This window comes from Sphingomonas sp. Sphisp66, from assembly GCF_047324325.1.
GTDB lineage: Bacteria > Pseudomonadota > Alphaproteobacteria > Sphingomonadales > Sphingomonadaceae > Sphingomonas.
The window spans coordinates 3193155-3250825 of sequence record NZ_CP168508.1 but is presented as its reverse complement, the minus strand read 5'-3'; the positions used below and the strand labels follow the sequence as shown (position 1 = coordinate 3250825).

32 protein-coding genes and 1 pseudogene (2 of these 33 cut by a window edge) are annotated in these 57671 nt (G+C 68.0%); 19 read left to right on the top strand and 14 right to left on the bottom strand.

Annotated elements, in window-relative coordinates:
- Together ACEN8G_RS14780 and ACEN8G_RS14775 are read right to left on the bottom strand one after the other, a co-directional pair.
- Positions 1-1730, bottom strand: partial view of an IlvD/Edd family dehydratase gene (locus ACEN8G_RS14780; RefSeq protein ID WP_413415818.1) — the 5' portion only. Its footprint begins 67 nt before the window's first position; 1730 of the gene's 1797 nt are visible here — the first part of the coding sequence; it begins with the start codon at positions 1728-1730; its stop codon lies off the left edge, out of view.
- A 10-nt stretch (positions 1731-1740) separates the two neighbouring features.
- Positions 1741-2886 carry an aldose epimerase family protein gene (locus tag ACEN8G_RS14775; protein ID WP_413415819.1) on the bottom strand — a complete coding sequence of 382 codons (1146 nt, stop codon included), beginning with the start codon at positions 2884-2886 and terminating at the stop codon, positions 1741-1743.
- Between the two features lie 145 nt (positions 2887-3031).
- Between ACEN8G_RS14775 and ACEN8G_RS14770 the strand changes: the two genes are divergently transcribed.
- Entirely contained in the window at positions 3032-4339 is a 1308-nt protein-coding gene (locus tag ACEN8G_RS14770) for a sugar MFS transporter (RefSeq protein WP_413415820.1), read from the top strand.
- A 73-nt stretch (positions 4340-4412) separates the two neighbouring features.
- Here ACEN8G_RS14770 and ACEN8G_RS14765 read toward each other — a convergent pair whose 3' ends face one another.
- Positions 4413-5153, bottom strand: a complete 741-nt coding sequence (locus tag ACEN8G_RS14765; protein WP_413415821.1) for a FadR/GntR family transcriptional regulator — start codon at positions 5151-5153, stop codon at positions 4413-4415.
- A gap of 156 nt (positions 5154-5309) precedes the next feature.
- Between ACEN8G_RS14765 and araD1 the strand changes: the two genes are divergently transcribed.
- The 8 genes and pseudogenes from araD1 (at position 5310) to ACEN8G_RS14725 (ending at position 17256) form a co-directional block, all read left to right on the top strand.
- Entirely contained in the window at positions 5310-6302 is a 993-nt protein-coding gene (gene araD1 / locus ACEN8G_RS14760; protein WP_413415822.1) for an AraD1 family protein, read from the top strand.
- Positions 6302-7231, top strand: coding sequence for a Gfo/Idh/MocA family protein (locus ACEN8G_RS14755; RefSeq protein WP_413415823.1), 930 nt, complete (start codon positions 6302-6304; stop codon positions 7229-7231). Before araD1 ends, ACEN8G_RS14755 begins: the two co-directional genes overlap by 1 nt.
- A gap of 56 nt (positions 7232-7287) precedes the next feature.
- Positions 7288-8844, top strand: coding sequence for an alpha-N-arabinofuranosidase (locus ACEN8G_RS14750; protein WP_413415824.1), 1557 nt, complete (start codon positions 7288-7290; stop codon positions 8842-8844).
- A complete protein-coding gene (locus ACEN8G_RS14745) occupies positions 8844-9842 on the top strand; it encodes an arabinan endo-1,5-alpha-L-arabinosidase (protein WP_413415825.1) in 999 nt (332 codons plus the stop codon). Before ACEN8G_RS14750 ends, ACEN8G_RS14745 begins: the two co-directional genes overlap by 1 nt.
- Positions 9843-9846: 4 nt before the next feature.
- Positions 9847-10866: pseudogene (locus ACEN8G_RS14740) on the top strand (family 43 glycosylhydrolase); the annotation flags it as partial.
- A 2-nt stretch (positions 10867-10868) separates the two neighbouring features.
- Positions 10869-12221 (top strand): glycoside hydrolase family 27 protein, encoded by a 1353-nt coding sequence (locus ACEN8G_RS14735; protein WP_413415826.1) that lies wholly within the window; start codon positions 10869-10871, stop codon positions 12219-12221.
- Positions 12222-12346: 125 nt separating this feature from the next.
- On the top strand, positions 12347-15175 hold the full coding sequence (locus ACEN8G_RS14730) for a TonB-dependent receptor (RefSeq protein ID WP_413415827.1): 2829 nt from the start codon (positions 12347-12349) through the stop codon (positions 15173-15175).
- Positions 15176-15213: 38 nt separating this feature from the next.
- A complete protein-coding gene (locus ACEN8G_RS14725) occupies positions 15214-17256 on the top strand; it encodes an MGH1-like glycoside hydrolase domain-containing protein (protein ID WP_413415828.1) in 2043 nt (680 codons plus the stop codon).
- A 2-nt stretch (positions 17257-17258) separates the two neighbouring features.
- On the opposite strand, the gene ACEN8G_RS14720 is transcribed toward ACEN8G_RS14725, so the two are convergent.
- The 6 genes from ACEN8G_RS14720 to ACEN8G_RS14695 form a co-directional block, all read right to left on the bottom strand.
- Positions 17259-18056 carry a MetQ/NlpA family ABC transporter substrate-binding protein gene (locus ACEN8G_RS14720; protein ID WP_413415829.1) on the bottom strand — a complete coding sequence of 266 codons (798 nt, stop codon included), beginning with the start codon at positions 18054-18056 and terminating at the stop codon, positions 17259-17261.
- An 8-nt stretch (positions 18057-18064) separates the two neighbouring features.
- Positions 18065-18730: a methionine ABC transporter permease gene (locus tag ACEN8G_RS14715; RefSeq protein ID WP_413415830.1), complete on the bottom strand. Its 666-nt coding sequence runs from the start codon at positions 18728-18730 to the stop codon at positions 18065-18067.
- Positions 18727-19692, bottom strand: a complete 966-nt coding sequence (locus ACEN8G_RS14710; protein ID WP_413415831.1) for a methionine ABC transporter ATP-binding protein — start codon at positions 19690-19692, stop codon at positions 18727-18729. Before ACEN8G_RS14710 ends, ACEN8G_RS14715 begins: the two co-directional genes overlap by 4 nt.
- Positions 19693-20049: 357 nt before the next feature.
- Complete coding sequence (locus tag ACEN8G_RS14705) at positions 20050-20979, bottom strand: alpha/beta hydrolase (RefSeq protein WP_413740605.1); 930 nt, start codon at positions 20977-20979, stop codon at positions 20050-20052.
- A 5-nt stretch (positions 20980-20984) separates the two neighbouring features.
- Complete coding sequence (locus ACEN8G_RS14700; RefSeq protein WP_413414597.1) at positions 20985-24068, bottom strand: TonB-dependent receptor domain-containing protein; 3084 nt, start codon at positions 24066-24068, stop codon at positions 20985-20987.
- Positions 24065-25408: a dicarboxylate/amino acid:cation symporter gene (locus tag ACEN8G_RS14695; RefSeq protein WP_413414598.1), complete on the bottom strand. Its 1344-nt coding sequence runs from the start codon at positions 25406-25408 to the stop codon at positions 24065-24067. Before ACEN8G_RS14695 ends, ACEN8G_RS14700 begins: the two co-directional genes overlap by 4 nt.
- Positions 25409-25675: 267 nt before the next feature.
- Here ACEN8G_RS14695 and ACEN8G_RS14690 point away from each other — a divergent pair, with 267 nt between their 5' ends.
- The 4 genes from ACEN8G_RS14690 to ACEN8G_RS14675 all read left to right on the top strand — a co-directional run bounded on the left by ACEN8G_RS14690 (position 25676) and on the right by ACEN8G_RS14675 (position 43089).
- Positions 25676-27370 carry a sensor histidine kinase gene (locus tag ACEN8G_RS14690; RefSeq protein ID WP_413740604.1) on the top strand — a complete coding sequence of 565 codons (1695 nt, stop codon included), beginning with the start codon at positions 25676-25678 and terminating at the stop codon, positions 27368-27370.
- Positions 27370-28710, top strand: a complete 1341-nt coding sequence (locus ACEN8G_RS14685; protein WP_413414600.1) for a sigma-54-dependent transcriptional regulator — start codon at positions 27370-27372, stop codon at positions 28708-28710. Before ACEN8G_RS14690 ends, ACEN8G_RS14685 begins: the two co-directional genes overlap by 1 nt.
- A 183-nt stretch (positions 28711-28893) precedes the next feature.
- Positions 28894-41868, top strand: coding sequence for an autotransporter-associated beta strand repeat-containing protein (locus tag ACEN8G_RS14680; RefSeq protein WP_413414601.1), 12975 nt, complete (start codon positions 28894-28896; stop codon positions 41866-41868).
- 192 nt (positions 41869-42060) lie between these two features.
- Positions 42061-43089: an alpha/beta hydrolase gene (locus ACEN8G_RS14675; protein ID WP_413414602.1), complete on the top strand. Its 1029-nt coding sequence runs from the start codon at positions 42061-42063 to the stop codon at positions 43087-43089.
- 234 nt (positions 43090-43323) lie between these two features.
- On the opposite strand, the gene ACEN8G_RS14670 is transcribed toward ACEN8G_RS14675, so the two are convergent.
- Genes ACEN8G_RS14670 through ACEN8G_RS14655 form a run of 4 tightly spaced genes read right to left on the bottom strand, consistent with a single transcriptional unit; the run spans position 43324 to position 47421 of the window.
- Positions 43324-44565 (bottom strand): MFS transporter, encoded by a 1242-nt coding sequence (locus tag ACEN8G_RS14670; RefSeq protein ID WP_413414603.1) that lies wholly within the window; start codon positions 44563-44565, stop codon positions 43324-43326.
- 1 nt (position 44566) lies between these two features.
- Positions 44567-45289: an IclR family transcriptional regulator gene (locus tag ACEN8G_RS14665; RefSeq protein ID WP_413414604.1), complete on the bottom strand. Its 723-nt coding sequence runs from the start codon at positions 45287-45289 to the stop codon at positions 44567-44569.
- A gap of 42 nt (positions 45290-45331) precedes the next feature.
- Entirely contained in the window at positions 45332-46498 is a 1167-nt protein-coding gene (locus ACEN8G_RS14660) for a mandelate racemase/muconate lactonizing enzyme family protein (protein ID WP_413414605.1), read from the bottom strand.
- 2 nt (positions 46499-46500) lie between these two features.
- Positions 46501-47421 carry a dihydrodipicolinate synthase family protein gene (locus tag ACEN8G_RS14655; protein WP_413414606.1) on the bottom strand — a complete coding sequence of 307 codons (921 nt, stop codon included), beginning with the start codon at positions 47419-47421 and terminating at the stop codon, positions 46501-46503.
- Between the two features lie 211 nt (positions 47422-47632).
- Between ACEN8G_RS14655 and ACEN8G_RS14650 the strand changes: the two genes are divergently transcribed.
- The 6 genes from ACEN8G_RS14650 (at position 47633) to ACEN8G_RS14625 (ending at position 55271) form a co-directional block, all read left to right on the top strand.
- Positions 47633-50308 carry a TonB-dependent receptor gene (locus tag ACEN8G_RS14650; RefSeq protein ID WP_413414607.1) on the top strand — a complete coding sequence of 892 codons (2676 nt, stop codon included), beginning with the start codon at positions 47633-47635 and terminating at the stop codon, positions 50306-50308.
- Positions 50309-50335: 27 nt separating this feature from the next.
- A complete protein-coding gene (locus tag ACEN8G_RS14645) occupies positions 50336-51064 on the top strand; it encodes an SDR family NAD(P)-dependent oxidoreductase (RefSeq protein ID WP_413414608.1) in 729 nt (242 codons plus the stop codon).
- The gene (locus ACEN8G_RS14640) at positions 51048-51965 is read left to right on the top strand and encodes a 2-dehydro-3-deoxygalactonokinase (protein WP_413414609.1); all 918 of its coding nucleotides are present in this window, start codon (positions 51048-51050) and stop codon (positions 51963-51965) included. The genes ACEN8G_RS14645 and ACEN8G_RS14640 overlap by 17 nt, the downstream gene beginning before the upstream one ends.
- Complete coding sequence (locus tag ACEN8G_RS14635; protein ID WP_413414610.1) at positions 51962-53401, top strand: 2-dehydro-3-deoxy-6-phosphogalactonate aldolase; 1440 nt, start codon at positions 51962-51964, stop codon at positions 53399-53401. The genes ACEN8G_RS14640 and ACEN8G_RS14635 overlap by 4 nt, the downstream gene beginning before the upstream one ends.
- 120 nt (positions 53402-53521) lie before the next feature.
- On the top strand, positions 53522-54754 hold the full coding sequence (locus tag ACEN8G_RS14630) for a BNR-4 repeat-containing protein (protein ID WP_413414611.1): 1233 nt from the start codon (positions 53522-53524) through the stop codon (positions 54752-54754).
- A gap of 166 nt (positions 54755-54920) precedes the next feature.
- The gene (locus tag ACEN8G_RS14625) at positions 54921-55271 is read left to right on the top strand and encodes a hypothetical protein (RefSeq protein WP_413414612.1); all 351 of its coding nucleotides are present in this window, start codon (positions 54921-54923) and stop codon (positions 55269-55271) included.
- 3 nt (positions 55272-55274) lie between these two features.
- Here ACEN8G_RS14625 and ACEN8G_RS14620 read toward each other — a convergent pair whose 3' ends face one another.
- Positions 55275-57671: the 3' portion of a M16 family metallopeptidase gene (locus tag ACEN8G_RS14620; RefSeq protein ID WP_413414613.1), read on the bottom strand. Its footprint extends 321 nt past the window's final position; 2397 of the gene's 2718 nt are visible here — the last part of the coding sequence; its start codon lies beyond the right edge, outside the window — the gene reads right to left on this strand; it ends in the stop codon at positions 55275-55277.

Below are 57671 nucleotides of genomic sequence, written 5' to 3'. Positions count from 1 at the left end.
ATCGCGCCCGTCTCCATCTGGCCGACGATGCCGCGCTGGATCTCCTGCCAGGGCGTCTGCGAGGCCGGGTAGGGGAAGCCCCCTGCCGCGGCGAGCGCGCTGCGGCGCTCGGCCAGTTCCTCGTCCGGGATCAGCACATCGGCGGTGCCCTTGCGCAGGTCGATCCGCACGCGGTCGCCGGTGCGAATCAGCGCGAGTCCGCCCATTGCCGCGGCCTCGGGGCTGGCATTGAGGATCGAGGGGCTGCCCGACGTGCCCGACTGGCGGCCGTCGCCGATGCAGGGCAGGGCGTGGACACCCTCGCGGATCAGATAGGCGGGCGGGCGCATATTCACCACTTCGGCCGCGCCCGGATAGCCGATCGGCCCGGCGCCGCGCATGAACAGCAATGTCTCCGGCGTGATGCCGAGCGCGGGATCGTCGATCCGGTGGTGATAGTCCTCCGGCCCGTCGAACACCACGGCGGGGCCTTCAAAGGCCTCCGGGTCCTCGGGATTGGAGAGGTAGCGCGCGCGGAACGCCGCATCGATCACGCTGGTCTTCATGATCGCCGAGTCGAACAGATTGCCGCGCAGCACGATGAAGCCGGCCTCTTCCTTGAGCGGTGCCTCGAACGGGCGGATCACCTTCTCGTCCTCGATCGTCGCATCGCGGCAATTGTCGCCGATCGACTTGCCGTTGGCGGTGACCGCGCCCTCGTGGATCAGCCCCTGGCGCATCAGCTGCGCGACCACCGCCGGCACGCCGCCGGCGCGGTAATAATCCTCGCCCAGATACTCGCCCGCCGGCTGGAGATTGACCAGCAGCGGTACGTGATGGCCCTTTTCCTGCCAGGTATCGAGCGGCAGCTCGACACCGATATGGCGGGCGATCGCGTTGATGTGGATCGGCGCGTTGGTCGAACCGCCGATCGCCGAATTGACCACGATCGCGTTCTCGAACGCCTCGCGCGTCAGGATGTCCGAGGGCTTGAGGTCCTCGGCGACCATCTCGACGATGCGCTTGCCGCTCTCGTACGCGACTTCCTGGCGGTCGCGGTAGGGCGCCGGGATCGCCGCCGAGCCGGGGAGCGACATGCCCAGCGCCTCGGTCAGCGAGTTCATCGTCGTCGCGGTGCCCATCGTGTTGCAATAGCCGGTCGAGGGCGCCGAGCTGGCGACGAGGCGGATGAACTCCTTCGCCTCGATCTCGCCCGCCGCGAGCATCTCGCGTGCCTTCCACACGATCGTGCCCGAGCCGGTCCGCTCGCCCTTGTGCCAGCCGTTGAGCATCGGGCCGACCGACAAGGCGATCGCCGGGATGTTCACCGTCGCCGCCGCCATCAGGCAGGCCGGGGTGGTCTTGTCGCAGCCCACGGTCAGCACCACGCCGTCCAGGGGGTAACCGTAGAGCAGCTCGACCAGCCCGAGATAGGCGAGGTTGCGGTCGAGTCCCGCGGTCGGCCGCTTGCCGGTCTCCTGGATCGGGTGGACCGGGAATTCGAGCGCGATGCCGCCCATCTCGCGAATGCCCTCGCGCACCCGCTCCGCCAGCACCAGGTGATGGCGGTTGCAGGGGCTCAGGTCGCTGCCGGTCTGGGCGATGCCGATGATCGGCTTGCCCGACTGGAGCTCCTCCAGGCTCAGCCCGAAGTTGAGGTAGCGCTCCAGATAGAGCGCGGTCATGTCGATATTGTCGGGATTGTCGAACCAGGCGCGCGAACGCAGCTTGGGCTGGGTGTCAGAGGTCATGCCAATTCCGTTACTGGGTTACCGAGAGGCGGTAGACCATGACGTGCCGATAGGGCTTGCCGGGGTCGACGCGCGCGGAGACGAAGCCCGGCTGGTTGGGGGCGTCGGGGAACTTCTGGGGCTCGAGCGCGATGCCGTCGCCCTGGCGATAGAGATGGCCCGACTTGCCGTAGAAGGTGCCGTCGAGGAAATTGCCGGTGTAGAACTGCACGCCCGGCTCGGTGCTGAGCACTTCGAGCACGCGGCCGGAGGCCGGATCCTCGAGCCGCGCGGCCAGTTCGGGCTTCGCCGTCACGCCCTTGTCGAGCGCGAAATTATGGTCGTAGCCCAGGCCGAAGCGGATCTGCTCGTCGCGGCCGTCGCGCAGGTCCTGGCCGATCAGCCGGGCCTTGCGGAAGTCGAACACCGTGCCCTCGACGGCACGCAGCTCGCCGGTGGGGATCAGCTTCGAGTCGACCGGGGTATAGGCCCTGGCCGGGATCGTCAGCAGGTGCCCCATCGCGCCGCTCGGCGAGCCTTCGCCGGCCAGGTCGAAGATCGCATGGTTGGTCATGTTGACCACCGTCGGCTTGTCGGTCGCCGCGTCATAGCTGATCGTCAGCGCGCCGCTCTCGTCGAGGGCATAGGTGACCTTCACCTCGAGCTTGCCCGGATAGCCCGAATCGCCGTCCGGGCTGGTCAGCGCGAACACCACGCTGGCGCTCGGTCCGCTGTTCACCGAGACGATCCGCCAGACCTGCTTGTCGAAGCCCTTGCCGCCGCCGTGCAGCGAGTTGGTCTTGTCGTTGAGCGGCAGCTGGTAGCTCTTGCCGTCGAGCGAGAACTTGCCGCCGGCGATGCGGTTGGCATAGCGGCCCACGGTCACGCCGAAATAGTTCGGGCGGCTCTCATAGGCTTCGGCATCGTCATAGCCGAGCACGACATCGGCGATCTTGCCCGCCTTGTCCGGTCCCTTGAACGACTGGAGCGTCGCGCCATAGCTGAGGATCCGCGCCGACACGCCGTGCGCGTTGGAGAGGGTCACCGCCTCCACCACCGTGCCGTCCTTGAGCTTGCCGGCATTCTCGCGCCTGGCGTCCGCCGCCTGCGCGGCCCCCGCCCATGCCAGCACCGCCAGGGCCGTCGTTGCCAGTGCTGCCTTGCCAAAGCGACGCATAGTCTCTCCTAATGGTCCGAATGCGCGCCCGTTGACGCGCGCCACGGCTCTTTATAGTCTGACAAAAAATAGAAGCGCAAGCTGGCTCGAAGTCGCATATGCGAACGCTCGACCAGCCGGTCCCACACAGGAGAAGATCAGGAAAATGCCAGCGCCCATCAATGCAGCCCCGGCGGCGGGCACCCAGTCGGTGCCGCGGGCCGGCGGCTACGGCCCCGCGCTATCGCTGCTCGCCAGCCTCTTCTTCATGTGGGGCTTCATCACCGTCATCAACAACACGCTGCTGCCGCACCTGCGCAGCGTGTTCGAGCTGAGCTACACCCAGACCACGCTGATCGAGAGCGTCTGGTTCATCGCCTATTTCGTCGCCTCGATTCCCTCGGCCAAGCTGATCGAGCGCATCGGCTACCAGAAGTCGCTGGTGATCGGGCTGCTGATCATGGCGGCGGGATCGCTGGGCATGATGCTCGCCGCGAGCATCCCCTCCTATGGCGTCACCCTGGCGATGCTGTTCGTGATCGCCAGCGGCATCACGCTGCTCCAGGTCGCGGCCAATCCCTATGTCGCGGTGGTCGGCAAGCCCGAGACCGCGTCGTCGCGGCTCAACCTCGTCCAGGCGATGAACTCGGCAGGCACGATGCTCGCCCCGGCGTTCGGCGCCTATCTCATCCTCGGCCGCTCCAAGGGCGGCACCGCCGAATCCGGCACGGTGCTGACCCATGCCGAGCGGCTGGCCGACGCCCAGTCGGTGATCCTGCCCTATGGTCTGGTCGCCGTGGTGCTGATCATCCTCGCGGTCGTCATCGCGCGCTTCCCGCTGCCGGCGATCGGATCGGCGACCAGCCGCGTCTCGCGCGAGGAGCGCAAGAAGCATTCGCTGTGGAAGCACCGCAACCTGGTGTTCGGCGTGCCGGCGATCTTCATCTATCTGATCGCCGAGATCGGCGTCGCCAACCTGTTCGTGAACTTCGTCAGCCAGCCCGACATCGCCAACCTGACGCATGAGCAGGCGGGCAAGTATCTCACCTTCCTCTGGGGCGGGATGATGGTCGGCCGCTTCGTCGGGTCGGCGCTGATGCAGCGCATCCGGGCGGAGACGGTGCTGGCGGGCTGCTCGATCGGCGCCTTCGCGGTGATGCTCGTCACGGTCTTCGCACATGGCGAAGTCGCGATGTGGTCGCTGATCCTGGTGGGCCTGTTCCACTCGATCATGTTCCCCACCATCTTCACGCTCGGCATCCGCGGCCTCGGCCCGCTCACCGAGGAAGGCTCGGGCCTGCTGATCATGGCGATCGCCGGCGGCGCGCTGGTGGTGGTGCAGGGCTGGCTCGCCGACCAGTATGGCCTGCAGCTGTCCTTCCTGCTCACTGCGCTGTGCGAGGTCTATGTGCTGTTCTACGCCCTCTGGGGCGCCAAGCCGACCAACGCATTGCCCGATCAGCACGCCGCCTGATCCGGGTGTAGCCCGAAACAAGGACGCCCCGCCGGCAACGGCGGGGCGTTTTCGGTTCAGTCCTCGATAGGGTTCAGCCCATCGAGCTGCGGGTATCGTCCAGCGCCAGGTCGACGAGCAGGCGCATCGCATCGCTGGCCGCATCGCCGTCGCCCGCCACGATCGCATCATAAACGCGCACGTGATCGGGGATCGGGTTGCGCGGCAGGGTGCGCGAGCGCTGCTTGAACTGGGTGGTCCAGGCCACTGCCGCGCCGATGCTGGCGCTCAGCACGATCAGCGCGTCGTTGCCGGTCGCGTGCAGGATCGCATTGTGGAAGTCGCGGTCGGCGGAGCGTCCGGCATCGGTGGCCAGCGTCTTCTGGCGCATCTCGGTCAGCGCCGCCTTCATGATCTTCAAATCGTCCTTGGTCCGCCGCTCGGCCGCCAGGCGGGCGGCAGCGGGCTCGACGATCGCGCGCAGCTCGAACAGGTTGCGGATGAACTCGATATCCGGCTCGCCGGTGAACGCCCAGGCGAGCACGTCGGGATCGAGCAGGTTCCAGCGGCTGCGCGGCAGTACGCGGGTGCCGGCCTTGGTGCGGCTTTCCACCAGCCCCTTGGCGGCAAGCACCTGCACCGCCTCGCGATAGGCGCTGCGCGACACGTTCAGCGCCTCGGAAAAGGCGACTTCGGCCTCGAGCTTGTCGCCCGGCGCATATTCGCCCGAGACGATCGCCGATCCCAGCTTGTGCGCGATCGCGCCATGCAGGCGCCGTCCGGTGCCGCGCTTCGGCTTTTCGCCTTCGTTATCCTGGCCTTCGTCCTGCGTCATTTGTCGTTGTCTGCCCTCTCCCGGCACCCTTAACAGCCGCGACGAACAAGCGGAACGAAAGATTGCCTCTGGCGCTCGGCTTAAATATGTCGGACTAATAATCGAGTCAAAGCGACCGGGTAAAGCTGGCCGCGCAGGGTCCATCTAGGAGAGGTTATGCGTTTTCGCCTGTTGCAGCATCGTGATTCGGAAGGCGTGCGGTCGGTGATCGCGGCGCGGGATGCACGGGCGATTCGGGTTCCGGGCGTGACGAGTGTGCGCGAGCTGGCGCTCGACGCGATCGCAAAGGGCCGGACGCTGGCCCAGGCAGTGGCAGCGCGCGGCGAAGGCGCGGAGATCGACCTGGCCGCCGAGCTCGCTGCCGGCCGCCTGCTCGCGCCGATCGATCATGAGGATCCCGCGCATCTGGTGATGACCGGCACCGGCCTCACCCATCTCGGCTCGGCCGAGGGCCGCGACAAGATGCACCGCGAGGCGGCGTCCGCCGAGAAGCAGACCGATTCGATGCGGATGTTCCTGGAAGGGGTCGAGGGCGGCAAGCCTGCGCCCGGCCAGGTCGGCCAGCAGCCGGAATGGTTCTACAAGGGTGACGGCAGCCAGCTCGTCGGTCCCGGCGCGCCGCTGACCATGCCCGCCTTCGCCCAGGATGGCGGCGAGGAACCCGAGCTGGCCGGCATCTATCTGATCGGCCCGGACGGCACCCCGCATCGCCTCGGCCTGTGCCTTGCCAACGAGTTCAGCGACCATGTGACCGAGCGGCATAATTACCTGTGGCTCGCCCATTCGAAGCTGCGCCAGGCCGCGCTCGGCCCTGAGCTGCTGGTCGGCGAGGCGCCGAGCGACGTGCGCGGCGCCAGCCGCATCCTGCGCGACGGCGCGGTGTTGTGGGAGAAGCCGTTCCTGTCGGGCGAGGACAATATGTCGCACAGCCTCGCCAATCTCGAGCATCACCATTTCAAATATGCCAGCTTCCGCCGTCCGGGCGACGTGCACGTCCATTTCTTCGGCACCGCGACTCTGTCCTTCGCCGATGGCGTGCGCACCGAGCCGGGCGACGTGTTCGAGATCGACGCCGCGCCCTTCACGCTGCCGCTGCGCAATGCGCTCGCCCGCGGCGACGAAGCGCCGGTCGAAGTGAAGGCGCTCTGATGGCCGCGCCGATCCGCATCGCGATCGTCGGCATGGGCAAGATCGCCCATGACCAGCATCTTCCTTCGATCGCGGGCGATGCCCGCTTCGCGCTCGTCGCGACGGTCAGCTCGCGCGGGGAGGGGGTGGGCGATCTGCCGCACTACCGTACGCTCGACGAGCTGCTCGCCAGCGACACCGCGGTCGATGCCGTGTCGCTCTGCACCCCGCCGCAGGTCCGCTACGATCTCGCTTCGGCGGCGATCGCGGCCGGCAAGCATGTCTTCCTCGAAAAGCCGCCCGGCGCGACGCTCGCCGAAGTGGCGATGCTCGAGGCGCAGGCGGCCGAAGCCGGCGTCACGCTCTTCGCCAGCTGGCATTCGCGCTATGCCGCCGGCGTGGCCCCGGCCCGCGCCTGGCTCGCCGATCGCAGGATACTGAGCGCCGCGATCGTGTGGCGCGAGGATGTCCGCGTCTGGCATCCGGGGCAGGACTGGATCTGGGCGCCGGGCGGGCTCGGCGTGTTCGATCCCGGCATCAACGCGCTGTCGATCGCAACGGCGATCCTGCCGGCCTTCTTCCTGGTCGACGGCACGCTGTCGCTGCCCGCCAATCGCGAGGCGCCGATCGCCGCCGACCTGAAGTTCCGCGATGCTGCCGGCGCGCCGGTGACCATGGACCTCGACTGGCGCCAGACCGGCCCGCAGAGCTGGGACATCAGCGTCGAGACCGATGCCGGCACGCTCAGGCTGGAAAAGGGCGGGGCGGTGCTCACCCTGCCGGGCGGCGAACCGCAGGTGGCCGAGGATCGCGAATATCCGGGCCTCTACGCCCGCTTCGCCGATCTGGTCCATGCGGGTGCGCGCGATGTCGATACCGCGCCGCTGCGCCTGGTCGCCGACGCGTTCCTGCGTGCGCACCGCAAGTCGGTTGAGCCGTTCGTCGAATGAAGGCTGCCGCGGCCTGCCGCGGCTTTTTCCGAGAACAGAATGTTGGGAGAAGAGGGATGAAGAAGCTCTGGAGCGCGATCGCAGTCGCGCTGCTGTCGACGGCGACGCCGGTCCTTGCGCAGGATGCGCCCGCACCGGGCGAGGCGACTGCCACGCTGCACGCCGACACGCCGGGCCCGGTCTATGACCGTCGCATGTTCACCCAGTTCGCCGAGCATCTCGGCAACGGCATCTATGGCGGCCTGTGGGTGGGCCGCGACTCCAAGATCCCCAACACCCGCGGCTTTCGCAACGACGTGGTCGCGGCGCTCAAGCAGCTCGGCGTGCCCGTGGTGCGCTGGCCGGGCGGCTGCTTCGCCGACGAATATCACTGGCGCGAGGGCATCGGCCCGCAGGCCCAGCGCCCCGTGAAGATCAACACCCATTGGGGCGGCGTCACCGAACCCAACACCGTCGGCACCCATGAGTTCATGGACCTGATGGAGCAGATGGGCGCCGAGCCCTATATCGCCGGCAATGTCGGCAACGGCACCGCGCGCGAGATGGCGGAGTGGGTCGAGTACATGACCTCGCCCGCCGGCAGCCTCGCCGACGAGCGCGCGAAGAACGGCCGCAAGGCGCCCTGGGCGGTGCCCTATTTCGGCGTCGGCAACGAGCTGTGGGGCTGTGGCGGCAACATGCGCCCGGAGTTCGCTGCGGACGAGACGCGCCGCTACGTCACCTTCATCAAGGCGCCGGCCGGCACCAAGATCCTCAAGATCGCCTCGGGCGCCAATGTCGATGATTATCGCTGGACCGAGACGATGATCCGCGAGGCGGGCAATCTCGTCGACGGCCTGTCGCTCCATTACTACACCATTCCCGGCGGCTGGCCGCCCCGTGCCTCGGCCACCGATTTCGGCGAGGCCGGCTGGGCGGAGACGCTGTCCGAAGCCAATCGGATGGACGAGCTGATCACCAAGCATTCGGCGATCATGGACAAATATGATCCGCAGAAGCGCGTCTTCCTCGCGGTCGACGAATGGGGCACCTGGTACAAGGGCGATCCCGGCACCAATCCGGGCTTCCTGCGCCAGCAGAACACGCTGCGCGATGCGCTGGTCGCCGCGATCCATCTCAACATCTTCGCCAAGCATGCCGACCGCGTGAAGATGAGCGCGATCGCCCAGATGGTGAACGTGCTCCAGGCGATGATCCTCACCGACGGCGCGAAGATGGTGAAGACGCCGACCTATCATGTGTTCGAGCTCTACAAGCCGTACATGGACGCGACGGTGCTGCCGATCGAGGTCAAGTCCCCCTGGTATGCGAAGGATCGCTGGACGATGCCCTCGGTCTCGGCCTCGGCGGTGCGCGACAAGGCGGGGCAGGTCCATGTCGGTCTCGCCAATCTCGATCCGAACCGCGCCGTGCCGGTGCGCGTGTCGCTCGCCGGGGTGAGCGCGGGCACCGTGTCGGGCCGGATCATCACGGCGCCGGCGATGAACGCCTATAACGACTTCGGCGCGCCGGAGGCGGTCACCGCGGTGCCGTTCAGCGGCGCGCAGGTGAGCGGCGGCGTGCTGACGGTGACGCTGCCGGCCAAGTCCGTGGTCATGCTCGACCTCAAGTGATGCGCTTCGGGTCCGCTCTCGCTCTCGCGGGGCTGCTGCTCGCGGCGCCCGCCGCCGCGCAGGACGCGTCGCCGCTCAACGCCCGGTTGAGCGGCGACATCGCCCCCACCCACGATCCGGTGATCGCGCGCGAGGGCGACACCTATTACGTCTTCGGCACCGGCCTGAGCTCGAAGACCTCCAGGGACCTGGTCCACTGGACCGCCGGCAAGCGCCTGTTCGACGCGTTGCCCGAATGGGCAACCCAGGCGATCCCCGGCGCCAAGGACGCCTGGGCGCCCGACATTTCCTTCGTGAACGGCCGTTGGCGCCTCTATTACGCCGTCTCCACCTTCGGTTCGAATCGCTCCGCCATCGGCCTGGCCACCAGCCCGACGCTCGATCCCGCCGCGCTCGGTTATGGCTGGCGCGACGAGGGGCTGGTCCTCCAGTCGAAGCCCGGCGACGATTACAACGCGATCGATCCCAATTTCGTGGTCGATCGCGAGGGGCGGCACTGGCTGTCCTTCGGCAGCTTCTGGGGAGGGCTCAAGCTCGTCCGGCTCGATCCCAGGACCGGCAAGCCGCTCGACCCCAAGGCTGCGCCGCTGGCGATCGCGCGGCGGCTCGTGCCTGCGGGTGCGCCGGCGCCGGTCGAGGCGCCGTTCATCCTCGCGCATGGTGGCTGGTACTGGCTGTTCGCCTCCTATGACTATTGCTGCAAAGGCGCGAACAGCACCTATTATACCGTCGTTTCCCGCGCCAAGTCCCTCAAGGGACCGTATCGGGGTAAAGACGGCAGCCCCATGTTGCAGGGCGGCGGCACCGTGTTCCTGCGGGCCGACCTGCCCGAGAAGCAGCGCTTCCGGGGCCCCGGCCATCCCGGCTTCCTGCACGACAAGGACGGCACCGACTATGTCGTCTACCATGCCTATGACGTTGAAAACAAAGGGGCGCCGACCCTGCGGATCGCCCGGATCCGCTGGGGCAAGGACGGCTGGCCCATAGCGGAGGATTGACCCGATGACCCTGCTCACCCGCCGCGGCTTCGCCGGCAGCGCCGCGCTGCTCGCCGCCGCCCCCGCGCTCGCCAAGAAGCCCGGCATTATCAATCCCCTGGTCCGCCAGCGCGCCGACGCCCAGGTGTTCCGCCACACCGACGGCAGCTATTACCTCACCGGCTCCGTCCCCGAATATGACCGGCTGGTCCTCCGCCGCTCCAGGACGCTCGCCGGCCTCGCCACCGCGCCCGAGCGGGTACTCTGGCGCCACCTTCCAAGCGGGCCGCTGTCGGGCTTCATTTGGGCGCCCGAGATGCACCTGATCGACGGCCGCTGGATCATGTATTTCGCGGCGGGCCCGAGCGGTGGCGGCGAGGATGTGTTCCGCATCCGCACCTATGCGGTCGTCTGCGACGGCGCCGATCCGATGACCGGCAAGTGGAGCGTGCTCGGCCAGCTCGAGACGCCCTGGGACAGCTTCAACCTCGACTCGACCTCCTTCGTCCATCGCGGCACGCGCTATCTCGCCTGGGCGCAGCGCGAGCCGGGGATCGAGACCAACAGCAATCTCTATCTTGCCCCGCTCAAGACGCCGCTGACGCTGGCCGCAAAGCCTGCGCGCCTGTCGGTGCCGACGCTCGACTGGGAGATTCAGGGCTTCAAGGTGAACGAGGCGCCCGCGTTGCTCGCCCGCCACGGCAAGCTCTTCATGACCTATTCCGCCAGCGCGACCGATGCGCGCTACTGCATGGGCATGCTCACCTGTCGCGACGATGCGGACATCATGGACCCGGCCAACTGGTCCAAGTCGCAGGTGCCGGTGTTCAAGTCCTCGCCGAAGAACAAGGTCTGGGGCCCGGGCCACAACAGCTTCACCACCGACGAGCGCGGCCGCGACATGCTGGTCTTCCACGGCCGCGATTACGAGAAGATCGAGGGCGACCCGCTGTTCGATCCCAACCGCCACACCCGCGTCCAGCCGATCCACTACCGGCCCGACGGCACGCCCGATTTCGGCGAGCCGGTCGCCAACGGGCCGCTGCGGTGAGCGGGATCGCCCGCCGCGCGCTGCTCGCGGCGGGGCTGGCGCTGCCCGCCGGCGCACACGCCGCCACGCGGGCAGGGGAGGCGCCGCGCCTGCTCGCGCCGACCCCGCCGATGGGCTGGAACAGCTGGAACAGCTTCGCCACGACGATCACCGAGGCGCAGGCGCTCGAGACCGCCGGTATCATGGCCGAGAAGCTCCTGCCCTCGGGCTATGACGTCTTCACGGTCGATATCCAGTGGTACGAGCCCGGCGCGACGGGCTATGCCTATAGCGCCGCGCCGGTCCCCGCGATGGACGCATGGGGCCGGTTGCAGCCCGCCCCCAACCGCTTCCCCTCCAGCGCCGGCGGCAAGGGCTTCGCGCCGCTCGCCGCGCGCGTCCACAAGCTCGGGCTGCGCTTCGGCATCCATGTGATGCGCGGCATTCCGCGGCTGGCGGTGGAGCGCAACCTGCCGGTGCCCGGCACCCAGGTCCGTGCCAGCGACGTCGCCGACACCACGAGCATCTGCTCCTGGAACCCCGACATGTACGGCGTCGACATGCGCAAGCCCGGTGCCCAGGCCTGGTATGACGCGGTGTTCGCGCAATATGCCGCCTGGGGCGTCGACTTCGTCAAGGTCGACGACATGAGCCGGCCCTATGACGCGCATGCCGCTGAGATCGAGGGGATCGCGCTGGCGATCCGCCGCTCGGGCAGGCAGATGGTCCTGAGCCTCTCGCCCGGCGAGACGCCGCTGGTCCGTGCCGATCATGTCCGCCGCCATGCCGAGATGTGGCGTATCTCCGACGATTTCTGGGACGAGTGGCCGATGCTCGAGGCCCAGTTCACCCGGCTCGAGAACTGGAGCTCGCATATCGGCGGCGGGCGCTGGCCCGATGCCGATATGCTGCCTTTGGGCCGGCTGGCGCTGGGCGCGCGCGACACGCGCTTCACGCCGGACGAGCAGCGGACTTTGATGACGCTCTGGGCGATCGCCCGTTCTCCGCTGATCATGGGCGGGGACCTGCGTCATCTCGACGCGCCGACGCTCGCGCTGCTGACCAATCCCGAAGTGATCGCGGTAAACCAGGCGAGCAGCGGCAATCGCCCGCATTTCCTCACCGATCAGGCGCGCATCTGGTCGGCGAGTGCCGCGGACGGGCGCAGCCGCTATGTCGCGCTGTTCAACAGCTCCGGCCAGCCCAGGCAGGTCGGGCTGCCGCTGGCCCCGCTTGGGCTGCCGCGGGGGAGCGCCGTGCGCGATCTCTGGGCGCGAAAGCTGCTCCCCGACACCGCCGAGGCGGTGCGCCTGACGCTCCCGGCGCATGGCGCGGCGCTGCTGCAGGTGATGCAGCCTGGCCACAGTTAGTCTGACTATTTTACGCTCATGCTTCCTATATGCCTTGACGTCATCTCGGTGACACCGGTAAGTCACCTCAAAATATGTCAGACTAAATAGCCGCAAATGACGGCTAGGCTAGGGGAGGTGTGAATATGCGAAAGTCCATCGTGCTTTGCTCGGCTTCGGCGCTGAGCCTGTTGATCGCCAGCCCGGCGCTCGCCCAGACGGCGCCCGCCACCGCTGCGGACCCGCAGCAGGCGTCCAGCGACTCGGATGCGGCCGCGCAGGAAGGCGAGATCATCGTCACCGGCGTCCGTGCCAGCATCGTCGGCTCGCTCAACGTCCGCAAGAATTCCACCCAGATCGTCGATTCGATCGTCGCGGAGGATGTCGGCAAGCTGCCCGACAACAATGTGATCGAGGCGCTCCAGCGCGTCACCGGCATCCAGGTCACCAACCGCACCGGCGGCGAAGCGGCTGGCATCTCGATCCGCGGCCTTCCCGATGCGCTCACCACGCTCAACGGCCGCAACATCTTCACCGCGGCCGGCCAGGCCTTCTCGCTGCAGGACATCTCGGCGAACCTCGTCAAGCAGGTCGATGTCTACAAGACCCGCGCCGCCGACCAGATCGAGACCGGCCTTGCCGGCCAGGTCGATGTGAAGACCCGCCGCCCGTTCGACTTCGACGGCTTCGCGATCTCGGGCCTCGCTCGCGGCATCTACAACCAGCAGGCAGACAGCTATAATCCGAATGCCGCGCTGCTGGTCAGCAACCGCTGGCACACCGGCATCGGCGACATCGGCATCCTCGCCAATGTCAGCTACAGCCGCACCAAATATCGCGACATGACCACCACCGCCGGCGCGCTGGTCCCCTTCGCGACGATGACGCCTCCAGCTGGTTCGGGTCTTGCCCCGTTCGAGCGCATCTTCCCGATCACCTATGCCGACGGGACGATGAACTGGACGCCGGGACTCGATCGCGGCCTGTCGACGGCGGCGGGATCGACGTTGAACCAGAATGGCGTCGCGACACCTTACTATCTGTCGCGTGACGCGGTGTTCAGCTCCGATCTCTATGGCAAGCGCGAACGGCTCGGCGCCAATATCGCGCTGCAATGGGCGCCGAACGAGAGCTCGGTCTACACCGCCGAGGCCTTCTACACGGGCTTCCGCGGCGAGACGTTCAACAGCCTCCAGTTCAGCTTCGTCGATTTCTGGGCGAATGCGCAGGCGCCGACGCTCTATGACGGCACCAACATCGTGAAGTCACGCGTCGCCAATTCGGTCTATGGCTTCAACAGCGGCGATTTCACCAAGAACAAGACCGACAGCTATGTCTATGCGCTCAACGGCGCATGGGACGTGGCCGAGGGCCATGGCAAGATCGTCGCCGACATCGCCTATCAGACGAGCACCTACAACACCGCGTTCATCGCCATGCGTACCGATCGTGTCGCGGATTCGATCAATGTCGATTTCAACGCGGGTGGCGGCATCCCGTCCTTCCACTTCAACGACGATACCCAGCTGACCGATCCGAGCCGGTGGAACGTCGCCCAGCTCTACGACAATGGCGGCCGCGACAAGGGCAGTGCGCTCACCGGCACGCTCGACGGCGAGTACAAGTTTGACGAGGGCTTCCTCCGCCGGATCAAGGCGGGCCTGCGGGTCGATGACCGCAAGGCCTCGAGCTCGGTCCGCACCCAGGACGCCGGCAATCTCGGCGTGAGCCTGGCCACGCTCGGCACCGACGCGCAGTTCACCAATAGCGGCTTTTTCGATGGCCGCGCCGATGTGCCGACCACCTGGGTGCTCGCCAATGGCTATTGGCTGTACGACAATGCCGACAAGGTACGCGGGCTCTACGGCCTGAAGACGTCGGACCAGCTGGTGCTGCAGAAGACCTTCGACATCGACGAAATCACGATGTCGGCTTACCTCATGGCGAACGCGGAGGTTTCGATCTTCGGCCGGCCGCTGCAGCTCGAAGGCGGCGTGCGCTACGTCACCGTCGATACCGACTCGCGCTTCTACGATCGCTACAACAATGGCGCGCTCACCCGGGCGTCCAACCATGCCGAGCGCTTCCTGCCGAGCTTCACTGCCCGCTACGCGTTCACCAACAATCTGCGCCTGCGCTTCAACTATGGCGAGACGCTGCGTCGCCCGAACTTCAGCGACGTGAACCCGAACTACTCGCTGACCGGCGACCTCACCAATCTCGGCTATGGCAGCGGCACCGCCGGCACGGCAAACCTGAAGCCGACCCACTCGCGCAACTATGACGTCGCGCTCGAATGGTATTTCGACCGCGACAGCGCGATCACCGTCACCGGCTTCCGCCGCGAGATCGACGGGCTGGTGGTGCCGGCCACGGTCCGCGAATATATCCCGAACAACGGTATCGTCGCGGGCGCGACCGATTACTTCGCGATCACCCGTCCGCTCAACGCCTCAAACGGCGTGCTGAAGGGTGTCGAAGTCGGCGTCACCTATTTCCCGCACTATCTGCCGGGCATCCTGAAGGGCCTCGGCTTCGTCGGCAGCCTGACGGTGCTCGACTCGAAGCAGAACATCCCGCGCTTCGACAGCGCAGGCACGCTGGTCGGGCAGGACGAATCGTCCTTCTTCGGCGTGTCGGACCTGTCCTACAACGCGACGCTCGCCTATGAGCGTGGACCGGTGGGTGCCCGTGTCTCCTATGTGTGGCGCAAGGAGTTCCTCGCCAACAACGAGGCGCGGCTGTTCGCCAATCCGATCGGCGTGTGGCGCAATCCGGAGGAGAGCCTCGACGTGCAGCTCACCTACAATGTCACCAAGGACATCGGCATCACCTTCGACGCGGTGAACCTGACCAACTCGACGCAGCAGACCTATTACAAGTTCGCCGATGTTGGCGGTCCGAGCCAGTTCAACCTAGGGACGACCCTGCTCTCGCGTACCTTCGCGCTCGGCGCGCGCTTCACCTTCAAGTGAGGTCTCCAGAGCCGGTCCGGTCCCCATCTCCCTCTCCGATGGGGCGCCGGTTCCGGCTCGCCTCGCGGGCGCTGCTGCCATGGCTGTTGGCGGCGGCGCCTGCGCTCGCTTCGGCGGCAAGTGCCGCGCCCCGGCTCGATGCCCCGGCGATCCTGGCCAGCCATTACGGCAATGACGCGGCCTGGTATGCAGACCGCATCCCGCTGTTCGAGAGCTCGGACGCGAAGCTCGACGCGGTCTATTATTATCGTTGGGCGATATACCGCGCGCATCAGCGCGACCTTGGCGACAAGGGCTATATCACCACCGAATTCTTCGACGATGTCGGCTGGCAGCGCGAGCCCTATGCCAGCTTGAACGACGCGACCGGCTTCCACCTCTACGAGGGCCGCTGGCTGCGCGACCGCCGCTTCGCCGACGACTATATCCGCTTCCTATATGACGAGGGCGGCAACGACCGCCATTTCAGCGAGGCGATCGCCGATGCGGTCTGGGCGCGCTATCAGGTCGATGGCGACCGGGAAGGGGCCCTGCGTCACCTGCCGGCGATGCGCCACATCTACGGCCTGTGGGACGATCGCTTCGACTTCGCCAAGGGGCTCTACTGGATCGAGCCGCTGCTCGACGCGACCGAATATACCGTCTCCTCGATCGACGCCTCGGGCGGCAAGGACGGCTTCCGCGGTGGCGATGCCTTCCGCCCGTCGATCAACAGCTACATGTTCGCCAATGCCCGGGCGATCTCCCAGCTCTCGGCACTGGCTGGGGATGCGGCTACCGCACGCGATTATGCTGCCCGCGCCGAACGGCTGAAGCAGCGCGTGACCGAGGATCTGTGGAGCGCGCCGCTCGGCCATTTCATCGACCGCTACAAGGTCGACAACGAGTTCGTGAAATATTGGACGCCGATCCGCGCCCGCGAGCTGGTCGGCTATCTGCCCTGGGCGTTCGGCATGCTCGACGACCGGGCGGAGTTCACCAGCGCCTGGACGCATCTGATCTCGCCCCAGGGCTTTGCCGGCGCGGCGGGCATGCGCACCGTCGAGCCCAGCTACCAATATTATATGCGCCAGTATCGTTACGACACGCCGACCGGCGGGCGCGAATGCCAGTGGAACGGTCCCGCCTGGCCGTTCCAGACCACCCAGGCGCTGATGGGGCTGGCACGACTGCTCCAGCACGGCACCCCGCAATCGGTGATCGGGCGCGGCGATTACCTCCGCCTGCTGCGCCAATATGCCCAGCTCCACTATCAGGGCGACCGGCTCGATCTCGAGGAGGATTATGATCCCGAGAGCGGCAAGCCGATCGTCGGGCTCGCGCGCAGCCATCATTATTTCCACAGCGGGTTCGACGATCTCGTCATCACCGGGCTGGTCGGCATCGAGCCTTCGGCGGACGACATGCTCACTATCGACCCGCTGATCCCGGCCGGCGCGCGCGGACCGGACCGCATCCGCTATTTCGCACTGCAGGACCTGCCCTATCACGGGCACCTGGTCTCGGTCTTCTATGACGAGGACGGCACGCGCTACCGCGAGGGGCGGGGGCTGCGCCTCTATGTCGATGGGGTGCTTGCCGGCAGCCGCGGCACACTCGGCAAGCTGAGTGCCGCGATCGCGCCGCGCGCCAATGCCCCGATCGTGCGCCCGACAAACCGTGCGGCCAACCTCGTGCGCTCGGCCTATCCGCGTGCCGAGGCGTCCAGCGGCGCCGAACCCGAGCGGCTGCACGACGCGATCGACGGACGCGTCTCCTTCTTCCCGGAACTGCCCAATGGGTGGGACTCCGCGTCGGACGCGGCGGAGCAATGGTTTGCCGTGGATTTCGGCGCGCCGGTCCGGCTCACCGGTGCCGAGCTGTCCTTCTTCGCCGGCGGGGAGTTCGCCGCGCCGCGCGACTATCGGCTCGAATATCTGCGCGACGGCGAATGGCTTCCGGTCGCTGCCCGCTTCACGGGCAAGGGCGACAACGGCGTCGCCACCGCTTCCTTCGGGCCGATCAGCGCCGGGAAGCTTCGCGTGGTGATGCGGAAGCTTCCCGGCAAGCGGATCAGGCTGGTCGAGCTGAAGGCGTTCTGAGCTCAGAAGGCGGGCAGCACCGCCCCGTCATATTTGCGCGCGATGAACGCCTTCACCTCGGGGCTGCGCAGCGCCGCGACCAGCTTCTGCACGCGCGGATCGCTCTTCGCGCTCTCCAGGCCCACCACGAAGTTCACATAGGGGCTGTCCTTGTCCTCGATCGCCAGCGCGTCGCGGGTCGGGTTCAGCTTGGCGTCGAGCGCATAGTTGGTGTTGATCATCGCCAGGTCGACCTGGTCCAGCACGCGCGGCAGGGTCGCCGCCTCGATCTCGCGGAACTTCAGGTTCTTGCGGTTCTCGACGATGTCCTTGGGCGTGGCGATTGCGCTCTTGGGATCGAGCAGGGTGATCAGCCCGGCCTTGGCGAGCAGCTGCAGCGCCCGGCCGCCATTGCTCGGCTCGTTGGGGATGGCGACGGTCGCGCCCTCGGGCAGCTCGGCGAGCGACTTCCACTTGCGCGAATAGGCGCCGAACGGCTCGACATGGACGCCGGCGATCGTCACCAGATGGCTGCCCTTGGCCTTGTTGTACTCGTCCAGATAGGGCTTGGTCTCGAAATAGCTAACCGGGATCCGCCCTTCCTCGACCTGGACGTTGGGCTGGACATAGTCGTTGAACACCCGGACATCGAGCTTCAGGCCCTGCTTGGCCAGCGCCGGCTTCACGAACTCCAGGATCTCGGCATGCGGCACGGCGGTGGCCGCGACGACCAGCGTACCCGGATCGTCGGTCCTGGCCGTCTTGCCGCAGCCGGCGAGCGCGAAGGCGGCGAGGGCGGTGAGGAGGAGGCGGCGTTGCATGGTCATTCCTATCGGCGCGTGAAGTGGCGGACGAGGCGGTCTCCCGCCGTCTGGAGAAACTGGACGAGGACGAGCAGCAGCACGACGGTGACCAGCATCACGTCGGTCTGGAAGCGCTGATAGCCGAAGCGGATGGCCAGGTCGCCCAGGCCGCCGGCACCGACCGCGCCCGCCATCGCGGTGAACGAGACGAGCGCGATCGCGGTCACCGTCGCCGCCGCGATGATCCCGGGCAGCGCCTCGGGCAGCAGCGCGCGGAACACCAGGTCGCGCGTGGTCGCGCCCATCGCCTGCACCGCCTCGATCGTGTTGCGGTCGACTTCGCGCAGCGCGGTCTCGACCAGCCGGGCGAAGAAGGGCGCGGCGCCCACCACCAGCGGCGGGATCGCGCCCGCCACGCCGAGCGAGGTGCCGACCAGCAGCACGGTCAGCGGGATCATCACGATCAGCAGGATGATGAACGGCACCGAGCGCAGCAGATTGACCGCCAGCGCCAGCACCCCGCTCATCGCGCGGTTCTGCCACACCTGGCCCGGGCTGGTCAGGAACAGCAGCACGCCGAGCGGCAGGCCGAGCAGGATGGTCAGCAGCAGCGAGCCGCCGAGCATCGCCAGCGTGTCGAGACAGGCCTGGCCGATCTCGCTCCAGTCGACATTGGCGAACCAGCCGCTCATTCCGAAACCTCCCCATGCTGGCGGAGCGCGGCGAGCGCGGCCACGGCGTCGCCGCCGGCCAGGCCCAGGGTCAGCTGGCCGAAGCTCGCATCCTTGAACCGCCCGATCCGCCCGTCGAGGATCGCGAAGTCGGTGCCGGTCTCGCGCGCGATGCGGGTCAGCACGGGCTGCAGGATCGCATCGCCGCGCAGGGTGAGCCGGACGATCGGGCCGTCGAACGCGATCGGGCCTTGGTCGCCGCCCTCGTCGAGCATCGCGCGCGTCTCCGCGGCCCTAGGGTCGAGGAACACCTGGGCGACGCTGCCCGTCTCGACCACGCGCCCGGCGTGCAGCACCGCGACCCGGTCGCACACCTGGCGGACGACTTCCATCTCGTGGGTAATCAGCACGATGGTCAGGCCGAGCTCGCGGTTGAGGTCGGCGATCAGCGCCAGGATGCTGCGGGTCGTCTCCGGATCGAGCGCGCTGGTCGCCTCGTCGCACAGCAGGATGTCGGGTCCGGTGGCGAGCGCGCGGGCGATGCCGACGCGCTGCTTCTGCCCGCCGGAAAGCTGGGCGGGATATTTGGCGCCGTGATCGGCCAGCCCGACCCGGGCGAGCAGCTCGGGCACCCGCTCGGCGATCCGCGCCTTGTCGGCCCCGGCGATGCGCAGCGGCAGTGCGACATTGTCGAACACCGTCCGCGCGCTCAGCAGCCCAAAATTCTGGAAGATCATGCCCACCCGCCGGCGCAGCGTTCGCAGGCCCTCACCCGACAGGCTGGCGACGTCGGTGCCGTCGATCGCCACGCTGCCCGCGCTCGGCCGTTCGAGCCCGTTGAGCAGCCGCACCAGCGTCGACTTGCCGGCGCCCGAGCGGCCGATGATCCCGAATACCTCGCCGCGCGAGACTTCCAGGTCGACGCCTGCCAGCGCGGCATGGCCATTGGCAAAGGCCTTGTGGACGTTCTCGAGCCGGATCATGCGGCGATCTCCCGGGCTGCGTACAGCGGCAGGAAGCTGGCAGGATGCTCGGCGAGCGGGGCGGGACAGGTCATGGCATTCCGGTAGGGGAGTCGGGGCAGGAGGGCAAACCGCCGGGATAGCGGCCCTTCGCCCGAACGCGCCAGAGATGAGCTTTAGCGCCCCATAGCCGAAGTTGCTTTGTAAAGCATACTTATTTGATAGGAATTTTGCGTGTGCTGACGAAGCCGGTTGCCGCTCTCCCGGTTTCGTCGCGACCCGAGCAAGGAGTATCCCCTCCCCCCGGCTCAGGATCTTGGCCGCGCTCCTGTCCTGCGGAGCGCGGCCATTTTTTCATCCGTCGAGGATCAGACGCGCCTATTTCCCCGCGGGGATCAGCTGGTGCGCGCGCAGCCAGTTGAGGAACAGCTCCGGCCATTGCGACACCAGCGTGCCCGGCTTGCCCGCCCCCCAGCTATGCCCGCCCTTCTCGAAGACGTGCATCTCCACCGGCCGCCCGGCGGCGCGCATCGCGGCGAACATGCGCAATGTATGCTCGACATTGGCGATCGGATCGTCGGCGGCATGCGCCAGGAACACCGGCGGCGTCTCCGGCCCCACCTGCGCCTCGACCGAGTAGAAGTCGCGATAGTCGGGCAGGGTCGAGAGCTTCTTGCGCGTCTGGGTCGTGTCGATCGGCGGGCGCATCGAGACGACGGGATAGATCATCCCAGCAAAGGCGGGGGCGGCGCTCAGCTTGTCCGCCTCGTCGATCGCCGGATAGAAATCATGCCCGCCTTGCGTGGCCATCATCCCCGCAAGGTGGCCGCCGGCCGACATGCCGACCACGCCGATCCGCGCCGGATCGAGGCCCCAGCGCTTGGCGCCTGCCTTGAGCAGGCGAAGCGTGCGCTGGGCGTCCTGGAACGGCGCATCGGCATTCCAGCCGTCGCCGGGCAGGCGGTAATAGAGGATCACCGGGGTGATGCCGGCGGCGGCGAGCTTTTCCGCGACATCCCTGGCCGAGCCGATCTGGATGCGGAAATAGCCGCCGCCGCCGAGCAGCAGCGCCGCCGTGCCATTGGGATGCTTGGGGCGGTACACCTCGTAGCGCGGTTCGGAGATGTTCGAGTACGACCCCGTCTGCCCGCCCTCGTTGCCGACCTTCTCGGGCCCCGAGGGCTTGCCGAAGCCGGGCGCCTTGCCCGGCCATACGGCATAGGTTTCGGGCTTGCCCAGCTGGTCCTGGGCGAGGGCGGGTGTGGCCGCGACGAAGATCGCGGCCACGAGGGAGAGGAGCAGGCGCATCGGGATCAGAACCTCTTGCCGATCGTCATGTAGAGATAGCGGCCATAGGGGCTGTAGAGCGAGCCCAGATAGCCGTCCGCGGTGATCGGGGGCTGCTTGTCGAAGATGTTGCGCGCGCCGAGGCGGATGCGCGTGTCGTCGAGGATGCCGCCCTTGAACCGGTACTGGACGTAGAGATTGTAGGTGGTCTGCCCGTCGAGCTTGTACGGGTTGCCGTTCGCATCAAGGAAGTTCGTGTCGTAGACCGAGCTGATATAGTTGCTGAACGCGCCGACCTGCCAGCCGTCGAGCGACCAGGTGAGCGATCCGGTGACGCGCCACTTGGGCTTGCCGCGCTGCTGGATCAGGTTGCTCGCATCGGTGAGCGGGGTGGCGACGTCGATGTCGCCGGCCGAACGCGCGTCGAACAGCTCCTGCACCGCCGGCGGCGTATCGCGCGAGAACTTGGTCAGCCGCGCGCCGTTCAGGGCGAAGTCGAACTTACCGATGCCGGTGCGGACATTGTAGAGCAGCGCCAGGTCGATGCCCTGCACCGTCTGCGGCAGCAGGTTGACGAACTGGTCGTTGATCCGGGTCACCGCGCCGGCCGGGGCCAGGCCGCTGCCGTTGAAGAAGGTCACGTCGTCGGCATTGGCCGCGGCGCGCACCACGTTCGGATTGCTCGAGCCCTGCATGCGCAGGAGGTAATCGAGCACCAGCGCGTTCTGCGGCCCGAACTGGCCGACGATGCCGGTCTGCTGGATCGACCAGAAATCGGCGGTGAGGGTCAGCCGCCCGGCGCTTTCGGGGATGAACTTGGGCTGGATCACCGTGCCCACCGACCAGTTGGTGCTGGTCTCGGGCTTCAGGTCCGGATTGCCGCTGACGAAGATCGAATAGCTGCTGCTGCGGCCGCAATTGGCCATGCTGGCGATCGCGCCCTTCGCCAGGTCGACGGCGCAGCGATAATAGTCGTTGTTCGAGCCGAGGCGCGAATAGGCGACGGTGTTGGTCTGCTCGAGGTTCGGCGCGCGGAAGCCCTGGGACCAGGAGCCACGGATTCGAAATCCGTCTACCAGGTCCCAGGCTGCGGCGACCTTGGGCTTCGCTACCGAGCCGAAATCGCTGTAATGTTCGTAGCGGCCGGCCAGCTGGACATCGAGGCGATGGATCAGCGGCACGTGCATGTCGGGCGAGACCACCGGCACGGCGAGTTCGGCAAAGGCCGAGAAGACGGTGCGGGCGCCCTTGCTGCTCGGGGTCGGGCTGACCGCGGCGACGTTGGAGAGGTTGGTCTCGCCGGTCACCATGTCAACGAAGCCGATCGTGCCGTTGAGATTGGGATCGCGGTCGTCGCGCTGCGTCTCGCGGCGGCCCTCGATGCCGAAGGCGACGCCCAGGTTGCCACCCGGCAGGGCGAGCAGCCGGCTATTGGATACCTTGAAGTCGGCGAGAGCGAGGGTGGTCCTGGACCGGCGCTTCAGGTCGAACTGGAAGGAGTCGATCGTCGTGGCCGAGGCCGGCGAGCAGTCGCCCAGGCTCGGCGTCGCCGCGCAGCCGCCGCTGAACGGATTGTACGCGTCCGGGGTCGACAGCGCGAGGTTCTGCTGCAGCTTGGTCATGTTGATGGCGTTGGAGACGTCGGTCGCCTGCGCCGCCGAATAGAGGATCGCGCTGTCGAAATCGAAGCTGCCGATCTGGCCCTTGAGCCCGCCGAGGAAGCGCGACTGCCAGTTGGTGACGTTCACCGTCTGCATGCCGGCATCGACGAAGCGATAGGTCGACAGGCGCACGGCCAGGCCGGCGGCGGGCACGTTGGTCAGGCCCGCGATACGGTTCGGGTTGGCCTGGCCGTTGGCGAAGACCGCGCGGCCGAACGGGTTCCAATAGTTGGAAGCGGGGACGACGATCGCATTGAGGTTGATCGTCGGCGGCTGGATGCGGGTGGTCTCGGCATAATAGAAGCCCGCCTCGCCATAGACCGTCAGGCTGTCCGAGATGTCGTAATGCGCGCTGGCGAAGCTGTTGTAGCGGTCGATGCTCGGCGTCACCGTGGTGCCGGGGCGCGTGTCGAAGCGCTCGTTGCGCAGCGTCGATGCAGTCGCGCGGGTGCCGCTGCCCAGGCAGGTGTCGGCGTTGATCGCGACGAGGCAGCCCGGATTGGCGCTCGACTGGGTGTGGAAGGCACCGGCCGAGGAGGTCAGCGCCTGGTTGCCCGGGCTGCGGCGGATCGTGCCGGGACCATTGACCACGGCGAGATTGGCCCAGGGCGACTGGGTGGCGCGGCCGTCGGCGGTCAGGTTGCCGGCAAAGGCGGGATCGTCGGCGAAATAGGACATGAGGTTGTCCGTCGCCGTATAGGGCTGGTCCTCGGCCAGCTGCGCGGTGCGGTGGGTATAGTCCACATACAGCGAGATGTTGCCGCGACCATCGGCGAAGTTGTCGCCGACCGTGCCGGTCACCTGGAACTCGCGGCGATGCGTGCCCTCGGCGCCGCCATAGCGGAAGTCGAGCGAGCCGCCGTTGATATTGTCCTTGGTCACCGTGTTGACCACGCCGGCCACCGCGTCCGAGCCATAGATGGCGGCGGCGCCGTCGCGCAGGATCTCGAGCCGCTGGATGCCGGCCACAGGCAGCGAATTGGCGTTGTAGCCGAGCACCGGCACGTTGCCGTCGCCGGCCTGGCTGGTCGGGTGGTTGACCAGGCGGCGGCCGTTGAGCAGCACCAGCGTGTTGCCCACGCCCAGGTTGCGCAGGTTGATCGAGTTGACGTCGCCGCGCGCCGCGTTGCTGGTCTGCGGGTTGTTCGCCTCGTTGAAGGCCACGTCGCCGGCCTGCGGGATCGACCGGAACAGCTCGTCGCCCGAAAGCGCGCCGGTCGCGTCGATCTGGTTGGCGTCGATCACCGAGACGGGCAGGGCGGCGGTGGTGCTGGCGCCCTTGATCTGGGTGCCGACCACGACGATCTCGTCGGTCTTCTCGCTGCCTTCCTGCGCCGCCGGGGCGTCCTGCGGGGCGGCGGGAACCTCCTGCGCGTGCGCCTGTGCGATCATCAGCACGCTCAGCGCGCTGCCTGCGGCCAAGGCGATCTGCCTGTAGCTCTTGTTCATGCCCTCTCTCCCTGCTCCATTTGTTCTAGGTCTTCTGGTTTTGAAAAATTGCGACCCGAGAGCGCCGCATCGAGTGCTTCGCGATCGAGCTTGTTCTCCCAGCGTGCGACGACGATCGCCGCCACTGCGTTTCCGACGAAATTGGTGAGGCTGCGGCACTCGCTCATGAAGCGGTCGACGCCGAGGATCAGCGTCATGCCAGCCACCGGCACGCTCGGCACGATCGACAGCGTCGCCGCCAGCGTGATGAAGCCGGCGCCGGTGACGCCCGCCGCGCCCTTCGAGCTGAGCATCGAGACGAGGACGAGCAGGATCTGCTCCTCCCAGCTCAGGTGCACGCCGCATGCCTGGGCGATGAACAAGGCCGCCAGCGTCATGTAGATGTTGGTGCCGTCCAGGTTGAACGAATAGCCGGTGGGCACGACCAGCCCGACCACGCCCTTCTCGCAGCCGGCGCCTTCCAGCTTCGCCATCAGGCTGGGCAGGGCGGCTTCCGAGGAAGAGGTGCCGAGCACCAGCAGCAGCTCGGCCTTGAGATAGGCGATCAGCCGCAGGATCGAGAAGCCGTGCAGCCGGGCGACCACGCCCAGGATCACCAGCACGAAGAACAGCGAGGTCGCGTAGAAGGTGGCGACCAGCGTGCCGAGGTTGATCAGGCTGGAAGCGCCGTATTTGCCGATGGTGAAGGCCATTGCGCCGAACGCGCCGATCGGGGCCACGCGCATCAGGATGCCGACGATGCGGAACACCACCAGCGCGAGCCGCTCGACCAGGTCGAGCAGCGGCTCGGCGGGCTTGCCGACCAGCACCATGGCAATGCCGAACAGCACGGCGACGAACAGGGTCTGGAGGATCGATCCCTCGGTCAGTGCCGAAGCCAGGGTGGTGGGGATGATCCCCATCAGGAAGCCGGTGACCGTGGTCTCGTGCGCCTGGTGGGCATAGCCGGCGACCGCGCCGGCATCGAGCGTGCGCGGATCGATGTTCATCCCCGCGCCCGGCTGGACGACATTGGCGACGATCAGGCCGAGGATCAGCGCGAGGGTCGAGAAGAACAGGAAATAGCCGAATGCCTTGGCGGCGACGCGGCCGACCGAGCCGAGCTCGCGCATGCCGGCGATGCCGCTGACCACGGTGAGGAAGATCACCGGCGCGATCACCATCTTCACCAGCTTGATGAAGCCTTCGCCGAGCGGCTTGAACGCCTCGCCCGTCGCCGGCCAGAAATGGCCGATCGTCACGCCGAGCGCGATTGCCACCAGCACCTGGAAATAGAGGTGCCGGTAAAAGGGCTTGCGCGCAGCGATGGGCTGCCCGTCGGGAATCGACTGGATGATCATACTCTCCTCTGTCGCGCCAGGTTGGCGCGGCGGCCTCTTGTGCTGGGGCCTTGGTCGTGCACCATATCCCTCTCGCCGAAGCCCTCCAGTGCTTCGCTTGCTGTTGGATAAGTATTTGATATTCATGTATTCATTCGGAAATGGCGTCGGAGCGGCCGCGCAAAACCGTGTGAAATTCCGCGCGCTTTTTCCCAGAATGTGCGAAAAACCGCACAAATGAGGATTCGCGCCCTTCTCAGCCGCCGGCGCCTGTTGCTCGCGTGCACGATGATCGCCACGATTGCGCTGCTCGCCTGGGCCGACGCGGTGGCGCAGCAGACCGCCCGCGCCCATGTCGGCCTGCTCAACAGCGAGCTGCAGAAGTTCCGGCTGCTGCCGCTCGTGCTGAGCGAGAATCCCGAGATCGCGCCCGCGCTGCGCGGCGGCGATCCGGTCGCCGAGCGGCGCCTCAACGCCACGCTCGAACTGCTCGCCGCCCGCACCGACGCCGCCGCGATCTATGTCATCAATCGCAGCGGGCGAACCGTCGCCGCGAGCAACTGGCGTCAGCCGACCAGCTTTGTCGGCCAGCTCTACGGCTTCCGCCCCTATTTCCGCGACGCGATGGAGCGCGGCGGCTCGGAGCTGTTCGCGCTCGGCACGATCAGCGGCCGGCCGGGCCTTTATCTGGCGCGCCGCGTCGACCGTGACGGCCAGGCGCTCGGCGTCGTCGTGGTCAAGGTCGAGTTCGACGACGTCGAGGCCGCCTGGGCGCGTGCGCCGGGGATCACTGTGGTCACCGACGCCCACGGCGTGATCCTGGTGACGTCGGTGCCCGCCTGGCGCTTCCAGACGACCCGCGCGCTGGATGCGGCGACGCTGGCCGATGCCCGCCGCACGCTGCAGTTCGGCGCGCGGCCACCTCGGCGTGCGCCGGTCTCGGTCGATGGCACCGACGCGAAGGTCGAAGCCGGCGGCAAGGCGCAGCGCTATCGTGCGGTGTCGGAGCCGGCGCCGCTGTCCGGCGCGCATCTCGTCCATCTCGCACCGCTCGAACCGCCGCTCGCCGCCGCGCGTACCCAGGCGCTGCTGATCGCGATCGCCATCCTGCTCGCTGCCGGCATGCTGCTCGGCCTGGCGCTGCGTTCGGCCGAGAAGCGCCGCCTCCAGCGCCATCACCAGGCGCGGCTGGAAGCCGAGGTCGAGCGCCGCACCGCCGAGCTGCGCGACGCCAATGCCCGGCTGATCGTCGAGTCCGAGGAGCGGATCGAGGCCGATCGCCGCTATCGCGCCGCGCGCGAGGAGCTCGCCCAGGCCAGCCGGCTCGGCTCGCTCGGCCAGATCACCGCGGGCGTGGCGCACGAGATCAACCAGCCGGTCGCGGCGATCCGCACCTTTGCCGAGAATGCCGCGACCTTCCTCGACCGCGCCGCACCCGACAAGGCGGGCGCGAACCTGAAGCAGATCGTCTCGCTGACCGAGCGGATCGGGACGATCACCTCGGAACTGCGCGCCTTTGCGCGGCGCAAGACGCCAGGCGAGGGCAGCGCCGAGCTCGGCTCGGTACTCGACGGCGCGCTGCTGCTGCTCGGCGAGCGGGCGCGCGGCGTGGTGACGCTCAAGATGGCCAAGGCGCTGCGCCAGGTCGTCGTGCGCGGCGACCGGATTCGGCTCGAGCAGATCCTGATCAACCTGCTCCAGAACGCGCTCGACGCGGTGCAGGGGACGAAGGAGGGGCGGATCATCGTCGAGGGCGTGCGCCAGGGCGACACGGTGCGCCTCTCGGTGGTCGATAATGGTCCCGGCGTTCCGGTGGAGATCGCCGAAACGCTGTTCACGCCCTTCACTTCGGCGAAGGAAGGCGGGCTCGGGCTTGGCCTTGCCATCGCCCGCGACATTGCCCGAGAGTTCGGCGGCGACATCGCGCATGTGCCGGCACCGGGCGGTGGCGCGGCCTTCCACCTCTCGCTGAAGGCCGCATGATGCTCGCCCCCGATAACGCCAGCGTGATGTTCGTCGAGGATGACGAGCAGCTCCGCCTCGCCACCGTGCAGACGCTCGAGCTGGCCGGGCTGAACGTGCTGCCCTTCGACCGCGCCGCACCGGCGCTGGCGCGGCTGGCGCCGGACTTTCCCGGCGTGGTCGTATCCGACATCCGCATGCCGGGGATGGACGGGCTCGAGCTGCTCGGCCGGATCCGTGCGATCGACGCCGACATTCCCGTGCTGCTCGTCACCGGGCATGGCGACGTGCCGATGGCAGTCTCGGCGCTGCACGACGGGGCGTTCGACTTCATCCCCAAGCCCTTCGCGGCCGAGCGGCTGCTCATCGCGGTGCGGCGCGCGCTCGACCGGCGCGCGCTGGTCATGGAGAATCGCCGCCTGCGCGCGGCGGCGGCGGCAGTGGCGCAGGAGGAGAGTCCGCTGATCGGCGAGAGCCCGGCGATCGTCCGGCTGCGGGCGATGATCGGCCAGCTCGGCGAGACCGATGTCGACATCCTGCTCGAAGGCGAGACCGGCACGGGCAAGGAGCTGGTCGCGCGGATGCTGCACCGGAGCAGCCGGCGGCGCGGCAAGCCCTTCGTCGCGGTCAACTGCGCGGCGCTGCCCGAGGGGATCGCCGAGATCGAGCTGTTCGGCCACGCCGCGGACAGCGTGCCGCATACCCGACTTTCGCGCGTCGGGCGGATCGCCTCGTCGAGCGGGGGCACGCTGCTGCTCGACGAGATCGATTCGATGCCGCTGGCGATGCAGGCGCGGCTGCTCCGCGTGCTGGAGGAGCGCGAGGTTCAGCCGATCGGGGCGGAGCGTCCCGAGGCGGTCGATCTCAGGGTGATCGCCACCGCCAAGGAGGATGTCGGCAGGGCGGTCGCCGAGGGGCGGTTCCGCGCCGACCTCTATTACCGGCTGGCGACGATGCGGCTGCGCGTGCCGGCGCTGCGCGAATGCGGCGGCGACGTGTTCCTGCTGTTCGCCGCGTTCATCGAGGAGGCGAAGCAGCAGCTCGGCGTCGGCGAGGTCGCGCTCGACGCGGGAACGCACGCCCATCTCGCCGGCCATCCCTGGCCGGGCAATGCCCGCGAGCTGCGCAACTTCGCCTTCGAGGTCGCGTCCGGCCGCAGTGCCGAGGCCCAGGCCGGGGCAGGGCAGGACCTGCCGACGCGCCTTGCCAGGTTCGAGGAGAATCTGATCCGGGACGCGCTGCGGCGGCATGGCGGGCGTGTGGCGCGGGCGCTGGACGAACTCGGCGTGCCCCGCAAGACGCTGTACGACAAGATCGCCCGGCTGGGCATCGACCTGGCCGAGCTGCGGCGGACGGACTAACCTAGATTAAGATGTGCTGCTGTCCCGTAACGGGAGGGCGTCTTCCTTTGCGACATCCATCCAAATCGGTGGAACATCGGTTCAACGGCTATCCGGCGAACATGCTCTAAGGGATTTCCCCTATCGCCCACGGCGTTGCGTGTTCCTTGCACCTGGGCGCTTACATTCTTCGGGGGTTTCCAGATGGTTGGTCGTGGTAACGGCGTGGGTACGTCGCGTGGTTCGGTGCGCGTGGGTCGTGAGGCGCTGCTGCGCAAGGCACTGCTCGGCTCGACCGCGCTGATCGGAATCACGCTGGCGACGCCGGCGCTGGCCCAATCGACCAGCCCCGCCGGCGGCGGCACGATCTCGGGCTCGGGTACCTATACCGACGATACCGCGGCCAATGGCGGCGTGATGGTGGACAACACCCAGAGCTCCGGCGTCACCATGACCGGCGTCACGATCAACAACACCACCGGCAACCCCAATGGCAGTGCCTATAGGCAGAACGCCGCCGGCGGTCAGAGCGCGGTCCTCTACACCGCAGGCGCCAACTCGCTGCGCAGCGACCAGAACGGCGCGGCGCTGTTCATGCAGGCCGGCGGCGGCAACCTGACCTGGGCGATCGGCCAGACCGACACCAGCTCGACCACCGACCTGAACGCGACCTTCGGCGCCTATCTGGTCGCCACCGGCTTCATCAACGTCGTCGATTTCGGCACGGTCAGCAGCCTGCGCAACGTAACCGGCATCAGCGGCGACACCGGCATCTATGCGACCTCCACCACCGCGACGGTGGACCTATCGCTCAAGGCGCCGACGATCTCGGGCTTCGCCACCGGCATCAACGCCCTGTCCGCCACGGGCGCCAATGTCACCACCACGGGCGGCACGATCACCACGCTTGCCAACGGCACCGGCATCGCCGCTTCGGCCAGCAACGCCATCGCCGCCGTCAACGTCACCTCGGGCTCCGCGATCACCACCAGCGGCACCGGCATCGGCATCAACGTCACGTCGAGCAACACGACCAACAGCGTAACGACCACGGCTGGCGGCACGATCAACGGCGGCAGCGTCGGCATCCAGATGAAATCGGCGCAGTCCGGGCAAACGAACACGGTGACGGTCGGCGCCGCGATCGGCAATTCGACCCGCCCGAGCGCGGGCGTCCTGTTCAACACCGCCGGCGCGATCGGTGGGCTCAACACCGTCTACGCGAATGCGGACATCCTGGCGGGCAATGGCAGCTACGCGATCGGATCGGGCTGGACCAACACCGACCTGGTGGTGAACGTCGCATCCGGCGTCACGGTATCGAGCCAGGGCAGCAGCGCGATCGGCGCGGGCCACGACGTCACCATCGTCAACAACGGCACGATCAGCGCGACTGCCGCCGGCGGCACCGGCGTGCGCAATTCGCAGGGTCCCTCGACGGTCACCGTGACCAACAACGGCACGATGACCGCCGGCAGCGTCGTGGTCTGGGGCGCGGCGACGACCAACGTCACCAACTCGGGCATCATCACCGCGACGAACAATTCGGCGATCATCTCGGGCCGTGGCGGCACGATCACCAACAACGCCAGCGGCCACATCACCGGTGGCTCGGCCGCCAATGGCTGGGCGATCCGCTTCGACAGCAGCACCTTCTCGCCGGGCCAGACGGTCAACAGCGACGGCCAGATCACCGGCGGCGGCGCAGGCGCGATCCGGATCGACGCGACCACCGCCTCGACGCTCAACCTCAACGCCACCTCGCAGACGAGCGGCCTGATCAGCGTCCTCGGCAGCGGTGCGACCACCGTCAACCTCGCCGGCGCGCTTGTCGGCGACTATGACGGCAGCGGCTCCACCGGCGCCCAGAACTTCCGACTTGGCGCCAACGGATCGATGCAGAGCGCGGATTTCGGCTCGGGCAACGACACCTTCACTTGGGCCGGCGGCGCCTTCAGCGGCACGATCGACGGCGGCGCCGGCACCGACACCTTCGCGGTGGATGTCGGCTCGTCGACCAACAAGACGCTCGATCTCACCACCGACTTCGCCAACCTCACCAATTTCGACGCCTACAGCCTGGTCAGCGGCAACCTGACCCTGACCGGCAGCCGCAACGGCGGCGCGGGCTGGACCGTGGCGGGCGGCAACGCGACGACGTTCATCCTCAACGGCTCGCTGACCAACATCGCGGGCGTCGCGGTCACGCTGACCACCCCGGACCTGATGTTCGTCCAGTCGGGCGCGCAGCTGAGCGCGAGCGGCGATGTCATCTATTCGAGCGGCACCGGCAACAACATCCAGAACAGCGGCACGATCACCTCGGGCACCGGCGCGTCCTCGGCCATCGCGATCGGCAGCGGCACGGTCGATAACTATGGCACGATCACCTATGCCGCCGGCGGCTCGATCACGACGCAGGGCAACGGCGTCCTCGCCAGCACCAACCAGCTCAGCCTCGGCAACCACAGCGGCGCGACCCTGATCGGCCGCTGGGACGGCGCGCGCGCCAACAATGGCGCCTATATCGTCAATGACGGCCTGATCCAGGGCGACCGCTTCGCCGGCGTCGAGATCACCGGCATCAGCGTCGTGCAGAACAACGCCACCGGCCGCATCTATGGCGCGACCGGTGAAGGTTCGGGCCTGCTGATCAACAGCGGCGCGGTGCAGGTCACCAATGCCGGCCAGATCGTAGGCGCGGGCACCGCCGGCATATACAATGCCGGCAGCGGCCTGCTCAGCCTCAGCAATTCGGGCACGATCGGCACCGGCACGCTCGACGGCTCGAACAACTATGTCCAGGGCGGCACCACCACGGCGATCCGCACCGGCACCGCCAACATCACCAATACGGGCTCGATCCGGGGCGCATCGGGCGGCATCGCTGCCACCGGCGCGCTGACCCTCGTCAACATCGGCATGGTCAACGGCGTCGGCACCGGCACGCTGGCCCTCAATGCCGTCGATGTCGGCGGTGTCGCGAGCATCCTCAATGCCGGCACGATCAGCGAAGGGACGAACTTCGCGATCAGCGCCACCGGCGGCGGCACCGTCACCAATGCGGTGGGCGCCTCGCTCGGTGGCGGCAGCGATGCGACGAACGGCTATGCGGTGTTCCTGAACGGCGGCACCACCTTCAACAACTACGGCCAGGCGGGCAGCGGGACCGGCGGCACCGTGCTGACCGGCAGCACCGGCGGCACGATCAATCTGTTCGCCGGCTCGGCCAGCGGCCGGATCACCGGCGGTGCGGGCAACGACACGCTGGCGATCTACACCGGCCAGACCAACGCGAGCGCGGTGACGCAGGGCTATACAAACGCCGTGACCGGCTCGGCCGGCACCGTGACGCTGCAGAACAGCGGCGCGCTGGCGGCGGCGACCTTCGGCACGGTCGACCTGGGCGGCGGCAGCGATACGCTGCAGCTGCGCGGCACCGGCAACGGCGTGACGCAGGGCGAGTTCTCGCTCGCCACCGCGACCGGTGCCGAGACGATCACCAAGCTCGACAGCGGCACCTGGAGGCTCTCCGGCGCGGCAGTGGTGCCGGGGATCACCGTCAATTCCAATGGCGGCACCCTGCTGTTCCAGGGCACCAGCGGCATCGGCACGATCAACGCGAACGGCGGAATCGTGCGCGCCGACGGCTCCGGCGCGTTCGGCAGCGCGGTCGTCCACCTGCTCTCGTCGAACGTCCAGTTCGCCGCCTCGGGCGCCTATGCCAACAACTTCGTGCTCGACGTCCCGGCAGTGCTGAACGGCCAGCCGGCGGTGTTCGAGAACCTGTTCGGCGGCAACGCCATCCTGAGCGGCAGCATCACCTCGGGCAGCGGGACCAATGCGGCCGGCCAGGCGATCGGCGCTTCGCAGGCGGTGACCTTCGCCGGCGTCGGCGGCAGCCTGTTCAACCTCACCGGCACCGGCAACAGCTGGACCGGCATCACGACGATCAACTCGGGCGTGACCGTGCGCGGCTCGACCAGCGCGATCTCGGGCGGCAGCATCACCAACAACGGCACGCTCACCTATGTCCAGTCGGGCGCCAGCTCGATCGGCAAGGTGATCTCGGGCAGCGGCGCGCTGCGCGTGGAAGGTGGCCAGGTCACGTTGACCGGATTCAACACCTATACCGGGGGCACTACGGTTGCCGGCGGCAGCCTCCAGGTGGGCGATGGCGCCGCGAGCGGGCGCATCACCGGCGCGATCACGGTCGATTCAGGCGGTACGCTTATCTTCAACCGCACCGACAATTACGACTTCACCAGCGCGATCAGCGGCGCGGGCAATGTCCAGACGCTCGGCACCGTCTCGCTGAGCGGCGCGATCACCAATACCGGCAACCTCACCGTGGATTCGGCCACCGGCGGCCAGGTCACGCTGACCGGCAGCCGCAGCGGCGCGAACGCGAGCGGCGTCTACCTCGGCGGCTCGGGCAACATCCTGCGCGTCGGCCTGAGCGGCTCGGTCGCGGGCGGCCAGTATGTCGGCGTTCGGCTGGACGGCGTCAACGACGGCGTCGACAATTTCGGCGCGATCACCAACATCGGCACCGGCGGCGACAATGGCTATGGCGCCGCGATCGCCGTGGTCGCCACCACCGGCACCAGCACGATCAACAACGGCTCGGCGAGCAACTCGACCGCGTCGATCAGCGGCCAGAATGCCGGCATCAACCATGTCGCCTCGGGCGGCATCGTCGCCACCGGCGCGTTGAACGTGAACAATTACGGCCTGATCGCCGGCAATCTCTACAATGCGATCGAGAACCAGGGCGGCTCGGGCAACCTCTCGATCAACAACTATGCCACCGGCCGCATCGTCGGCCAGGGCAATGCCGGCGGCGGCAACGGCATCGGCATGGGCGGCGTGGGCACCCTCGGCCTGGACAATGCCGGCCTGATCGTCGGCCGCTCGAACGGCATCGCGACCGGCGGCTCGGTCGCGATCACCAACCGCGGTACGATCGCCACCGGCACGCTCTCGGGCGGCACCAGCGGCACGCTCACCGCCGGCGGCGGCACTGGCATCCAGGCCATGGGCGGCACGATCACCAACCAAGCCGGCGGCGTGATCCAAGGCTCGTTCCTGAACGGCAGCGGCACCGACACCAACGCGATCAGTTCGTTCGCGGCGACCACCGTCAACAATTCCGGCCAGATCCTCGGTGCGTCGCTCGGCTCGACCTCGACCGCACGCGCCAACGGCGTCTACATCGGTAGCGGCCTTGGCACGGTGACCAACTACGCGACCGGCCTGATCACCGGCAGCTGGGACGGCGTCTATCTCAGCAGCGGCGGCTCGGTGACCAACACGGGCACGATCTCCGGCTACAGCGTCAACGGCATCGAAGGCGCCGGCACCGTCACCAACAATGCCGGTGGTCGTATCTTCGGCGGCGGCGTGGGCGTGAAGCTGGCCGCAGGCGGCACGGTGAACAACAGCGGCCTGATCGCCGCCGCAACCTATGACTCCCTGGCCAACACCTATACCGCGAGCACCGGCATCGGCGTGACGCTCACCTCGGGCACGGTCATCAACCAGTACACCGGCACGATCACCGGCGCGACCGGCGTCAGCGCGACCGGCACGCTGAACTTCAACAACAGCGGCGGCACGATCATCGCGTCGACCAATGCCGGCGTGAACGTCGCGGGCACCAGCAACCAGCTCTACAACTCCGGCACGCTCACCGGCGGCAGCAACGCCACCCAGGGCTATGGCGTGCGCTTCACCAGCACCTCGACCGGCAGCCTGAACAACCAGACCAACGGCCTGATCAGCGGCGGCACTGGCGGTTTCCTGGCGGGCGCCGCTACCGGCGTGAGCATCGACAATGGCGGCGCCATCGTCGGCCTCGACAGTGGCAGCCGCGGCATCTACTTCTCGAGCGGCAGCGCCATCGTCACCAACCAGGCGGACGGCGTGATCGTCGGCCAGGGCTGGGGCATCCAGGTCGCCACCACCGCGAACATCAACAATAGCGGCTTCATCGGCTCGGGCACGCTTTCGGGCGGCGCCACCGGCACCTTCACGGTGAACGGCACCGGCAACGGCGTCGTGTTCAACGGCGGCTATTTCAGCAACAACGTCACCGGCACCGTCACCGGCGGCAATTACGGTGTCGCCTCGGGCGGCACCACCGCGGCGAACATCAGCAACGCCGGCACGATCACCGGCGGCACCTATGCGATCTACCTGACCGGCACCAACGCCGACACGGTCAGCCTCTTCGCCGGCTCGACCACCAACGGCGCGATCGCGCTCGGCAACGGCGACGACACGCTCAACTGGTATGGCGGCAGCTTCACCAGCATCAATGGCGAGGGCGGCAACGACCGCTTCGCCGCGACCGTCTCCGCCCCGGCGACGCTCGACCTCTCCACCCTCACCGGCTTCGAACAGCACAGCCTGAACGGCGGCGACACGCTCACGCTGACGGGCACGCAGCTGGCGAGCGACGGCGGCTGGCGCGTGACCGGCAGCAATCTCGTGCTCGGCGGCACCGCGAAGCTCGAGATGACCGGCACGGGGGTGACGCTCGTCGACGCCAACGCAAGCCTGACCGTTAGCGCCGGCGGCCAGTTGATCGCCCATGACGACTATGGCGTCGCCGCGTTCGCCGGCGGCAGCGTGACCAATGCCGGCCTGATCAAGTCGACCGGCGGCTTTGACGGCGTGATCACCAATGGCGGCACCGTCGACAACCAGGCCGGCGGCCGGATCATCGCGGCGGGCAACGGCGTCACGCTGCAGGCCGCGGGCGCCACGCTCACCAATGCCGGCGTCATCGCCGGCCAGGCCAATGGCGTGATGGGCAGCGACGACTATCAGACGCTGACCAACACGGGCGTCATCGTCGCGGGCACCGCCGGCGACAACGCCACCGCATATTGGCAGACCAATGCCAACCTCAGCACCGGCGACGGCGTCCGCTTCACCGCAGGCGGCTCGGTCACCAACGTCGGCGGCTATGTCAACGGCAACACCACCGGCATCATCGTCGGCGGCGCCAATGGCGTGACCATCTCGGGCGGCGCGGCCACGATCGAGAACTCGGGCACGCTCCAGGGCAATAGCGGCTACGGCATCTCGATCGACACCGCCGGCGGCGTGACCTCGACGATCACCAACCACAATGGCGGCGCGCTCGTCGGCGGCACGGGCGCGGCCCTGCTTTCGGGCGACGGCACGGTCAACATGACCAACGAAGCCGGCTCGTACATGTACGGCAGCATCGTCTCGACCGGCAACGGCACCCGCAATATCGACCTGTCGGGCGTGGTCTATGGCGACTATGACGCGACCTCGGGCGCGGGCGTCGACAATGTCACCCTCCGCTCGGGCACGATCGCCAACGTCAACCTGGGCGACGGCGACGACACGTTCGTCTATATCGGCGGCAACATCACCGGCATGGTCGATGGCGGCGCTGGCAGCGACATGCTGTTCGCCGATTTCGGCGCCGGCACGAGCTACGATGTCAGCCTCGCCAATTTCTCGAACTTCGAAGGCTTCGGCCTCACCTCGGGCGACGTCACCCTCACCGGCACGGGCACCAATACCGGTCAGGCGATCTATGCCGGCTATAACGGCAACCCGGCAGGCACCATCACCTTCCAGGACACGGGCGACCTGACCGGCGACATCTATGTCAATGGCGGCTCGATCCGCGCGAACACCGCGGGCGCCTTCGGCTCGGGCACGATCCACATGATCGACCCGACGGCGACCTTCGCCGCCACCGGCACCTATGCCAACAACATCTCGCTCGAAGTTGTCACCCCGTCCTCGGCGAACCCGTCGACGCTCAACACCACTGCCGGCGTGATCGCCACGCTCACCGGCGCGATCACCACCGGCACCGGCGCGGGCGTCGATCCCGACCAGCAGCTGGTGATCGGCGGGCAGGGGACGATCGTCCTCACCAATGCCGCGAACAGCTGGAGCGGCTCCACGATCATCAATGCCGGCGCGACGCTCCAGGGCACCAGCGCGACCATCTCGGGCAGCGGCATCGTCGCCAACGGCACGCTCGCCTATGTGCAGCCGCTCTCCGGCACCGTTGGGCAGAACATCACCGGCAACGGGACGGTCAGCGTCTCGGGCCTCGAGGCTGGCGAGGCGCTCAGCTTCAGCGGCAGCAACACGGTGGCCGGCGGCATCACCGTGCTCGACGGCTCGGCCATCATCAACAGCGGCACGCTTGCCGCGACGGGCGGCACCAGCGTCACCCTGGCCAATGGCGGCTCGTTCACCAATGACGGCACCGTCACCGGCCAGGTGCGCAGCACCGGCGCGGCGGCGACCGGCGTGACCAACACGAGCACGATCAACGGCACAGTCTACAATGCCGGCACCGGGGCGCTGACCGTCGACAACCAGGCCGGCGCGACGATCCAGGGCAGCAATGCGATCCTCTCAAACGCCGTCGCCAGCGTCACCAATGCCGGCACGCTCCGCAGCACGGGCACCGACTACGCGATCGGCCTGCTCTCGGGCGGCACGATCCTGAATTCGGGCAGCATCGAGGGCGGTTCCAGCACCAACGACGGCTGGGGCGTCAACTCGACCGGCACGCTGGTCTTCACCAACCAGGCTGGGGGCAGCATCGGCGGCGCGGGCGGCGCGATCCTCAGCTTCGGCGGCGCGACGATCGACCTGCAGGCGGGCTCGACCACCAACGGCGCGATCCAGGTGGTCGGCAGCGACGCCGCCAGCGTGACCGTGGCGGGCAACTATACCGGCATCATCGGCCTCGGCGCCGGCGACGACATGCTGACGCTGGACAGCGGCGCCACGATCGGTGCGGGCTCGATGTTCAACGGCAATGGCGGCAGCGACACGCTGGTGCTCGCCGGCACCGGCAATGCCAGCCTCGACATCGGCACGGCGCTCAATTTCGAGACCCGCGCGATGAACGGCACGGGCGTGTGGACGCTCACCGGCAGCGACGGTTCGAACGGCGCCTGGCAGGTCAATTCGGGCACGCTCGCAGCCTCGGGTGGCTCCGCGATCGGCAATGGCGCGCTGGTCACCATCGCGGCAGCGGGCACGCTCCAGCTGCTCGCCAGCGAGCAGGTCGGCAACATCGCCGGCAGCGGCGCCATCCAGCTCGGTGCGAACGCGCTGATGCTCGGCGGCGGCACCAGCAGCAGCTTCGGCGGCACGATCTCGGGCACCGGCAGCCTCGCCATCTTCGGCGGCACCAGCCTCACGCTCACCGGCGCCCAGGCTTACACCGGCGTAACCCAGGTCGGCGGCACGCTGACCCTGGCGGGGTCGAACCTGCTGGCCGACGCATCGTCGCTGTCGATCCAGGCCGGCGGCACCGTCGATCTCGGCGCGGGCAACGACACCGTTGCCGAGGCGACGATCGCCGGCACGCTGAACGGCACCGGCACGCTCACCACCACGGGCAATGCCTCCCTGACCGGCGGCATCGTCAACGCCAACCTGGCGGGCGACGCGCTGTTCCAGGATGCCGGCACCTCGACGCTGAACGGCACCGCGGCCTTCTCCTCGGTCTCGATCCGCGGCGGCACGCTCGCGCTCGGCGCCTCGAACCGGCTCGCCGACAACACCCAGCTCGGCATCCTTGCCGGCGCGGCACTCGATCTCGGCGCGTATAGCGACACGATCGGCACCGGCGTGGTCTTCGGCACGGTCAACGGCACGGGTACGCTCACCGCGAACCTGCTCCAGCTGAACGGTGCGACGATCAACGCGAACCTGGGCGGCACGGTGATGAACATCGGCGGCACTTCGGTGCTGAACGGCACCGCTTCGGGCAATGTCGAAGTGGGAGCCGGCACGCTGGTGCTCGGTGCGGCGAACCGCCTTGCCGACACCGCCACGGTGCTGATCGACAGTGGCGCGACCCTCGATATCGGTGCGTTCAACGACACCATCGGCATCGCGGCGATCGGCGGCACGCTGGCCGGCAGCGGCACGCTGACCGCCGGCGAGTATCAGCTCGGTGCCGCAACGGTGAACGCCAACCTGGGCGCGGGCACGGTGTACAACCTTGCCGGCACCTCGACCCTGAACGGCACCGCCGCCGGCAATGTCTCGGTCCAGGGCGGCACGCTGGTGCTCGGCGCGGCGAACCGTCTTGCCGACACCGCCACGGTGGCGGTTGCTTCGGGGGCGACGCTGGATATCGGTGCGTTCAGCGATACGGTGGGCGCGCTCGCGCTGCTCGGCACGCTGAACGGCTCGGGCACGCTGGCCGCGAGCCAGTACCAGCTCACCGGCGCGACGGTGAATGCGAACCTGGGTGCAGGCACCCTCTTCAATCTCGGCGGCGACTCCACGCTGAACGGCACCGTGGCGGGCAATGTCTTGGTCAACGGCGGCACGCTCAGGCTCGGTGCTGCCGAGCGTCTGGCCGATACCGCCACGCTGGTCGTCGCCTCGGGCGCGACCTTCGACCTGGGCGCCAACAGCGAGACGGTGGCGTTCGCCGGGCTGAGCGGTACGCTGGCCGGCACCGGCACGCTCATCGCCAGCGAGTATCAGCTGAACGGCGCGACGGTGAACGCCAATCTCGGCGCGGGCACGGTGTTCAACCTCGGCGGCACTTCGACGCTGAACGGCACCGCCGCCGGCAATGTCTCGGTCCAGGCCGGCACGCTGGCGCTCGGCGCTGCGAACCGCCTCGCCGACACCGCAGAGGTGGCGGTGGCTTCGGGGGCGACGCTGGATATCGGCGCCTTCAACGAGACGATCGGCGCGCTTGCGCTGCTCGGCACGCTGAACGGCACGGGCATGCTGACGGCGAGCCAGTACCAGCTCACCGGCGCAACGGTGAACGCGAACCTGGCTGCGGGCACCGTCTTCAACCTTGGCGGCACTTCCACCCTCAATGGCACCGCGGCGGGTGACGTCGTGGTCCAGGCCGGCACGCTGCGCCTCGGCGCGGCCAACCGTATCGCGGATGCCGCGGTGCTCGACATCGGCACCGGCGCTACCTTCGATCTCGGCGCGTTCAACGAGACCGTGGCACTGGCGGGCATCGGCGGCACGCTGGCCGGCACCGGCACGCTGACGGCTAGCCAGTATCAGCTGAGCGGCGCGACGGTGAATGCCAACCTGGCCGGGGGCACCGTCTTCAATGTCGGCGGCGTCTCGACGCTGAACGGCACCTCCGCCGCCGGCACCGCGATCCTCCAGGCGGGCACGCTGCGCCTGGGTGCCAGCGAGCGCCTCGCCAACAACGCGGCGGTGTCGGTCAACACCAACGCCGTCTTCGACCTGGCGGGCTATACCGAGACGATCGCCAGCCTGTCGAACGGCGCGGGCGGGGGCGGCACGTTGGCGCTCGGCGCCGGCAAGCTGGTCCTTTCGGGCAATGCGGACTCGGGCTTCTCGGGCAACATCACCGGCTCGGGCGTGTTCGAGAAGCAGGGCACGGGCCGCCTGACCCTGGCGGGCAACCTGGCGATGACCGGGCGGATCGACCTGACTGCCGGCACGCTCGTCTATGCCGGCACAAGCGCCGGCGGCATGCGGGTCCAGGGCGGCACGCTGATCGGCAGCGGCAGCTTTGCGGGCAACCTCACGGTCGCCTCGGGCACCTTCTCGCCGGGCGGTCTCGCCACCGGCCTGGTCGGCTCGACCATCCAGCCGATCGGCTCGTTCACTGCGGGCAGCCTCAACGTCACCGGCGGCACGCTGGCCTTCGACTTCGGCGGCGCGAGCCTGAACTTCGCATCGGACAGCATCCGCGTCACCGGTGCGGCGACACTGTCGGGCGGCACGGTCACGGTGAACTCGCTCAGCCAGGCGGCGAGCGACTATCGCTTCAACCAGCTCTACACGATCGTCCAGGCGGGCAGCCTCACCGGCACCTTCGGCAATGGCGCGACCTTCACCAATGTCGCGAACAACCCGAACCTGCGCTGGCGCCTGCGCTACGACCTGCTCGCCAATGCGGTCGTCCTGCAGGTGCAGAAGAATGTCGACTTCGCCACCGATGTGCCGGCGGGCTCGGGCAATCTCTCCGCGGTCGCGGGGGCGCTGACCAGTGCCACCACCGGCAATGCCACCGATGAGTTCTCGAACACGCTCAACACGCTGGCAGCGCTCAGCCAGGCCCAGCGGATCCAGGCGTACAAGAGCTTCAGCGGCGAGGCGCTGACCGACATCTCCACGGCGACGATGTCCGCGAACAACCTGTTCGCCGACCTGCTGCGCGACCGTGTCGGCAATGGCGGGGATTCTCTGGTCGGCGGCGGCTTCGGCGACACCAGCCTTTCCCAGGTCCGCTCGACCGCGACGGCGGGCGCCGGCTTCGCCAGCCGCCTCGCCAATGCCGATGCGCCGGGCGGCTCGGGCAATGGCGGCGGCATCTGGGGCCAGGCCTATGGCGGCTATCAGAAGCTGCTCGGCGGCGCTGGCCATGTCGGTGTCGAGAACACCACCGCCGGCGTCGCGATGGGCGCCGAGCTGCGGCTCGACGGCTTCACCGCCGGCGTGGCGGGCGGCGTCGCCGAGATCGACGGCGATGTGAATGCGCGCAACTCGACGGTGACCGGCAACCAGTATCAGCTGGGCGGCTATGCCAGCTACGATGCCGGCAGCCTCTTCGTCAGCGCCTCGGGGACCTGGTATTCGTCGGACTTCGACACGAAGCGGACGATCGCGCTGGGCGGCAGCACCAGCCTGGCGACCGGTGACGCGCATGCCGATGGCTATTCCTTCGGTGCCTCGGCGGGCTATCGCGCCGAGCTGGGCGGGGGGCTGCGTGCGGCGATCGTCGCCAGCGTCAGCCAGACGCATGACAGCCGCGACGGCTTCACCGAGCGCGCCTCGGGCGGGCTGGGGCTGAGCGTGGCCAAGGCGAGCCGCGACGTCTTCACTGCGACCGGCGAGCTGCGCCTCGCCGCCAAGGTGAAGACCGGCAGCGGTTATGCGATGCCCTGGGTCAGTGCCGGCGTGCGCTACAATTCGGGCGATCTCGACAGCCTGGGCAACATGCGCTTCGCGGGCGCACCGACCGGGACCGGCGCGTTCCTCGTCGAGGGCGCGCGCATGGCACCGGTGCTCGGCACGCTGGGTGTGGGCATCGATGCGCATGCCAGCGACAATGTCCGCCTCGGCATCGCGCTCGAAGCGGCGGCCGGTGACAAGACCCGCGAGGGCCGCGCTTCGGTGCGCGTGAAGATCGGCTTCTAGGAGCCGCGACGCGGCGCGGGGTTTGGGATCCCACTTCCCCCGCGCCGCGTTTATTCTTAAATTATAGCAACGCCTGATTGCTGGATTTGACGAAGTTCAGCCTATCTCTGTAGGAATTGGATAAATGACGTTGCTATGAATGCAACGTATCTGATTCAGGCCGCGCAAAGCGGCCATCTATGGAGGGAAGCCATGACGCGCGTCGGAGAAGGGGCGAGCCGCCGGACCGTCCTGAAGGCAGCGGCGCTCCTGCCTGGCGTGGCTGCGGCGACGCCAGTGGCGCATGCGCAGGCGGCGCAATCGGCCGACTTCCTGTCCTTCGCGCGGGATGCGCGCGAGCCGGATCTGGTCCTGCCGCTCTGGCCCGAGGGCAAGATGCCCGGCGGGCCGGTTCCGGGCATCACCGAACGGGTCGACGACCAGACCGACAATGCCGGCCTGCGCTACCGGGTCGCCGAGCATGTCACCCGGCCGACACTCTCCTATTTTGCGGCGGCCAGCCCGACGGGTGCCGCGGTCCTGATCCTGCCCGGCGGCGGCTATTCGCGCGTGGGCATCGACCGTGAAGGCTATGAGACGGCGCGCTGGTTCAATGCGCAAGGCGTGGCCGCCTTCGTGCTGCGCTACCGGCTGCCCGCGGATCGCTGGGGCGGCGGCGCGCTGGTCGCGTTGCAGGACGCGCAGCGGGCGATGCGGCTGATCCGGGCGGGCGGCAAGTGGAGCGTCGATCCGAAGCGCGTCACCGTGCTCGGCGGGTCGGCAGGCGGACACCTGGCGATCAGCCTGTGCGTGAAGGTCTATGACCGCACCTATCCCGTGATCGATGCGGCTGACCGGCTGCTGACCCGGCCCGACGGCGCGATCCTGCTCTATCCGGTGGTGTCGATGGGGGCGGGGGGCAGCGCTGCCGTCACCGGCTCGCGGTCGGCGTTGCTCGGCCCGGACGCCACCGCCGCCGATATCGCCGCCTGGTCGTTCGACCAGCGCGTGCCGGGGATCACCCCGCCGATCTTCCTCGCCCATGCGGTGCACGACCGGGTGGTGCCGGTCGACCACGCGCTCGCGCTGTTCGGCGCAGTGCGTGGATCAGGCGGTTCGATCGACATGCACCTGTTCGAGGACGGCGCCCACGGCCTGGGCCTGCGCGGCGACCCGGCCTGGCCGATGTCCGATTGGCCCAGCCTCGCCCGGCGCTGGCAGCAGCGGAACAGTCTCGCCTAGAGGGCCCCCTTGCAATGTAGGATTTCGCCTGCTTGGCTCCCGCAGCCGGGATCGCTCCCGGTCGCTCTTTGACTCTGCAGGAAAAATAGGATCACGCGCACGTAACAATGTTGCGGGATGCGCGCCCTTACCGGGAAAATAGGGAAAATAAGCGCGGCAAAAACGCGCTCTTGGCGTGAACTTAGTGAACTTTCGCGGGTCGCACCCGCAGCCGATGTTGGAAGAGCAGCACGGCTAGGCCGGCCGCAGTTCCGACCTTGGCTGGCTGCGCAGCGCCAGGAAAGCGACCAGCATCGCCAGCGGGTGGAGGCAGCCCATCAGCAGGAAGATCTGCCCGTAATTGCCCGACTGGGCGAGATGCCCGACGAGCTGGGTCGAGAAGATGCCGCCCAGCCCGCTGCCCGCCGCGACGATGCCGAACACCGTCGCGACGACCCGCGTGGGATAGAGGTCCACCACCAGGGTGCTGATGTTGATCTGGAATACCAGGTGGGCGAATGCCACCAGCGCCGCCAGCGCGAAGGTTACTTCGATCCCCGGATTGGTTGCGATCAGCATCCCCGCCGGCGCCAGCACCGCCGCCGCCGCCATCCCGGTCAGGCGGCTGTTGGGCGGCGTCATCCCGCGCTTGATCAATTGGCCGGAGAAGATGCCGCCGCCAATGCTGCCGATGTCCGCGGCAAGATAGACGATCCACGCGGTCGCCGCGATCGTCATCAAGCCCAGCTCGCGCTGGTCGGCGAGGTATTTGGGGAACCAGAACAGGTAGAAATACCAGACCGGGTCGGCGAGCATCCGCGAGAGCGCGAAGCCCCAGAGCGGCCGCTCGCGCAGGATCGCGTGCCACGGCGTCGGCTCGGCAGGGCCGGTCGCCTTTTCCTTGCTGCGCGGATAGATGGCGAGCCAGGCGATCAGCCAGACGAACCCCATCGCGCCGGTCGCGACAAACGCTTCGCGCCAGCCATAGCTCAGCGCCAGCCAGCCGATCAGCGGCGGCGCGATCGTCGCGCCCACCATCGCGCCGGCAGTATAGGTGCCGAAGGCGAAGCCGCGTTCGCGTGGCGGGAAATGCTCGGAGACTGCCTTGGGGCCGGCGGTGTAGTTGCCCGCCTCGCCGAGGCCCAGCATGGCGCGGGCGCCGCCCAGCGCCGCGGCGCTGCGCACGAAACCGGTCGCCATATTGGCCAGCGACCACCAGCCGACGAACAACGCCAGCGCGGTCCGCGTCCCCAGCTTGTCGGTCAGCCAGCCCGCGACGAGATAGGCGATCGTATAGGCGATCAGGAACAGCTGGACGACATGGGCATAGCCGATGTCGTCGATCTTGAGGTCGCGCTGCACCATCGGCGCGAGGATCGACAGCGTCTGCCGGTCGACATAGTTGAGCACGGTCGAGGCGAAGAGCAGCGCGAGGATCGCCCAGCGCAAAGGGTTCGGCGATCTGGTCTCGCCGACGGGCACGGCCTGCTCGGACAATCTAGCCTCCTATTTCGGGTGCTGCTTCGCGCAGTGCCGCGACGAGCGGCTCGGTTGCTGCTTCGGGAATCCAGCCGGAAAGCGCGATGCCGGCATGGGCGGGATCGCCGGTAGAGACGGCGACGACATGATGGTCGCGCTCGTCGGCGACATGGACGCGGGCATAGCCGAGCTGCCGGATCTCGCCGAGCTTGGCGAGCAGCTGCTCGATCCCTTCCGGGAACATCGGGATGTCCTTGTCGCGGTAGATGTCGCGGACTTCGTCATCGTCGAGCTCGGAGAGCAGCACCATGCCGATGCCGCTGGTAGTGGCCGGCAACAGGCCGATACGGCCGAGCCCGCGCGACGCCTCGATCCCCGGCGGGGCGTGGAACAGGTAGCTGACGCTGTCGCCCCACAGCACGCCGAGTGCCACCGTATGGCCGAAGCGGCGCAGTCCCTCGAGGATCGGCAGCGCGCGGTTGATCAGGCCCGATGCGAACAGGCTCTGCGCGGCGAGTACATGCATGCCGGCGCCGGCGGTGTACTTCCGGTTGGCGGTCTGCCGGGCGATGCCGAGATAGGCGAGCGTCTTGAGCAGCCGGTTGATCTTGGTCGGATCGGCATCGAGCCGCCGGGCAAGCTCGCGGCAGCCGACAGGCTCGGGCGAAGTGGCGAGCGCCTGGAGCGTGGCGATGCCGTCGATCAGGCTCTGGTTCGGCTGGGCATTGGGTTTAGCGCGCATGGTCGCATCCTATGCACCCGCGCGTGCAGGCCGCCAATCCGCTCACGCTACCAGCTCCGCGTGGTCCCAGAACCGCGCATTGGGCTCGGCGCCCAGCCCGGGGGCGGTGGGCAGGGCATAGCCGCCTGCGCCATGCCCCATGTCGGTATCGAGCAGCGCCAGGTTCCGCTCGAACACCGAGTGTTGCCACTCATGCTTCCACAGGCCCGGGATCGTCGCCGAAGCCTGGAGGCTGGCGGCGAGGAAGATGCCGGTGCCCACCGTCGCATGCGGCGCCACCGCGACCCGCTTCGCCGCCGCCAGCCGCGCGATACGGACGAACTGGGTGATGCCGGTATGCCCCATCTCGGGCTGGATATAGGCGAGCGGCCCGGCGGTGAGGCGATTGGTCGCCTCATATTCGGTGTACCATTCCTCGCCCGCCGCGACCGGCACCGGGCTCGTCGCGGCAAGCTCCGCGAGCCCGGCAATGTCCTCGGGCTTGACCGGCGCCTCAACGAAGCCGGGGCGATACGGCGCGAGCTTGTCGATCAGCGCGGCCGCCTCGACAGGCGAGAATTTCCAGTGCAGGTCGATCAATATCTCGGCGCGGTCGCCCAGCGCCTCGCGGAGCGCCGCCATCTCGGCGACGATGCCTTCATGGCTGACCACCGCGGCAAACTTGAACGCATCGATCCCGCGTGCCTGCCACTGCTTCGCCAGCGCCACGCGGCCCTCGAGCGTCGCGGCAGGAAGCCCGGAGAGATAGCTCGGGATCGTCGCATGTGCCGTCTCGCCGATCAGCTCGCGGACCGGCTTGCCCTCGGCCTTGCCCTTCAAATCCCACAAGGCGATGTCGATCGCCGCGATCGCATCGACATGGAAGCCACCCCAGGCACCGCGCACGCGCATCAGCCCGTAGAGCAGGTCCCAGGTCGCGCCGATATCGGTCACGTCCTCGCCGATCAGTACCGGCGCGAGCAGATCGTTGACGATCTCACAGGTCGCTCGCGGCGCGCAGATCCCATAGGTCTCGCCCCAGCCCACGCTGCCATCCTCGGCGGTGACGCGCACCACGATCGAACGATCCACCGTCGGGTAGATCGTGCCATTGCCCTTGCGCACGATATAGCCGCGCGCATTGACGCGCTCGCCCTCCGCGAGCGGTCCCAGATAGGGCGTGTCGCGGGGGACGGTGACGATGAACGTGTCGATCGCGGCGATGCGCATGGTCAGGCGAGTGCCCCCTGGGGTGCTTCCATCGGCAGCAAGTCTGCCAGCCGGGCGAGCAGCGCGTCCAGCTCCGCCTGGTCGTAGCGGTCGAGCTCCGGCCCCGGCGCACGGACATAGGTGCTCTCGATCAGCCCGCGGCGCTGGAGCACTGCCTTGGTCAGCCGCCAGCGGAAGATCGCCTGCATGTTGAGCAGCGGCAGCGTGCGCTCGAACAGGTCGCGCGCCTTGTCCTCTTCGCCCGCCGCATAATCGGCGAGCATGCGCACGTGCAGCTCGGTGATCTCGCAGGCCGGCATGGTGCCGCGCGCACCGCGCGCCAGCTCGTCGATCACGTAGCGCGCGCCGGCGCCGCCGAACACCGCCTCGAGCGAGTTGCCCGCCAGCTCGGTCAGTCGGGTGATCCGCTGCCCCGAGGGCGGCGCCTCTTCCTTGACGTACTGGATGCCCGGCACCTGGTGCGCCAGCTCGGCGACCTGATCGAGCGGCATGCCGATGCCCATCGGGGCAGGGGCGTTCTGCAGCATGATCGCGATGCCCGATCCCTGATGCGCCGCCTCGAAGAAGCGCGCCATCGCAGGCAGGTCGCCCGCAAAGGTCCTGGGCGTGAGGATCATCGCCGCCGAAGCCCCGGCCTTCGCACCGGCTTCGGCATAGGCGATCGCCTCATTGGTATCGCCGGTGCTGCCGCCGACGACGAAGGGCACGCGCCCGTCCAGCCATTCGCCGATCCGCGCGGTGAGGTGCAGCCGCTCCTCGACGCTCAGCATGTCATATTCGCTGGCGAGGCCGGGGAAGACCACGCCCTGCGCACCGGCCGCGACGATATAGTCGAGGACGCGGCGCATGCCCGCTTCGTCCACCGCGCCCGACTCGGTGAAGATCGTCGGCAGAATCGGCAGCACGCCTTGCAGCTGGGTCACATCCCCTCCGGAATATTTTGTTGCTATATTTGTCATATGCGCGCGGTTCTCACCCCTTGTCAATCACAGTGTTGCGCCATTGTCACGGCTATTCCCTCGCTGAACGAGGGTGTTGCGCGATCCATATTGTTGCTTTAGTAGATACGTCAAGCGGAGGCCAAGGGCATAAAGTCCGGGCCCGCCAACCGCCGGGTTGATAAGGGGAGAGGATATGAAGAATCGCATCGTCCAGCGCCTGCTGGTGACCACCGTTCTGGCATCGGCCGCCGCATGCGCGACGCCGGCCGCGGCGCAGACCGACTCGGCTGCGCCCGCCGCCCAGGCCGCTGATCCGGCGCAGGCGCAGCAGGACGACGGCGCCATCATCGTCACTGGCATCCGCCAGAGCCTCGGCGCCGCGCGCGACATCAAGCGCAAAGCCGTCCAGTTCGTCGACGCGATCGTCTCGGACGACATCGGCAAGCTGCCCGACCGCAACGTCGCCGAATCGCTGGCCCGCGTCTCGGGCATCCAGGTCGATCGCGGCATTGCCGAGGGCACCAATGTCTCGGTGCGCGGCCTTCGCCAGAACGTCTATCTGTTCAACGGCCGCGAGATCGTCGATGCGACGGGGCGCGGCGGTGTCGGTCTCGATCAGCTTGGCAGCTCGACCTATGGCATCCTCTCGCTGGTCCCCTCCGAGCTGATCTCGCGTCTCGAGGTGACCAAGCTCGCTGGCGCCGACGACATTGCCGGTGCGCTGGGCGGCATCGTCGACATCAACACGCGCAAGCCGCTCGACGGCCCGAACAGCATCGCCGCCCGCGCCGGCGCCAGCTATGACAGCCTGACCGAGAAGCCGAGCTACGAGCTGTTCGGCCTGGTCTCGCAGAAATTCGCCGGCGATACGCTGGGCGTGCTGGTCTCGGCCTCCTATGGCCGCCGCCGCCTGTCGCAGCAGGGCCTCGATACCTTTTCGGGCTACACCCAGTTCACTTCCGGCGGCGCCACCCATTTCGGCCATTCGGACGTGCGTCCCGAGGAAATCACCGAGAAGCGCACCAAGTTCGGCCTGGACGGCGTGATCCAGTGGAAGCCCGCGCCGGGTGTCGAGATCACCCTCGACAGCTTCTATTCCAAGCTGATCTCCGATCGCGAGCGCTACTGGATCTCGTTCAATCCGCAGACCGGGCTGACCAACGCCACCTATTCGCCGAACAATGTGCTGATCTCGGGCACCTCGACCGCACCGATCCTCACCAACAGCGAGTTCGCCTATACCAAGGCGGATACGTGGTCCTCGGCCCTCAACGGCAAGTTCGACATCTCGGACCGGATCCAGGCCAGCGCCGAGGTCTCCTACAACCGCTCCACCTCGAGCTACGACCAGAATTATCTCCGGCTCCAGCCGCTCACCACGATCACGCCCAGCACGACCTTCGATTTCTCCAAGGGCGAGCTTGGCGCCTATTCGATCAGCGGCATCAACCTGAGCGATCCGGCGCAGCTGCGCTTCACCATCCTGTTCGACAATCTCTACCGCGCGAAGACCGAGGCGACCGCCGCGCGTACCGACTGGAGCATGAAGCTGGGCGAGGGCTTCCTCGACAAGCTCAACATCGGCCTGCGCGCGCAGAAGCTCGACACGCGGGTCAACCCGTCGCTCGCCGATATCCGCCCGACCGGCGGCGTGGTCGCGACCTCGCTCGCGCAATATCTGACGCTGCACTCGAACCCCGATTTCGCCCAGGGCGATTTCGCCGGCCTGCCGCGCAGCTTCCTCGCGGCGAACGACAGCATCGCCGGGGGCTGTGGCGTCTGGACCACGGTCCCGGCGGTGTCGCAGTCCGCCGCCTGCCTCAATCCCACCGGCACCGCCACTGCGCTCGCCGGCACCTACCGGATCAAGGAGAATTTCACCGAGGGCTATGCCAAGCTCGACTTCAAGCTTGAGGGCGGCCTCGATCTCGCCGGCAATATCGGCGTGCGCTACCTCCACCGCGACATGACGTCGATCGGCAATCTGATCGGTGCCACCGGCGGAGTCACGCCGGCCACCTTCGATCGTACCGATGACGAGTGGCTGCCCTCGGCCACGGTGAAGCTGAACCTGGCCCAGGGCATGATCCTGCGGCTGGGCGCGGCCAAGGTCGTTGCCTTCCCGAACACCGCCGATCTCAACAACGGCGTGACGCTGAACAACACCGCGATCTTCGTCGGCGGCGTGCAGGTCTCGCCCGGCACCGGCAGCGGCGGCGCGCCGAATCTCAATCCGTTCAAGGCCAACCAGTTCGATGCCTCGCTCGAATATTATTTCGGCCGCCAGGCGCTGTTCTCGGTGGGGCTCTTCTACAAGGACGTCTCGACCTTCATCGTCGCCAAGCAGAGCGCGGAGACGTTCAACAACGTCAACTATCTGATCAACCGCAAGATCAATGGCGACGGCGCCAAGGTGAAGGGCGTCGAAGCGCTGCTCCAGCTGCCCTTCTACTTCCTGCCGGGGCCGTTCGACGGGCTCGGCATCGTCGCCACCTATTCCTACATCGACTCGACCACCCCGATCCGCGACGCGGTGGGCCGTGTGCTCGCCTTCCCGGGCCTGTCGAAGAACAACGCAAATTTGGTCGGCTATTACGAGAAGGGGCCGGTTTCGTTCCGCCTCGCGTACAACTGGCGCGACGATTATCTGGTCGGCCTGTCGGGTGCCAACACCGGCATCTACAACGATGCCTATACCGATCTGTCGGCCACCTTCCGCTACGACATCTCGAAGAACTTCTCGCTGAACCTCGAGGCGAACAACCTCCTCAACGAGCACCAGCGCACCTATGACGGCTCCTCGGAGGCGCTCCGGACGAACCTGTTCTTCGGGCGCATGTACAAGGCCAGCATCAGCGTGAAGTTCTGACGCTGGCCTGCCGGAGGGAGATCGACAGTGAGCGAGTTGGAGCTGGGCGGACGCGTGGCACTGGTGACCGGTGCCGCGAGCGGGATCGGTGCGGCGATTGCCGGGCGGTTCCGCGCCGCCGGGGCGCGGGTCGTCGGGCTCGACCTTCAGCCCGCCGCCGACGTGGACGAGGCGCTGGTTGCCGATCTCCGCTCGGATCCGGGCGGAGCCGCGGCAATGGCGGGGCTGGGCGAGATCGACATCCTCGTCCATGCCGCTGCCATCTCGGTCCATGGCGGGGCGATCGACACCGATCCCGCCGCCTGGGCCGACATCTATGACGTGAACGTGATCGGCGCGGTGCGGCTGATGCGCCATGTGGTGCCGGCAATGCAGGCGCGGGGCAGGGGCTCGATCCTGCTGCTCTCCTCGATCAACGCCGGTTTCGCCACGCCGACACTCGCCGCCTATGCGGCGTCCAAGGCGGCGATCGAGAGCCTGACGCGCACCGCCGCGCTTGAGTTCGCGGCCGACGGCATCCGGGTCAACGCGATCGCGCCGGCCTCGGTCGATACGCCGTTGCTGCGCGATTCCTTCGATCGCGCCGAAGACCCGGCGGTCGCACGTGCCGCCAACATCCTGCGCCATCCGCTTGGCCGCCTCGGCATGCCCGGGGACGTCGCCGAGCTGGCGCTTTTCCTCGCCTCGGACCGGTCAAGCTGGATCACCGGGGCCATTCATCCAATTGACGGGGGTGCACGTGTCACACGCCGCTGATGCCGAGATCGTCGGCATCAACTGGGGAAGCTCGAACTTCCGCGCCTGGCGCATCGCCGGCGACGGCAGCGTGCTCGACGAGATCGTTGCGGCCAAGGGCGTCGCGGGGCTGGGCCGCGAGGGCATGGCCGAGGCGATGGCTGCGCTCGCTGCGCGCTGGCCCGGTCATGGCCCGATCTACGCCGCGGGCATGATCGGCTCGAACATCGGCTGGGCCGAGGCGCCCTATGCCATCGCGCCGGCCGGCATGACCGGTCTCGCCTGCGCGGCGATCCCCGTCGAGATCGGCGGCAGCCCGATGCGGATCGTCCCCGGCATCGCCTGCCGCCGTGCCTTCGACGACGCGCCGGACATCCTGCGCGGCGAGGAGACCGAGCTGCTCGGGCTGATGGAGCTGGCGCCGGGGGACGGCGTCGCAGCGCTGCCCGGCACACATACCAAATGGGTCCGCCGTGAAGGCGGGCGTATCGGCGAGTTCCTCACCGCCATGTCGGGCGAGATCTTCGACCGGCTGACCGGCCAGGGCCTGCTCGCCTCGATCGTCGAGGGCGAGGCGGCTGATGGGCCGGCCTTCCGCGAGGGCGTGACGCGGGGCAGGGCCGGCGGGCTCGGCCTGTCGAGCGTGCTCTTCGGTGCCCGTGCCCGGGTGATCCGCGGCGAGCTCGCCCGCGCTGATTCTGCGTCCTACATCCGCGGGCTGCTGATCGGCTCGGAGATCGCCGATGCGCTCGCTGCTTTCCCGGAGATGGGCGAGGGCGTGGTGCCGCTGATCGGCAACGGCCCGCTCTCGCGCCTCTACGCCGCTGCGCTCGGCTCGATCGGGATCGGGACCGAGCTGGTCGAATCCCGCCGGGCCTGCCTGCTCGGTTTCCGCGCGATCCACCGGGCCACGGTCGGATGAGCGACGGCGCGGCCGCCCGGCTCGACGCGGCGCTGGCCGAATTGCCGGTCGTCGCGATCCTGCGCGGACTGCGCACCGAGGAAGCGGTGGCGGTGGTCGGCGCGCTCTACGATGCCGGCATCCGCGTGGCGGAAGTGCCGCTCAACTCGCCCGATCCGTTCGAGACGATTGCCCTGCTCTGCCGCGCATTCGGCGACAGGATGGCGATTGGGGCGGGAACGGTCACCGAAGTCGACCAGGTCCGCCGGCTCAAGGCGTGCGAAGCGTCGCTTTGCGTGTCGCCGAACGCCGATTCCGCAATAATCGCGGAGGCAATCCGTATCGGGGTGGTTCCCGTCCCAGGCTGTGCGACCCCGACCGAGGCCTTTTCCGCGCTGGCCGCCGGCGCGCGCCACCTCAAATTCTTCCCCGCTGCCGGCCATGAATCCGACATCGCCGCGCTGCGCACCGTGCTACCTAACTATCTGAAGATACTGGCAGTTGGCGGCGTGGGTCCCGCCAATATCCCGGCACTGCGCGAGGCGGGCTGCGCCGGCTTCGGCATCGGCTCGGACCTCTACAGGCCCGGCCGCTCCGCCGAGGAAGTCGGCACCCGCGCGAAGGTGCTCGTCCACGCAATCCGCCACGCCCCACGCCCCCGGCTTCTCGCCAATCCGGGCGCGATCATCGGAGAATCGCCGGTAATACAAAGGGATACGGTCAGCTGGACTGATCCCGTCCGCCGCCGAGTCTATCGCTTCGCCGAGGGTCAGGTGGCTGAACGGGAGACCGAGCAGCCCGTCTTCGGTCTCGTCCCGCTGCCCGACGGCCGCATCGCCGGCACCCTCGAAAGCGCCTTCTGCACCCTCGACGGGATCACCGGCCCCACCGCAGAGATCGGCCCCGGCTGCCGCTTCAGCGACCTGACCGTCGATCCCAGGGGCGGCCTGTGGGGAGGGGTGATGCACAAGGCGATCCTCGCCGGCCGCGGCGCGATCTTCCACGCCGCCAGCTCCGAAGCCGAGCCCCGCCGCGTGGCCGAGGGGCTCGGCGTGCCCAACGGCATGGCCTTCTCGGACGACGGCCGCACGCTGTTCGTCATCGACACGCTCTCGCGCACCCTGATCGCCTATCCGGCCGATATCGAAGCGGGCACGCTCGGCGAGCCGGTGATCGTCAGCGACTTCATGAACGTCCCCGGCAAGCCCGACGGCATGGCCCGCGCGCCCGATGGCCGCTTCTTCGTCGCAATGTGGGGCGGCGGCTGTATCGCCGAACTCGCTCCCGACGGCGCCTTGCTGCGCAGCATCCCGGTGCCCGCGCCGCATCTCAGCAGCGCCGCGCTGGCCGGCGACACGCTCTACGTCACGAGCTCGCGCATGCGGCTTTCGCCTGCCCAGCTCGAGGCTTTCCCCGCCAGTGGCGGGCTGTTCGCGATTGACCTGACGGGCGGCTGATCCGCCCGACGCACCCGGTTCAAGGAGACGCGTACCGAGTAACCAAAACAAAGATCAGGAGAGAATGCCATGCGCTTGCGCTTGATTGCCCGCACAGCGTTGCTGTGCCCGCTTGCCCTTTTGACTCCCGTCCTCTCGCACGCCCAGGTGGCCGTGGAGATGGTCCCGGCCGAGACCGATTCCTCCAACGCCGCGGCCTGGTGGCGGCCGATGGTGGTTAAGGGCAACACCACCTATGTCGCGTTCAACGCGCCCGGCGATGCCGCCGGCACCCACAAGATCAAGATCGGCGTCAAAGTGGGGAGCGGCGCCTGGACGATCGACTATCTCAAGGACGAGAACGGCAATGTCTGGAGCCATGCCGACGATGTCGGGCACGACCAGCCGACGATCGCGGTCGACGGCGACGGCTATATCCATGTCTGGACCGACCATCATGTCGACGACTGGCGCTATTTCCGCTCGAGCGCGCCGAATGATCCGACGGGCATGCTGCGCCGTATCGGCGACATGCCGGGCACCGTCGGCGCGACTTATCCGATCGCCGAGGACGCGCCCAATGGCGACATCTACCTGATCATCCGCAACCACTACAGCAACGCCGGGCAGGGCGAGCTCTATCGCTGGGACAATGCCGCCAACAGCTGGTCGAAGATCGGCATCTTCGCGCGCGAGAACACCAACTATGTCTATCCGGACGACCTGAAGATCGACGATGCCGGCAATGTCCATATCGCCTTCGAATGGGCCTATGGTACGCCCCGCTCGCTGCGCCACTACGGCTCCTACCTGAAGTATGACGTCGCCGCCGGCGTGTTCCGCACTGCCAACGGCGTCGCGCTTAGCGCCCCTGCTACCCGCACCACGCCCAATGTTCTGTTCCAGGGGCTGGGGACCGGCGAGGTGTGGAACAACTCGAACGACGGTGTCGGCATCCAGGCTGCGGGCCTGACGGTCGACCAATATGCCCGGCCGAGCATCGCCTATCGCTATCGCACCGCCGGCGGCGCCAACGCCTATAATTTCGACGTCTATCGGGTGCGCTGGAACGGTGCCTGGGTCGACCGGGTGAAGATCTACACCGCGAACAACAACGTCCCCGCCGCGGTGGAGACCACGCATAACGGCACGCGTGCGCGGGTCTATTTCACCGTATCGGGCAGCGGCCTGATGGCGGCGGAGAGTCCAAGCTGGGCGGTCCGCCAGGTCGCGCCGGCGCAGAGCGGCGTGACTCGCATCTCGGGCATCCTCAAATCGACAACCGAGGACGTGATCTACGCCGCGGCACCGAGCGAGATCGATGCCAATCGCGGCCGTCTCTATGTGGTTAGCATCGGCAACACGCTGCCCTGACGAGAACGGGCGCTCCGGCAGAAATAGGCCGGGGCGCCCCGATTTCCGGAGATCGCGCATGACATGCAAGCGCCTGTTGTGGTTCGTGCCGCCGCTGGGGGCCGCGGTACTGCTGGCCTTCCTGTTCCGTACCGCCGACACGCCGCCCGCGAGCGGGGAGGTGGTGGTGGCCGCAACACCCGAAGCCCTAGCCCCCGTGCCGGAGCCGATGCTTGCCCCACCCGAGCTGACCCGCGTCGTGGTGGAAGGCCCGCGCTCCACCGGGCGGTTCCGCCTCGCCGATGGCAGCGAGCGCACGATCGGATTGCACGCCCTCCTGCAACCCGGCTGGACGCTGACTGCGCTGGACTCGGGATCGGCGACCTTCGCCACGCCCGGCGGCACCCGCGAAGTCCGACTTGCCGCAGCCCCGGCGGCCCCCGCCAGGCCACCGGCGAGGACTGTCCTGGTCCCCGACACCCCCGCCACCACCGGGGACGGTGAAGCAGTCGCCCGCTGCACCGATCCCGAGTGCTGACGCCTAGCGCAGCTTGCGGCCCTCCGCGTCCCAGATCTCGACCGTGCCGAGGTTGAGCGCGCGGACCTTCGTCTCGATCTTCGACAGGTCACCCACGACGACCCAGGTCATCGCATCCGGATGGAGCAGCTGGGCGGTGCGCGTGACGGTGTCGGTGCGCAGCGCCGCATATTGCTCGGGCAGGGTCGTGATCCAGTCGTACGGGCGGCCGAGCCGGTTCACATATTGGAGATAGCCGACCATCGCGTTGTTGGTCTCGAAACGGCCGGGCAGGGAGAGCACTTCACCCTTGCTCAGCAGGTCGAGCTCCGCCTGGGTTGCCGGCCTGGCGCCGCGGATGCCGCGGATCTCCTTGTCGATCTCGCTCAGCGCCTCGGCCGTCTTGTCGGTCTGGATGCCGGTCGCCACGCCGAAGGCCTGGGGTCCGCGTGCCTCGGCGACATAGGAATTGGCGCCATAGGTCCAGCCCTTGCCCTCGCGCAGGTTCATGTTGAGCCGCGCGGTGAAGCCGCCGCCCAGCACGTCGTTCATCGCCCCGATCTCGAAATTGCGCGGATCGGTGCCGTCGGGCAGGATCTCGCCGACCCGGATCACCGACTGGATCGCGCCGGGCTTGTCGATCAGCACGACGCGCGAAGCAGTTGCGGACGGGACGGGATCGATATGCTTGCTGCCCTTGGCCCGTGCCGGGGCCTTCCAGCTGCCGAAGCCCTTTTCGAGCGCGGCGGTGAGCGTGGCGAGATCGGTGCCGCCCGCCGCGTAGATCACGGCGTTGTCGGGGCGAATCCAGCTGTCGTGGAACGCCACCAGGTCCTCGCGGCTGATCGACTTGATCGTCTCCGCCCGGCCGGCGAGCGGCAGGCCGTAAGCGTGGTCCGGGCCATAGACCATGCTGGTGAAGGTCCGCTGCGCGATCTCGTCCGGATTGACCAGCGCTTGGGAGAGGCCCGAGAGATGTTGCTGGCGGTCGCGCTCCAGGTCGGCGGGCCGGAAGCCGGGATTGCGGATGTAATCGGCCCATAGCGCCACGGTGTCGGGCAGCGACCTGGTCATCGCCGAGGCCATGAAATCGGTCGTGTCGACATCGCTATAGCTGTAGATGCGCGCGCCGAGCAGCGCCTGGCGCTCCGCGAACTGCTGGCCGGTGAGCGTTACCGTGCCTTCGTCCATCAGGCCGAGCGTGAACCCGCCGACGCCATGCTTCGCGCCCTTTTCCGCCGCCTGGCCGGCATCGAAGACCATCGTCATGTCGACGGTCGCGGTCCCCGACCGCTCGGCGAACAGGACGCGGATGCCGTTGGAGAGCTTCGCCTCCTGCACCTGGGGCAGCTTGAGTGCGGGGGAGGGGCCGAGCGGCGGCAGCTTGGTCCGGTCGGCGCCGTCCGCCACGACCTTGTGGCTGCCGAAGGGCAGCACGGTGAGCTTGTAGCTGGGCTTGCCCAGCCAGGTGCTGGCGACGGTACGGACCTCGGGCGCGGTGAGCGCCTGGAAGCGCTTGTCGTCCACCGCATACTGGCCGGGATTGTCGGCGAACATCGCGCCGCTCGCCAGCGCCATCGCCTTGACGTAGATCGATTCCATCGCGCGGGCATTGTCCGCCGATCCGCTCGCCTTGACCCGGGCGAGCTCCGCCGGGGCCGGCCCCTTGGCGAGGAACTGGTCGATCACCTGCTTCACAGCCGCCTCGGCCACGGCGCGATCGACGCCGGGCTTCAGCCGCACATCGACCGAGAAGACGCCGGCGACCGCATAGCCGGCATATTGCGCCGAGGCATAGGTCGCGAGCTGCTTCTCCTGTACCAGCACCTGGTGGAGCCGTGAGGTCTTGCCGCGGCCAAGCGCCTGGGCGGCGAGCTGCAGCGCCTGGGCTTCGGGCGAGCGATTGCCCGGCACCGCCCAATTCCAGGCGATGGCGAGCTGCGGCACGTCGTCCTGCATCACTTCGCTCTTGTCGCGCTCGAGCGCGGGCACCCATTCGGTGGTGCGGCTGACCGGCGATCCGGCGGGCACGCTGCCGAAATACTTGGCCATCAGCGTCTTGGCCTGCTCCAGCGTCACGTCGCCGGAGAGCGAGACTACGGCGTTGCTGGCGCCATAATATTGGCCGAACCAGCCCTTCACATCGTCGAGCGAGGCGGCGTTCAGGTCCTCCATCGAGCCGATCGTCGGATGGTGATAGGGATGGCCGAGCGGGAACAGCGCCGCCGCCTCGCGCTGGTCCATCAGCGCATAGGGGGTGTTCTCGCGAGTGCGCTTCTCGTTCTGGACGACCTTGCGCTGCTCATCGAGCTTGGCCTGGCTGATCGCGCCCGAGAGATAGCCCATGCGGTCGGACTCGAGCCACAGCACGCGCTCCAGCCCGCCGGTGGGGACGATCTCGTAATAATAGGTCTGGTCGAG

Excerpts from the sequence above, each read along its gene's own strand:
- ACEN8G_RS14775 (WP_413415819.1), bottom strand. The coding sequence starts at position 2,886 with ATGCGTCGCTTTGGCAAGGCAGCACTGGCAACGACGGCCCTGGCGGTG.
- ACEN8G_RS14770 (WP_413415820.1), top strand. The coding sequence starts at position 3,032 with ATGCCAGCGCCCATCAATGCAGCCCCGGCGGCGGGCACCCAGTCGGTG.
- ACEN8G_RS14765 (WP_413415821.1), bottom strand. The coding sequence starts at position 5,153 with ATGACGCAGGACGAAGGCCAGGATAACGAAGGCGAAAAGCCGAAGCGC.
- araD1 (WP_413415822.1), top strand. The coding sequence starts at position 5,310 with ATGCGTTTTCGCCTGTTGCAGCATCGTGATTCGGAAGGCGTGCGGTCG.
- ACEN8G_RS14755 (WP_413415823.1), top strand. The coding sequence starts at position 6,302 with ATGGCCGCGCCGATCCGCATCGCGATCGTCGGCATGGGCAAGATCGCC.
- ACEN8G_RS14750 (WP_413415824.1), top strand. The coding sequence starts at position 7,288 with ATGAAGAAGCTCTGGAGCGCGATCGCAGTCGCGCTGCTGTCGACGGCG.
- ACEN8G_RS14745 (WP_413415825.1), top strand. The coding sequence starts at position 8,844 with ATGCGCTTCGGGTCCGCTCTCGCTCTCGCGGGGCTGCTGCTCGCGGCG.
- ACEN8G_RS14730 (WP_413415827.1), top strand. The coding sequence starts at position 12,347 with ATGCGAAAGTCCATCGTGCTTTGCTCGGCTTCGGCGCTGAGCCTGTTG.
- ACEN8G_RS14725 (WP_413415828.1), top strand. The coding sequence starts at position 15,214 with ATGGGGCGCCGGTTCCGGCTCGCCTCGCGGGCGCTGCTGCCATGGCTG.
- ACEN8G_RS14720 (WP_413415829.1), bottom strand. The coding sequence starts at position 18,056 with ATGCAACGCCGCCTCCTCCTCACCGCCCTCGCCGCCTTCGCGCTCGCC.
- ACEN8G_RS14715 (WP_413415830.1), bottom strand. The coding sequence starts at position 18,730 with ATGAGCGGCTGGTTCGCCAATGTCGACTGGAGCGAGATCGGCCAGGCC.
- ACEN8G_RS14710 (WP_413415831.1), bottom strand. The coding sequence starts at position 19,692 with ATGATCCGGCTCGAGAACGTCCACAAGGCCTTTGCCAATGGCCATGCC.
- ACEN8G_RS14705 (WP_413740605.1), bottom strand. The coding sequence starts at position 20,979 with ATGCGCCTGCTCCTCTCCCTCGTGGCCGCGATCTTCGTCGCGGCCACA.
- ACEN8G_RS14700 (WP_413414597.1), bottom strand. The coding sequence starts at position 24,068 with ATGAACAAGAGCTACAGGCAGATCGCCTTGGCCGCAGGCAGCGCGCTG.
- ACEN8G_RS14695 (WP_413414598.1), bottom strand. The coding sequence starts at position 25,408 with ATGATCATCCAGTCGATTCCCGACGGGCAGCCCATCGCTGCGCGCAAG.
- ACEN8G_RS14690 (WP_413740604.1), top strand. The coding sequence starts at position 25,676 with ATGATCGCCACGATTGCGCTGCTCGCCTGGGCCGACGCGGTGGCGCAG.
- ACEN8G_RS14685 (WP_413414600.1), top strand. The coding sequence starts at position 27,370 with ATGCTCGCCCCCGATAACGCCAGCGTGATGTTCGTCGAGGATGACGAG.
- ACEN8G_RS14680 (WP_413414601.1), top strand. The coding sequence starts at position 28,894 with ATGGTTGGTCGTGGTAACGGCGTGGGTACGTCGCGTGGTTCGGTGCGC.
- ACEN8G_RS14675 (WP_413414602.1), top strand. The coding sequence starts at position 42,061 with ATGACGCGCGTCGGAGAAGGGGCGAGCCGCCGGACCGTCCTGAAGGCA.
- ACEN8G_RS14665 (WP_413414604.1), bottom strand. The coding sequence starts at position 45,289 with ATGCGCGCTAAACCCAATGCCCAGCCGAACCAGAGCCTGATCGACGGC.
- ACEN8G_RS14660 (WP_413414605.1), bottom strand. The coding sequence starts at position 46,498 with ATGCGCATCGCCGCGATCGACACGTTCATCGTCACCGTCCCCCGCGAC.
- ACEN8G_RS14650 (WP_413414607.1), top strand. The coding sequence starts at position 47,633 with ATGAAGAATCGCATCGTCCAGCGCCTGCTGGTGACCACCGTTCTGGCA.
- ACEN8G_RS14635 (WP_413414610.1), top strand. The coding sequence starts at position 51,962 with ATGAGCGACGGCGCGGCCGCCCGGCTCGACGCGGCGCTGGCCGAATTG.